The organism is Arthrobacter sp. MDT1-49-2, from assembly GCF_059090185.1.
In genome coordinates, this window is record NZ_JBNHFK010000004.1 from 1 (window position 1) to 56075 (window position 56075).

Sequence of the window (56075 nt, forward strand, 5' to 3'; positions counted from 1 at the left end):
CTTGCATGTGTTAAGCACGCCGCCAGCGTTCATCCTGAGCCAGGATCAAACTCTCCGTAAATGTTTTACAGACACAATGCCGGGGCCAAGGAAAATTGGCCGCCAGGCACTGCACTAAATTCGAAACCGGCTAAAAAAACCGTTCCATACCCACGGGGTGGGCGGACACGGTCGATTCAACCAATCAAAATAAATTGGTATCAATAAACTTGGCACACTATTGAGTTCTCAAACAACAGACGCAATCCGAAAATACTCGGGAAAACTTTGTTTTCCTTTTCTTCTTCGCTGCAATGTTTTATTATCTTATTCCATTCCGGCGTTTTCCGCAATTCCCGGTTTTCCTGGACGGAACCCCGTGAAAAGCGTTTTACCGCCGTTCCGGTCCCAGCATCAACCGGAGTCTTTTCCGCCGGCCCGGTGAAGGGCACGGGAGTTGGACTCTGATTTTTGAAGGGATTTGGCCGCCATGCTCGGGCGCTTTTCCAGCGTCCCGGCCGCGGCGACTTCAATTACTTTACACACCCCGCCCGGTCCTTGCAAACCGGTTCGAAGTGACCTGCCCCACCTGTTGCGGGAACCGCGCGGGGCGGTCCCGCAACGGGCAGGACAAAGAACCAAGCTTCCCGAAGGAAGCATTAAGACTATACGGCGGAGACTTCCACCATCGCAAGGTTCCGCTTGCCGCGGCGCAACAGCAGGTACTTACCGTGCAGAAGCTCGCCCTGCTGAACGACCGCATCCGCGTCGGCCACCTTCGCGTTGTTCACGTAGGCGCCGCCCTCGGACACCGTCCGCCGCGCTTCGGACTTGGTTTTCGAGAGGCCGCTGGCAACCAGCAGGTCAATGATTCCCAAGCCGTCGGCCGGGACGGCGGCAACCGGCAGCTCTGCAGTGGCGGCCTTGAGTGTTGCTTCGTCCAGCTCCTTCACTTCGCCCTGGCCAAACAGTGCGGCGGAGGCGGCAATGACCTTTTCGGTGGCTTCCACACCGTGGATCAGCGAGGTGACGTCAAAAGCGAGGGCACGCTGGGCCTCGCGCTTGTGCGGGGCCTCTGCCACGGCGCGCTCGAGTTCCTCGATCCGCTGCCGGCTCATGAAGGTGAAGACCTTAAGCCGGTCCACGACATCGGCATCGGTGGTGTTGAGCCAGAACTGGTACATGGCGTACGGACTGGTCATCTCGCCGTCGAGCCAGACAGCATTGCCCTCGCTCTTGCCGAACTTGGTGCCGTCGCTGTTGGTCACCAGCGGGGTTCCCAGCGCATGGACGGTTTTGCCCTCGACCTTGCGGACGAGTTCGGTGCCGCTGGTGAGGTTACCCCACTGGTCCGAGCCGCCCGTTTCCAGTACGCAGTTGTACTTGCGGAACAGTTCCAAGTAGTCCATGCCCTGCAGCACCTGGTAGCTGAACTCGGCGTAGCTGATGCCTTCGTCGGAGTTCAGGCGCGAGGAAACAATTTCCTTCTTGATCATGGTGCCCACGCGGAAGTGCTTGCCGACGTCGCGCAGGAAATCGATGGCGCTCATGGGCGCCGTCCAGTCCAGGTTGTTCACCATGCGGGCAGCGTTCTCACCCTCAAAGCTGAGGAAGCGCTGGACCTGGCCCTGCAGGTAACCGACCCATTCGCTGACGGTTTCCTTCGTGTTCATGGTCCGCTCGGCGGTGGGACGCGGGTCTCCTACCAGTCCGGTGGAACCGCCCACCAGCGCGAGGGGACGGTGCCCGGCCAGCTGCAGCCGGCGCATGGTCAGCAACTGCACCAGGTTGCCCAGGTGCAGGCTCGGCGCCGTGGGGTCAAAGCCGCAGTAATAGGTGACCGGCCCCCCGGCCAGGAGCTTTTCCAGCTCCGCCTCGTCGGTGGAGACCTGGACCAGGCCCCGCCATTTGAGTTCCTGCCAGATGTTGGCAAAGGACGGATCGTTCTGCTGGGCTACAAGGCCCCGGGGGTTCACGTTGTCTGACACGCTTTCTAAATTATCAGGATTCTTCTTCGGGAATTCCTGCAGGGATGCCTTCGGCAGCGATCAGGCGCAGCCTCTGGGTGGGCCTGGTCATGGCTACGTACAGGTCTCCGACCTTGCCCGCGGCCGCAGTCAGCAGCTCGGACGGCTCAAGGATGACGACGCCGTCGAACTCCAAACCCTTGGCTTCGCGCGGAGATGTTACGACGATGTCCTGCTCCAGTCCCCCGGCCCCGGACCCCACACGGTGGCCGTACACCTCGGTCAGGGCGCGGCGGACCTCCGGCAGCCGGTGGTCCTCGGCGATGACGGCCAGCAGGCCGCCGTCGAGCGCTTCCAGGTCTTCGGGCAAGGTCTGGAGCAGGCGCGGGACGAGCCCGCCGTCGGATACCTCGTCAATGAACGGGGCCCAGCGCCCTTCGCGGACCGCCTTCGGGGCGGAGACCACCAGCCCTGCCGCGTTGGCCATCCGCACGGCGGCTTCGGCGATCTGTGCCGGAGTGCGGTAGTTCACGGTCAGCTCTTCCAAGGTCCACCGCTCCCCCACAAACGGAGCGAGTGCGGCCTGCCAGGAGTTGGCGCCGGCGGAGGCACTGGTCTGGGCAATGTCCCCCACCACGGTGAAGGACTTCAGCGGACAGCGCCGCATCAGCAGGCGCCACTGCATCGCGGACAGCTCCTGCGCCTCGTCCACCACAATGTGCCCGAAGGCCCAGGTGCGGTCCACCGCGGCGCGGTCCGCAGCAGTCAGCCTCTGCTCCCCCACCGCGTTATGGTCGGCGAGGTCCTCGGCGGACAGGATGCCGTGGGCACCGGAGTCCTCCAGGAATCCTTCGGTATTGGCAATGGCGCTCTCTGCGTTGGCCAGGTCCCGCTTGCGCTGTTCCTCGCGCAGGGCGTTCTCCCGGCCGGCGGAGGCATCCAGCTCACCGAGCAGTTCCGCTGCCTCGTCCAGCAGGGGCACGTCAGCTTCGGTCCACGGGGCGTCCGCGCTGCGGCGCAGCAGATCCAGTTCGCGATCGGTCAGCTCGGGAGCAGCCGCCTCCAGCTGACCGGGCTTGCTGAACAGGTCGGAGATGAGTTTTTCCGGCGTCATCGGCATCCAGCACAGGTTCAGCGCCACCCGCACGTCCCGGGCGCTGCGGACGTCCTCGGCCAGATAGGCACGGTCGGTGCTGTTGCCGGCTCCGGCGGATTCCTCGAGCTGTTCGGTCATCTGCTCGGTGAGCTCACGCAGCAGGATTTTCACGAACGTCACGCGGGCCTCGTTGTGCGGCTTGCCGGTGGCGCGCGCCTTGTCACGTGCGCGCTGGACCTGCCTGGGGGTCAGCGTGAGGATGGTGCCTTCGACGTTCAGCTTCCGGGGACCCTGCGGCAGGCGCTGCCGGTTCGCGACGGCGCGGGCCACGACCTCGGCCATGTACAGCCGGCCCTTGACCTCGGCGGTGGCGGGATCTTCCTCGTGGGTCGCGCTAATACCGGGCATCAGCTGTCCGAGGCTGGACATCACCACGCCGGTCTCGCCGAGGGATGGCAGGACGCGTTCGATGTAGCGGATGAAGGCGTTGGACGGGCCAACAAGCAGCACACCGGCGGACTTCAGCCGCTCGCGGTGGGTGTAAAGCAGGTACGCCGCCCGGTGCAGGGCGACGGCGGTCTTGCCGGTACCGGGGCCGCCCTGGACTACCAGGGTGCCGGACAGAGGCGCCCGGATAATGCGGTCCTGTTCAGCCTGGATGGTACCGACAATGTCGGACATCTGACCGGTGCGCTTGGAGTTCAGGGCGGCCAGCAGGGCTCCTTCGCCCTGCAGTTCCGGCTCGTCCTCCAGCATGGAGTAGTCCAGGACGTCGTCCTCGATAGCCTGGACGTCGCGGCCCTTCAGGATCAGGTGCCGCCGCCTGCGCACGCCCTGGCGCTCGAACGCCGTTGCCTGGTAGAAGGTTCCGGCCTCGGGGGCGCGCCAGTCCACCATGAGCCGTTGCAGGTCCTCGGTGGACAGTCCGATCCGGCCGATATAGCGCTGTTCACCGTCGTCGAGGTCCAGCCGTCCGAAAACCAGGCGCTCGTCCACGGCGGTTAACTGCGCCAGACGGTCCTCGTACATGGTGGCGAAGGCATCCCGCTCGGACCGGTTCTGGTGGGAACCCGCGGAGTGGCTGCGCCGGATCGCGGCGAGCTGCTCCATCTTTTCCGCGCGCAGTTCGTCCAGCCGGTGGTACAGACCAGCTACGTACTGACGCTCGTGTTCCAGCTCGTTGGGAGCTGAAGGTGTTTCAGACATTTTGGCGTTCCCTCTCGCAAAGGCAGAGCGTCAATCTTACAGTGCATTTGGACTTTTGCAGGTCACTAATGTATGCGGTTTCTCTCTCAGCTTCTGCCTGTGCGCCAGCGTGTCGCCGCGGGCGCTCCGGGCGGGATTCACGCCCGGCCGAGCGGCTCCTAGTAGCCGACGAGCGCGGTCACGGGAACGTCGCCGAGGCGTTCCCTGCCGCCCAACCCGTCCAGTTCCAGTACGACGCCGAACCCGGCCACTTCCGCGCCTGCCTTGCGGAGCAGACGGGCTGCCGCAGCGAGGGTGCCGCCGGTGGCGAGAACGTCGTCCAGGATCAGCACGCGGGAACCTGCGGGCATGTCGTCGCGGTGCAGCTCAAGGATGCCTTCCCCATACTCAAGGGTGTAGCTTTCCGCGAAGACCTCGCGGGGAAGTTTGCCCGGCTTGCGGACGGTAATAACACCCTTTTCGGAGGCGTAGGCGGCAGCTGCCGCGAGCAGGAAACCGCGTGCTTCCACTCCGACCACAAAATCGAACTGTCCCTCAAAGGGCGCGGTCAGTGCATCCACGACCCCGCGCAGTGCGGGACCGTCGGCGAAGACCGGAGTCAGGTCCCGGAACACGACGCCGGGCTGAGGGTAATCGGGAATTACTGCGCCCAGGCGATCGATGGTTTGTGCAATGGACTCGTTATTTACCGGTTCTGCCGGGGCATCTTTCACGCATCCACCTTACCCGCTCCCCCTCCGCGACAACCGGGGAAGGAGGGGTCCTGTGGCACTTCTCTCGCCGGGCAGCAGCAGATCGGCCTGCGGTGAACGAACGGACGGCGGAGGACGCGGCCACAGCCCGGGCAGGGGAATAAGGGCCCGTGGGCTGCCGTTGCGACGTTCGGAAGGGTCCGCTGGACGGACCCCGGATTTACCGGACAACAGTGAAGGATTTCACCTCATGGCTAACCTGCACGACGTGCTCGCAAACAAGATCGGATTCGGCACAGCCCCGCTGGGAAACATGTACCGGGAGATTCCCGAGGACGAGGCGCTTGCCACGGTGGAAGCCGCTTGGAACGCCGGCATCCGCTACTTCGATACCGCACCCTTCTACGGTGCCGGACTGGCCGAGTCCCGTCTGGGCGAGGTCCTCTCGCAGTACAACCGGGACGAGTATGCGCTCAGCACCAAGGTGGGCCGGCTGATCCTCGACGAGGAAGAAGAAAAAGGCGAAGGCCTCTTCACGCACGGACGTTCCAACCGGATTGCGACGGACTACACAGCCGATGCGACCCTGCGTTCCATCGAGGAAAGCCTGTCGCGGCTGAAGACCGACCGGCTGGACTTCGTCTTCATCCACGACACATCCCGGGACTTCCTGGGTGATGAGTGGATCACCAAGTTCGATGAGGCCAGGACCGGAGCCTTCCGCGTCCTTGCCCGGCTGCAGGATGAGGGCGTGATCAGCGGCTGGGGACTGGGCGTGAACACCACCGAGCCCATCGAGCTGGCCATGGACATGGACGAGGCTGCCCCCACCATGAGCTTGTCTGCCACCCAGTACACCCTGCTGCAGCATGAACGTGCCCTCCAGCGGATGATGCCCCTGGCCCGGGAAAAGGGCGTCGGCATTGTGGTGGGCGGGCCCTTCAATTCCGGCGCACTGCTCGGCGGTGACCACTTTGACTACGGCGAGATTCCGCCGGCAGTCAAGGCGCGGATTGAACAGATGACCGCGATAGCCCGGCGGCACGATGTCAGCCTGAAGGCAGCGGCCCTCCAGTTCTCCACGGCCCACCCTGCCGTGGCGGCAGTCATCCCCGGCTCGAGCCGGCCCGAACGCCTGGCCGAGGACATCGCTGCCATGGAGGCTCGGATTCCCGGTGCGTTCTGGGACGAGCTACTGGAGAACCGGCTCATCTCCGCCCAGGCTCCGCTGCCCCGCTCCTAACCCGCGGCGGCAGGAAACTCCCGCTGTGCGGTGCCCGGGACGGTTCATCCCCGGGTACCGCACCGGTGTTCCTGGCTGGCCGTTTTCCAGTCCGCCGGTCTTCCGGGCCTACGGGCGCTAGGTCCGCAGCGCGGTTGCTCCGGCCGGACGTTTCCGCGGCTGGGCGGGACGGTATTTCGAGACGGTCGGGTCGCCGGTCAGCCAGTACCGCCACGGGTAGTCATCCGTTCCCCCTGGCCCGCTCACCCCCACGCGCGGTCCGGTGGAGATCTGCTCGGCGGGGACGGGTTCCGGCGGAAGGACCAGCTGCAGCGGGGAGGCAAACACATCGGCTCCGTCCAATCCGCGGGCAATGCCCAGTGCCTGCGCCAGACGAGCCGGCCCGCGGGCCAGATCGAGTTTGTTACGCGGGTTTCCGCGGCGGACAGCGGCGATATCGGCGCCTTCCACCACCTCTCCGCCACGCAGCAGGAGCCCGGTAGCGAACCCGTCGGTGCCGCAGACCACGTTGGCGCAGTAATGCATGCCGTAGGTGAAGTACACATACAGGTGTCCGGCCGGCCCGAACATGGTGGCGTTCCGGGCCGTCCGGCCGCGGAAGGCATGCGACCCCGGGTCAACATCACCCATGTAGGCCTCCACCTCGGTGATCCGCACGCTTACGCGCTCCCCCTCGGCTTCATGCGTCAGTACCGCACCCAGCAGGTGCGGCGCTGCCTCGGTGGCGGGGACGGCAAGACGTTCTCTGTCACGTGAAAAACCCATACTCCGACGGTAGCAAGCCGCACGGCATCCCCTGGGCGCACGCCGCCCGGGACGACGGCGGGCCATGGCCAAGGATTCGGGCACAGGACTCAGGGGGCCCGGGGCAGGGTCTCCGGAGGCAGGGTGCCCGGGGTTTCAGCTGCTCAGCCGCCGGCCGGGCCGCGATAGAAGTCCTTCAGCGCCGCGAGCCGCCGCGAACTGGGATTTGCGGGCTGCCCGGCGAGGCCGTCCCCGGCGGCATCCAGGGCCATATGCCAGGCTGCCAGCCGTTCGGCGGCGGCCTCGGACCCGCCGGTCACCGGGTCGCGGATGACGACCCTGACATGCCCGGCCTCCTCCGTGATGTCGATGCGTGCGCCCTGCCCGATGCCGAATCCCGCCGCCGCCCGCTCCATGGCGGGGCCGACGTCGCCGGCCGGGGCGCTGTACCACCGTTCAAAGACGACCTCAGGCGGGCTGGTAAGGGAGTCCAGCCGTCCCATGGTGGGTGAGACGTCAAAGTCTTCCGCATAGGCGTCCCGCAGCCCCAGCCATTGTTCGGGGTCATCGGTCCGGACCGGTTCGATACCGGCCACCACGGCATCGAAGGCCTCCAAAATCCCCTGCCAGCCGGCGGCACCCTCCGTCAGGAAATCGGCGCTGTTCTCGTGGGTGCGGAACTGCAGGACAGCGCCGTCCGGGCTTTGATGCACCTGCCAGTCCAGCACCGACTCATCCCCCAGCGGGTCCTCCCAGGTGAGCTGCAGGCTCGAGCCCGGACTCATCTGCAGGACGGTTCCCGTCACTGCCGATTCGCCCATGTCCAGCCGGTACTCCTTGCCGATCTGCCAGGCCGGAGTGATGATGCCCAGCCACTGGGCTACCTTGTCCCGGTTGGTGAGCACGTCCCAGACATGGTCCACCGGGAAGTCCAGCCGGCGTTCAAACGTCAGCGTGTATCCGTCCGGGTGCTGCTCGATCCGCCCGGCGGGAACCGGGATTCCTGCACTGCTGGAGCTGGCCATGGTGAACCCTCTTCGGTAACCGGATGGGACTGGGGGCGCGGTTCAAGGCTAGCGCCGGAGCGAGTCCCGCCGGGAGGGTCGGCAGGTAGTTTATGCCGAATACCGGGTATTCCGGCCGCGCCGGACGTTTCAGCTTCCCGCCGGGAACGTCATCCGGTGCCGGATGTGATGGCGGTCCGTGCTGGCCTGCCAGAACTCGATTTCCCGCGGTGCCAGTGAATAGAGCTGCCAGGCGGGATTCGCGGTGCCGTCCGACCCCGGCCGGGCATCCCAGTCGGCTGCAGATGCTTCAGCGGGAAGCACTTCCACAGGGCCGGCCACGCGGATCTGCCGTCCTAGTTCAGGCCAGTAAAAATTCATGGCGGCATAGGGGTGTGCTGCCAGTTCCCCGCCTTTGCGGGAGGTCCGCGCCGTCGCGAACTGCCACCCGCCGTCGTCAATGTCCTTCAGGATCAGCATCCGGGAGGAGAGCTGCCCATTCTCCCCTGCGGTGGCCAGGGAGAACGCATGCGGCTGGCGGGTCCCGGCAGCCAGTGCCTCGGCCAGCCACAACCGGAACAGCTCTGCCGGATCCGCCGGCGCGGTGGCGGGATCAAAGGCCGGCAGGGTGTCGGGGAAATCAGGCAGGGCGCGCAGCTGCGCCCGGAAGGAGGTACTCATAGGGCCACGGTAACCGTCCGCGGCCGGCCGCAGAAGCCACAACGGGCCCCGGGGAGCCGTGCTCCCCGGGGCCCGCGACCGGCGTCCGGAACGGTCAGCCGGCGTAGCCGCGGACCGCGTCGAGCTGCCGGTGCAGTTCCGCCAGCTGCTGTTCCACCGCGGACCGGGCGGTACCGCCCTGCGAACTGCGGCTGTCCAGGGATCCTTCAGTGCTGAGCACCGAACGGACGGAGGGAGTCAGGTGCTCGGAGATGCCCGCGTAGTCCTCGTCGGTCAGGTCCCAGAGTTCGACGCCGCGGCCCTCGGCAAGCTGGACTGCGGCTCCGGAGAGTTCGTGCGCTTCCCGGAACGGGACACCCTGGCGGACCAGCCACTCGGCGATGTCCGTGGCCAGGGCAAAGCCCTGCGGGGCCAGTGACTGCATCCGCTCAGTGTTGAACGTCAGCGTGGCGATCATGCCGGACACGGCAGGAAGCAGCAGTTCCAGTGTGTCCGCCGCGTCGAAGACCGGTTCCTTGTCCTCCTGCAGGTCCCGGTTGTATGCCAGGGGCAGGCCCTTCAGGGTGGCCAGCAGGCCGGTGAGGTCACCGATCAGGCGCCCGGCCTTGCCGCGGGCCAGTTCGGCAACGTCCGGGTTCTTTTTCTGCGGCATGATCGAGGACCCGGTGGAGTAGGCATCATCCAGGGTCACGAAGGAGAACTCCTTCGTGGCCCAGAGGATGACTTCCTCACTGATCCGGGAGAGGTCCACACCGATCATCGCGGCCACCCAGGAGAACTCGGCGTACACGTCCCGGGAGGCGGTGCCGTCAATGGAGTTCCACACGGCGGAATCGAAGCCGAGGTCCGCGGCAACGGCATTCGGGTCCAGGCCCAGGGAGGAGCCGGCCAGGGCGCCGGAGCCGTAGGGAGAGACTGCCGCCCGTTTATCCCAGTCGGCCAGGCGCTGCACGTCCCGCAGCAACGCCCAGGCGTGGGCCAGCAGGTGGTGGCTGAGCAGTACCGGCTGGGCGTGCTGCAGGTGCGTGCGCCCGGGCATGGCCACCCCCAGGTGTGCCTGTGCCTGGCCCACCAGGGCGTCGATCACTGACAGCACGCCGCCGGCGATGATCTGTGCATGGTCGCGCAGGTACATCCGTCCCAGCGTGGCGATCTGGTCATTGCGGGACCGGCCGGCCCGCAGTTTGCCGCCCAGCTGCGCGCCGGCACGCTCGATCAGTCCGCGTTCCAGGGAACCGTGGACGTCCTCGTCGGACTCGGCGGGAGCGTAGGCGCCGGACTTCACATCGGCGTCGAGCCGGTCCAATGCCTCGAGCATTCCGTCCAGCTCGGCGTCGTCCAGCAGCCCGGCCTTGTGCAGCACACGGGCGTGGGCGCGGGAGCCGGCAATGTCATAGCCGGCAAGCCGCCAGTCGAAGTGGGTGGACTTGCTCAGCGCGGCGAGGGCATCTGCGGGACCGCCGGCGAACCGGCCGCCCCACAGTGCGCCCTGGACGGTTGATCCGGTGGACCCGGAACCCGTTGCTTCTTCCGACGGCTTGCCGTGGCTCATCTGCTTACTTACCTTCTGCTAGGCGCTGGTCGCGGCCGGAGGCCACCTTGGAGGACATCCCGAACAGCTCGATGAAGCCGCGGGCCATGGACTGGTCGAAGCTGTCGCCGGTGTCGTAGGTGGCCAGGTTGAAGTCGTACAGCGAGGAATCGGAGCGGCGTCCGGTCACGACGGCGCGGCCGCCGTGCATGTTCATCCGGATGTCGCCGGACACGTACTTCTGGGTGTCTTCGATGAAGGCATCCAGGGACTGCTTCAGCGGGGAGAACCACTGGCCGTCGTAGACCAGCTCGGTCCAGCGCTGGCCCACCGTCTTCTTGAAACGGGCCTGCTCGCGTTCAACCGTCACGTTCTCGAGTTCGCGGTGGGCTGCCATCAGCGCCATGGCGCCCGGGGCTTCGTAGATTTCGCGGCTCTTGATACCCACGAGGCGGTCTTCGACAATGTCGATCCGGCCGATGCCCTGGGCACCCGCGCGGCGGTTCATTTCCTCGATGGCCTGCAGCGGGGTGACGGGCTTGCCGTCGATGGCCACCGGAATGCCTTCCTTGAAGGTGATGACCACTTCGTCGGCGGCGGGGGCAGCCGCGGGGTCCGAGGTGTACTCGTAGACGTCCGGGGTGGGTCCGTTCCAGATGTCTTCCAGGAAGCCGGTTTCCACGGCGCGGCCCCAGACGTTGGCGTCGATGGAGAACGGGTTCTTCTTGGTGGTGGCGATGGGCAGGTTCTTGTCTTCGGCGAAGGAAATGGCCTTGTCGCGGGTCAGGGCCAGGTCGCGGACCGGTGCAATGCACTTCAGGTCCGGACCGAGGGTCTGGATGCCGACTTCGAAGCGGACCTGGTCATTGCCCTTGCCGGTGCAGCCGTGGGAGACCGTGGTGGCACCGAACTGGCGGGCGGCGGCGACCAGGTGCTTGACGATCACCGGGCGGGACAGGGCGGAGACCAGCGGGTAGGAATCCATGTAGAGGCCGTTGGCCTTCAGCGCGGGCATGCAGTACTCGGCAGCGAATTCCTCGCGGGCATCCGCCACGTAGGCTTCCACGGCACCGCAGTCCAGGGCGCGCTGGCGGATGGTCTCCAGGGACTCACCGCCCTGTCCTACGTCTACCGCCACGGCGATGACTTCAGCACCGGTTGCCTCGGCGATCCAGCCGATGGCTACTGACGTATCCAGGCCACCGGAGTAGGCCAGAACAATACGTTCACTCACGAAATTTGCTCCTCTTGCATTGGACGCAGCCCGTGGGGCTGCTGGTTGGTTCAGGATGAAGTTGGTTAGGTAGGGTCCGGGAACGGCGTCGACGCCGCTACAGGATCCGGCTTTCGGGGGCCGTGCCGTTGTTGGTGGCGTCGTCGGCAATGCGCAGGAACCGTGCTGCGAGGTCTGCGCCGCCGTCGGGTTCACGGGTCACCATCATCACGGTGTCGTCGCCGGCGATGGTGCCCAGGACGGAGGGCAGGACGGAGTGGTCGATGGCCAGCGCCAGGAAGTTCGCGGCCCCGGGAGGCGTGCGCAGCACCACGATGTTCGCGGAGGCTTCGGCGGTGACCAGCAGTTCCCCGCAGAGCCGGGCCAGACGGGCATCGAGTACTTCCTGCGTGACGCCGGATTTCGGTGAACGTTCCCCGCCCTCGGAGGGGACGGCATATACGAGGGCGCCGTCCTTGCCGCGCATCCGGACCGCGCCCAGTTCCACCAGGTCCCTGGAGAGGGTTGCCTGGGTGACCTGGACGCCGTCGTCGGCCAGCAGCGACGCCAGCTCCGCCTGCGAACGCACGGACAGGCCGGTCAGCAGGGTGCGGATCCGCGCCTGGCGTGCGGTCTTGGTCGCGGGCATGCTCATGACTGTGCCTCCGGTGTTCCGGTCAGGCCCGAGCGCGCCATCAGCCAGACCATCAGGGCCTTCTGCGCGTGCAGGCGGTTCTCTGCCTCGTCCCAGACCACGGACTGGGGTCCGTCGAGGACGTCGGCGGAAATTTCGTAGCCGCGGTAGGCGGGCAGGCAGTGCAGCACGACGGCGTCATCCGCTGCCTGTTCCATGGCCCCGGCATCCACAGCATAGCTGCGGAACAGCTCCTGCCGGGCGGCTTTCTCGGCTTCCTGGCCCATGGAGACCCACGTATCGGTGGCCACGACGTCGGCCCCGGCCAGCGCTTCGGCGGCGTCCGTGGTAATCATGACCGATCCCCCCGTTTCCTCGGCACGGGCGGCGGCGGCCTCGACAATCTTCGGGTCCGGCAGGTACCCCACCGGCCCGGCCACCCGGACGTGCATGCCGGCGGTGACGCCGGCGAGCAGGTAGGAGTTGGCCATGTTGTTGGCGCAGTCCCCCAGATAGGTCAGTGTGAGGCCGGCAAGCGTGCCCTTGTGTTCGCGGATGGTCAGCAGGTCCGCCAGGAGCTGACACGGGTGGTAGTCATCGGAGAGGGCGTTGATGACCGGCACCGATGAGTTCGCTGCCATCTCCTCCAGCCCGGACTGCGCGTAGGTCCGCCACACGATGGTGGACACCATGCGTTCGAGAACCTTGGTGGTGTCCGCGACGCTTTCCTTGTGGCCCAGCTGGGACTCCCCTGCCCCGATGATCAGCGGCACGCCGCCCAGATCGGAGATGCCGGCGGCGAAGGAGACCCGGGTCCGGGTGGAGGTCTTGTCGAAGATCACGGCCACCGTCCGGCGGCCGGTGGACTCACCGGCGTAGGGCTGGTACCTGTAGCGGTCCTTCTTCAGCGCGGCGGCCAGGTCCAGGACTTCTGCCTGCTCCGCCTGTGTCAGGTCGGTGTCTATCAGGAAGTGGCGGGTCATGGTTTTCCTTCGGTTGTGCCGGTGATCGGGGTGGTGGCTGCTGCCGCGGCCGAACGCAGGATGCCGGGCAGGGCGCCCAGGAACGTGCCGGCCTGCTCGGCCGTGAGGATCAGCGGCGGCGCCAGGCGGAGCGTGGACGGGCCGGTGCTGTTGATGATGAAGCCTGCGTCCAGGGCTGCGGACACGGCCGCGGGCGCGAACGGTCCGTCCAGGTCAATGCCGATGAGGAAGCCCTGTCCGCGGACGCCGGCTACGCCTTCAATGCCGGAGAGTTCGCGGCGCAGGTACTCCCCCGTGGCCCGGACGTTGGCCAGCAGGTCGCGGGATTCCAGCACGGACAGTGTGGCCAGTGCTGCGGCAGCCGCGACCGGGTTTCCGCCAAAGGTGGTCCCGTGCATTCCTGCAGCAAGCAGGTTCGCCGGGCCTTCGCCGAAGGTCATCAGGGCTCCCACCGGAATGCCGCCGCCCAGGCCCTTGGCCAACGTCATGGCATCGGGCAGCACGCCTTCGGACGCGAACCAGGTGCCGGTGCGTCCGATGCCGGTCTGCACCTCGTCAAAGATCAGCAGGGCGCCGGCGGCGCTGGTGGCTTCGCGGGCCGCCTGCAGGTAACCCTCCGGCAGCATCCGCACACCGGCCTCGCCCTGGATGGGTTCCAGGAACACCGCTGCCACGCTCTCGTCCACGGCGGCCTTCAGGGCGGCAATGTCCCCGAACGGAATGTGCTCCACCCCTCCGGGCAGCGGCTGGAACGGTTCGCGGTAGGCGGGCTTGGCGGTCAGCGCCAACGCGCCCATGGTCCGGCCGTGGAAGGCGCCTTCCAGGGCCAGGATCCGGGTCCGTCCGGAGGCGGGGTCCGCGTTGCGGCGGGCCAGCTTGAACGCGGCCTCGTTGGCTTCGGTGCCGGAGTTCGCGAAGAACACCTTGGACCCCTCCGGAGCGCCGGCCAGTGCCAGCAGGCGTTCGGCCAGGAGCACCTGTGCGGGGCTGGTAAAGAAATTCGAGACATGGCCCAGGGTGGAGAGCTGTTCCTGCACCGCCGCCACCAGTTCGGGATGGGCATGGCCGAGCGCATTGACGGCAATTCCGCCGAGCAGGTCCAGGTGCTGCTTCCCGTCGGCATCTTCGACATAGCAGCCGCTGCCGCGGACCAGCACCCGCTGCGGGGTGCCGAAGACACCCATCAGGGAGGAATCGTAGCGCTGCAGCCATTCCTCGGACCCCTGGGCTGCGGCATGGCGTGCGTCGGTATTATGCATGGTCCTCCTCCGGAACAACCTGGGTGCCGATGCCTGCGGCAGTGAAGATTTCCAGCAGCATGGAGTGGGCCATCCGTCCATCGACGACGGCGGCGCGCTCCACCCCGCCGTCCACGGCGGCCAGGCAGGCCTGCATCTTGGGGATCATGCCGGCCTCAAGACTGGGCAGCATGCTCCGCAGCTCGCCCGCGGTGAGCGAGGAAATCAGTGACGACTTGTCCGGCCAATCCGCGTACAGGCCCTCGACATCGGTCAGTACCACCAGCCGGGAGGCGCCCAGCGCCACGGCCAGTGCAGCGGCAGCCGTATCCGCGTTGACGTTAAGCACCTGGCCGGTAGGGCCGCCGTCGGCGTCCACTTCCGGGGCCACGGTGCTGATTACCGGGATCCGTCCAGCCGCGACCAGGTCCAGGATGGCGGCGGGATTCACGCCCACCACTTCCCCAACCAGGCCCAGGTCCACTTCCTGCCCGTCCACCACGGTGCCGGTGCGCACGGCCTGGAGCAGTCCGCCGTCCTCACCGGAGAGTCCCACGGCGTACGGTCCGTGTGAATTGACCAGGCCCACCAGTTCACGGCCCACCTGTCCGGTCAGGACCATGCGTACCGCGTCCATGGCCTCGGGGGTGGTGACCCGCAGGCCCCCGCGGAATTCGGACTCGATGCCGAGCCGGTCCAGGAAGGTACTGATCTGCGGGCCGCCGCCGTGCACCACCACGGGATGTACGCCGGCATGGTGGAGGAACACGATGTCCTCGGCGAAGGCGCGGCGCAGTTCGTCATTGACCATGGCGTTGCCGCCGTACTTAATGACCATGGTGGTGCCTGCGAAGCGCTGGATCCAGGGCAGCGCCTCGATCAGCGTTTCCGCCTTGTCCTGTGCCCGCAGCCGTTCCCCGGCCGCTGCTGGTGTGCTCATGCTCATCCCCCGGCTAGCTGCTGTAGGCCGAATTTTCGTGGACGTAGTCCGTGGTCAGGTCATTGGTCCAGATGGTGGCGCGCTCCGTGCCGGAGTGCAGGTCGATCACCACGTCCACGGCGCGCGCGGACAGGTCCACGTTTTCCCGCGGATCCCCGATCCCGCCGTTGCGGCAGACCTGGACACCGTTGATGCTGACGTCGATCCGGTCCGGTTCGAAGGCGGCGTCAGTGGTGCCGACGGCGGAGAGCACGCGGCCCCAGTTCGGATCGTTGCCGAAAATCGCGGTCTTGAAGAGGTTGGAGCGGGCGACGGCGCGGGAGGCCGTTTCGGCGTCGGCCACGGTAGCGGCGTTGACGGTGGTGATGGCGATGTCGTGGCTGGCACCTTCGGCATCCGTGATGAGCTGCTGGGCCAGCGAGTGGCAGACCTCGGTGAGGCCGCACGTGAATTCTTCCTGGTCGGGCACCGTGCCGGACGCGCCGGAGGCCAGCAGGATCACGGTGTCATTGGTGGACATGCAGCCGTCTGAATCCGTGCGGTCAAAGGTCACGGCGGTGGCAGCGCGCAGTGCCTTACCAAGTGCCGGGGCGGCGATGTCGGCGTCGGTGGTCAGGACCACCAGCATGGTGGCCAGGCCCGGGGCGAGCATCCCCGCACCCTTGGCCATGCCGCCAATGCTGAAGCTGCCGTCCGTGCCGGTGAACACCGCCTGCTTGGCCACGGTGTCGGTGGTCATGATGGCCTGTGCCGCGTCCAGGCCGCCGTCCGCGGAAAGACCGGCGGCGGCGGCTTCGACGCCGGGAAGCAGTTTGTCCATCGGCAGCTGCATGCCGATCAGGCCGGTGGAGCAGACCAGGACATCGGACGCGCTGATGCCGAGAAGTTCCGCGGTCTTTTCCGCGGTGGCGTGGGTGTTCTGGAAGCCCTGGGTGCCGGTGCAGGCGTTGGCGCCGCCGGAGTTGAGGATGACGGCGTCGGCGCGCCCGTCGGAGACGGCCTGCCGGGACCACAGCACGGGCGCTGCCGCCACCCGGTTGCGGGTGAAGACGGCAGCTGCCGCCTTGGCGGGTCCGTCGTTGACCACCAGGGCAACGTCGGAGCCGCCCGAATCCTTGAGCCCGGCGGTAACGCCGGCGGCACGGAATCCGGCCGGAACGGTGATGCCGGTGCTGGTTTTGGTTTCTGCGGCACTCATTACGGAGCCACCCCCTGCTGCGTCAGTCCCGCGGTCTCTTCCAGGCCGAGGGCAATGTTCATGGACTGCACGGCGCCGCCGGCAGTTCCCTTGTTCAAGTTATCGATGACGCAGCTGACGATCACCCGGTTGGCGTGGGCGTCGTAGGCCAGCTGCATCACGGCGTAGTTGGAGCCGACCACCATCTTGGTGGCGGGCCACTGTCCTTCCGGGAGCACGCGGACAAACTGCTCGCCGGCGTAGGCGGCGTCCCAGGCGGCACGCAGGGCCGCCGGGTCAACGCCGGGGCGGACCTTCGCGGTGGCGGTGGTGAGGATGCCGCGGGCCATCGGCGCCAGGGTGGGCGTGAAGGACACGGCCACGGATTCTCCTGCCGCGGCGGACAGTCCCTGTTCAATTTCGGGGGTGTGCCGGTGGCTTCCGCCTACACCGTAGGGGCTCATGCCGCCGAGGACTTCCGAGCCGAGCAGGTGCGGCTTGGCGGCCTTGCCCGCACCCGAGGTGCCGGAGGCGGAAACGATGACGACGTCGTCGGGCTCCAGCAGCCCGGCGGCGAAGCCGGGGGTCAGCGCCAGCAGCGAACTGGTGGGATAGCAGCCGGGCACCGCAATCCGGCGGGCGCCTTTGAGCCGGTCGCGGTGGCCGGGCAGCTCGGGCAGACCGTAGGGCCAGGTGCCGGCATGGGCGGAGCCGTAGAACTTCTCCCACGCCTGCGGATCCTCCAGGCGGTGGTCCGCGCCGGCGTCGATCACCAGCGTGTCCGCGTCGAGCTGCGCGGCAATCGCGGCACTGGCGCCGTGCGGCAGCGCCAGGAACACGACGTCGTGGCCGGCCAGGTTCTCCACCGTGGTCTCCGCCAGGACCCGGTCCGCCAGGGCATGCAGGTGCGGCTGGAGCTCCCCGAGGCGGGCGCCTGCATTGCTGTGGGCGGTGATGGCACCGATGCTCACGTCCGGATGGCCGGCGAGCAGGCGCAGCACTTCACCGCCTGCATAGCCACTGGCACCGGATACTGCTACGGAAATCGTCATGCCATTCACCCTACAGCACATTTATGCAAGGGCTCCAATATTTATGCAAACCGTATGATGGGGAGCACATTGTTAAGCGGCACGTTCCAGCCAGCAGAAAAGGCCATGCCATGCATAAAGCCATTGTCGTCCCACAGGCGGGCGGACCCGAAATCCTGCGTTACGAAGACGTTGACCTGCCCGAGCCCGGCCCGCACCAGGTGCTGGTGAAAGTGGCTGCGGCAGGGGTGAACTTCATCGACACCTATAAGCGCGCCGGGGTCTACCCCATGTCATATCCCTTCATACCCGGTGCCGAGGCCGCCGGCACGGTGGTCTCGGCCGGGCTGGAGTCCGGGTTCCGGGAAGGAGACCGGGTGGCCACCGCGGAGGGTGGAGGAACCTACGCCGAGTACACGGTAATGGACGCCGACGTCGCCCTGCCGATACCCGCCGGGATCAGCGATGAAACGGCTGCCGCCCTGCTGCTCCAGGGCATGACCGCGCACTACCTGTGCAACTCGACTTTCCCGGTGCAGGACGGGCAGACGGCCCTGGTCCATGCCGGCGCCGGCGGGGTGGGACTGCTGCTGATCCAGCTGCTGAAGGCCAAGGGCGCCACCGTCATCACCACCGTCTCCAGCGAGGAAAAGGAAGTCCTGGCCCGCGGAGCCGGCGCAGACCATGTGCTGCGCTACGACGGGTTCACGGGCCAGGTCCGGGCGTTGACCGGGGGCACAGGCGTGGATGTGGTGTACGACGGCGTGGGGGCATCCACCTTTGATGGCTCCCTGGCGAGCCTGCACACGCGCGGCATGATGGTGCTCTTCGGCGGAGCCTCCGGGCAGGTGCCGCCGTTCGATATCCAGCGGCTGAACTCCTCGGGTTCGCTCTTCCTCACCCGCCCCACCCTGGCGCACTATCTGCTCACCCCGGAGGAACGGCGGTGGCGGGCACGCGAACTCTTCGATGCCGTGCTGGCCGGAACGCTGGACGTACGGATCGGAGCGACGTACCCGCTCTCGGAGGCCTCCCGGGCGCAGGCGGACCTGGAGGGCCGGCGGACCACCGGCAAGGTAGTGCTGGTCCCCTAGCGGGACCCGGCGCGCGGGGCCTAATATCCAGCGCAGGGGACCATGAGCAACGCAAGGCAAGGAGGCCCGGCATGGTGACGAATCGCCCGGTGGCCCGCGACTATCTGGCGGGGCGGCTGCGGCAGGTCCTGGCTCCGCAGCCCAACGTCCGTGAGGTGCGTATGTTCGGCGGACTGTCCTTTATGGTGGACGAGCGCCTGGCCGTCGCGGCCGGCGCCGGCGGCGACCTGCTGGTGCACATTGATCCCGCCCGCTATGAGGATCTGCTGGAACGCGGGGCTGAGGAGGCCGTGATGGGCAGCAACCGTCCCATGGGACGGAACTGGCTGTCGGTTCCGGAGTCCCGGCTGGCCAGCGACGAGGACCTCGCGTGGTGGGTCACGGTCGGCCTGGACTCCGGGGAAGTGCCCGGCTGACGGTTCCCCGGCGTGCAGCGGAAAAGGGTCCCGCCGGACAATCCGGCGGGACCCTTTTCATTGCCTGTTGGCTGCCTGGCTAGCGCTGGACGGCACCGAAGCGTTCGGCGGCCAGGGCGACGGCGGCGGCCCGCGCCTCCGAGGCCTCGTCGGCCGTCAGCGTCCGGTCCGGTGCACGGAAGCGAAGCGCGAAGGCCAGCGACTTGGAGCCGGGCTCGATTCCCGCTCCTGCGTAGACGTCGAACAGTGCCACGTCTTCGAGCAGCTCGCCGGCACCTTCACGCAGGGCCTCGCGGACCTGCTCAGCCGGCACATCCTCGGCCACCACCAGGGCCACATCCTGCGTGGAGATGGGGAAGCTGGAGATGGGGCGGGCGACGATGACATCGGGCGCGGCATCAAAGAGCGCATCCACGTCCAGTTCCGCGGCCACGGTCCGGGCCGGCATGTCCCGGACGGCGAGCAGCTTCGGGTGCAGCTCGCCGGCGTAGCCCACGGTCTCGCCGCTGCGCAGCGCAATGCGCGCGGTCCGGCCGGGATGGAAGGCCTGGTGGGTTCCCTGTTCCACCACCAGTTCCACGCCCAGAACGTCGCCCATCAGCCGGGCGAAGTCCACGGCGTCGGCCCAGTCCCAGGGGCGCGGCGTGGTGCCGGCGCCGGGAGCGGACTCGTGGCCGGCCAGCAGCACACCCACGTGCAGCGGCTGGTCGGGGATGCCTGCATACAGCTCATCCAGCACCTCGTCCGACGGTTTGGCGCCCAGCGGAGGGATGCTTTCGGTGCCAACGTGCTCGCCGGGCAGGAAGACCGTCCCGGATTCGAACAGGGCCAGGTCGCGGAACCCGCGGGACATGTTCCGCTTGGCCACCTCGAACAGGCCCGGCAGCACCGAGGTCCGCAGGTAGCCGTACTCGGCGCTGAGCGGATTGGCCAGCTTCAGTGCCGGCACGCCGCCTTCCTCCGGTGCGCCGAAGGTGTTGTTGTCCGTTTCGGTGACGAACGGGTAGGACAGCACCTCGGTGAGGCCGGCCGCAGCGAGCGATGACATCAGCCGGCGGCGCTGCTGCTGGATCCGGGTCAGGCCGCGTCCGGGAGGGGCCACGGGCAGGGTGGAGGGAATCTTGTCATACCCCACCAGGCGGATGATCTCCTCGGTGACGTCCTGCGGGGTCTCCAGGTCCGGCCGCCAGCTCGGCGGGGTGACCAGGTAGCCCTCGGAGGTCTTCTCCACGGAGGCACCCAGGTCCTGCAGCGTGCCGGTGATCTGGGACTCGGTGAAGTCCAGGCCGATGAGCCGGGACGGGAACTGCGCCGGCAGTTCGATGCGCCGGGGTTCGGGCGCGGTGCCGACGTCGGTCACGGACGCATCGGCAGTGCCGCCGGCGAGTTCCACCAGCAGGTCCACTGCGCGCTGGGCAGCCACATCGGCCACGTTCCAGTCCACGCCGCGCTCGAAGCGCTTGGAGGCTTCGGAGGGCAGCTTGTGCCGGCGGCGCGAGCGGGCGATGCTCACTTCCTCGAAGTGTGCGGCCTCGATCAGGACGTTCTGCGTACCATCGGACACCTCGGTGGAGGCTCCGCCCATCACGCCGGCGATGCCGATGGCACCGGAGCCGTCGGTGATCAGGAGGTCCTCCGGGGAGAGCCTGCGTTCCTTCTCATCCAGCGTCTTCAGGGTTTCGCCCTCGGCGGCGCGGCGGACCACGATCTCGCCGGTGAGCTTATCCAGATCGTAGAAGTGCAGCGGCTGGCCCAGTTCGAGCATCACATAGTTGGAAATATCCACTACCAGCGAGATGGAGCGTATGCCGGCCAGGCGCAGCCGGGCGGACATCCACGGCGGGGTGGGCCGGGAGGGATCCACGCCGCGCACGGTGCGGGCCACGAACCGGTCGCAGCCGGGCTTGCCGTAGATGGGCGCGGCGTCGTCGAGCCGTACCGGGTATCCGTTGCCGTCAGCCTCGGGGACAACGACGGCGGCAGCCGGGTCGGTGAACTTGGTCCCGGTGGCGTGGGCGTACTCGCGGGCGGCGCCGCGGATGGAGAAGACGTAACCGCGGTCCGGGGTGACGTTGATTTCAGCCGCCTGGTCGTACAGGCCCAGCAGCTCCATGGCGTCGGTGCCGACCTCGGGGTCCAGGCCCAGGGTGGAGAGGACCAGAATCCCGTCATGGTCCTCGCCGATGCCCAGTTCACGCACCGAGGCAATCATGCCGGCGGAGACGTGGCCGTAGGTCTTGCGCGGGCTGATCCGGAAGTCTCCGGGCAGCACGGCGCCGGGCAGGGTGACAACCACCTTGTCCCCCACCGTGAAGTTGTGTGCACCGCAGACAATGCCCTGCACGCCGGAGGGCTCAATGCCCTTGCCGGTGAGGGTCTGCTCGGCTCCCTCGGGGACCACGCGGACCGTGCACCAGTTGATGGTCTTGCCGTTGCTCTGCGGCTCGGGGTCCATGCTGAGCACCTGGCCCACCACAATCGGACCCTGCAGCTCGTCGGAGGGACGGTGAACGTCCTCTTCCTCCAGGCCGACCTTTACCAGGTCCTCCATGACATCTTCGGCGGTTGCGTCCGCCGGAACCTGGGCATACTCGCGCAGCCAGGAAAGTGGGATTCTCACTTAGATCTCCATCCCGAAGTGTTCGCTGAAACGTACGTCGCCTTCAATCATTTCGTGCATGTCCGAAACCTCGTTGCGGAACATGAGGGCACGGTCAATGCCCATGCCGAAGGCAAAACCTGAATAGACCTCGGGGTCGATCCCGGCGGCGCGGAGCACGTTGGGGTTGACCATGCCGCAGCCGCCCCACTCGATCCAGCGCGGGCCGCCCTTGGCACCGGGGTGCCAGATGTCCAGCTCGGCGCTGGGCTCGGTGAACGGGAAGTAGTTCGGCCGCAGCCGGACCTTCGCCTCGTCGCCGAAGAGCACCCGGGTGAAGTGCTCGAGGGTGCCGACAAGATCCGCCATGGTCAGGCCCTTGTCGATGGCCAGGCCCTCGAACTGGTGGAACACCGGAGTGTGCGTGGCATCGAGTTCGTCGGTGCGGAACACCTTGCCCGGGCACAGCACGTAGATCGGCAGCTCGCGCTCGAGCATGGAGCGGACCTGCACCGGGGAGGTGTGCGTGCGCATCACCAGGTGAGCCTCGGGCGGTTCCACGAAGAAGGTGTCCTGCATTTCGCGGGCCGGGTGGTCCGGCTTGAAGTTCAGCGCATCGAAGTTGAACCACTCGGATTCCACCTCGGGACCTTCGGCGATTTCCCAGCCCATGCCCACGAATACGTCTGCGACGCGGTCCTGCAGCGTGGAAATGGGGTGCCGTCCGCCGATGCGGCGGCGCCGCGGGGCGGCAGTGACGTCCACGGCCTCTTCGACGAGGATCCGGGCGTCGCGCTCGGCTTCCAACTCGACCGTGCGGGCTGCGAGCGCGGCATTGATGCGGCCGCGGGCCGGGCCCACCAGTTTGCCGGCGGCGGCCTTCTGGTCCTTGGGCAGCTTGCCAATGGTCCGGTTGGCCAGGGACAGCGGCGACTTCTCGCCCGTGACGGCGATCCGGACGTCCTTGAGGGCATCCAGGTCCGCTGCGGAGCCTATGGCTGCGAGCGCTGAATCAACGGCAGCCGCAATGGCTGTCTCGTCAAGCGGATTGGGTGCCGCGTTGTCTGGGGAGTCCGTCCCCGGTATGGAATTCGACATGTACCGTTCTTACCTGTTTCCGGCCGTGTTGAGGTGAATGGAGGTGGTGCTGACGTGCGAGTGCTGAGCAACAAAGATGCTGCAGGCAAAGGCACGAAGCCTGCGGCTACCAGTCTAACCAACTCACGCTCCCCGGCCGGGCAGTGTGAAGGCATGCCCCTGGCCTAGCATGGGCGCATGACTGCTCCCCTGTCCCGCATGCAGGCTCTGCGCCGGATCCTGAACCTGGTCAACGGCACGACGGCGGCAGGACTTCTCGCTGCCCGCGCGGGCAAGGTGCCGGTCCGGCCGGGCCCCGGCGGACTGCTGCTGGCAGGAGGGTGGAGGCTTCCCCTTCCCCGCGCGGCGGCATTCACCCTGGGCAACGTTGTCCTCTACCGCTCCCGCGTGTCCCGGGCATTCGAGGCCGGCCCCGCCTCCGCCCTCCTGCAGCATGAAGCCCGGCACAGCTCCCAGTACGCGGTGCTGGGACCGGCTTTTCTTCCGCTCTACTTTGCCGCGGCGGGGTATTCCCGGCTGCGCGCCGGAGATCCTGCGTCGTCGAACCTCTTCGAGATCCTGGCCGGACTGTCCGACGGCGGCTACCGCACCCGCCGGGGCTAGATACTTATATTCGAACGTATGTTCTAATGGGTGCATGAGGTGGCAGGAACAGGAACCCAAGGCAGCTCCGTCGGCCGATGCGCTGCTCCCCCTTCAGGGACTCGTCCGCTCCGTGCAGACACCGGAGTTCGCAGGCGTGACTTTCCACGAGGTCCTCGCCAAGTCGGTCCTGAACAAGGTTCCCCGGACGTCCTCCATGCCCTTTGGCTGGACAGTGAATCCCTACCGGGGCTGCAGCCACGCCTGCGTGTACTGTTTCGCCCGCAAGACCCACAGCTACCTGGACCTGGACACCGGCGCGGACTTCGACAGCCAACTGGTTGTCAAGACGAACGCGGCCGAGGTGCTGCGCCGGGAACTGGCGCGGCCGTCCTGGGATTACGAGCATGTCGCCATGGGGACCAATACTGATCCATACCAGCGCGCCGAAGGCCGCTACAAGCTCATGCCGGGGATCATCCGGGCTCTGGCGGACAGCGGAACCCCGTTCTCGATCCTGACCAAGGGGACCCTGCTGGCCCGCGATCTCCCGCTGTTGGCCGAAGCCGCCCAACAGACGAGCATCAGCATGGGGATTTCCCTGGCCCTGCTGGATCCGGAGCTGGCCCACCGGGTTGAGCCGGGCACACCTTCCCCCAAGGCCCGGCTGGACCTGATCCGGCGGATCCGCGACGCCGGGATGGACTGCAACGTCATGGCGATGCCCATCCTGCCGTGGCTGACCGACGGCGACGAGTCGCTGGACGCACTTTTCTCCGCACTGGCCGAGGCCGGCGCCACCTCCGTCGCCGCCGGCGCCCTTCACCTGCGGCCGGGGGCACGCGAGTGGTACCGGGAATGGCTGGCCCGGGATTACCCCCAGCTCTCGGCCCGCTACGACAAGCTCTACAACGGCGGCACCTATGCCTCCAAGGACTACCGCCAGTGGCTCGCGGGACGGATCGCCGTCTTCAAAAAGCGCTACGGCTTCGCCGGGCGGAACCAGTTTCTCGCCACCCGCGGTGCGCCCCGGACCGCCCCGCAGACGGCCGCGGGACTGCAGGTGGCGGCCGGAACGCTTTTTTAGTCACCGCAAAGGTCTTGACCGGTGGACGGGTACGGCCTAAGTTACAACCAAATGGTTGTAGATACGTTGTCAGATGAAGCCGTGAACCGCCTGTTCCACGCCCTGGCGGACAGCACGCGCAGGGATATCCTGCGCCGTGCAGCAGCCGGGGAGCTGTCGGTATCGCGGCTGGCCGAGGCCTACCCCATGAGTTTCGCAGCGGTCCAGAAACACGTTGCGGTCCTTGAAGCGGCAGGTCTGGTCTCCAAGGAACGCCGCGGGAGGGAACAGCTCGTGTGCACCACCCCGGATGCCGTAGCCCAGGCACACAGCGCACTGGATGCGCTGGCAGAGGCCTGGGAAGGGCGGCTAAACCGGATGTCCGACCTGCTGCGGCAGGAACCGGCCGGGAACCACCCCGGAGCAAGGAAAACCAGCCATGAGCGTGAAAAGCATTGACAAGGATTACGACGCCCTGACCATCACCGCCCTCGCGGAGTTTGACGCAGCGCCGGAGAAAGTCTGGGGACTCTGGGCCGACCCGCGGATGCTTGAGGGCTGGTGGGGCCCGCCGACGCACCCGGCCACCGTTGAGCAGCACGACCTCTCCCCCGGAGGCAGCGTCAGCTACTACATGAGAGGCCCGGACGGGGAGACCTACCACGGCTGGTGGGACGTGCTCGTTGTACGCCCGCCGACACGGCTGAGCTTCCGGGACGGGTTTGCCGATAAGGACGGCACCCGGCGCCAGGACATGCCCGTCACGGAGGTGACAGTCACGCTCACCGGCCGGGACGGAGGAACGGATGTGGAGGTGGTGACGGCGTTTGCCGACCGGCCCGCCATGAAGGAACTGATCTCCATGGGCGCTGTTGAAGGCGCCGCCGAGGCGATGTCGCAGATGGACACCGTTCTGGCCTCGGCCTGATGAACCGGACAGCCCCGGCCGCAGGTTCCGGCTAGGCGGATCCGGCGGCGGGCTGCCCCGCAGCCTGCAGGACAGCGGCGACTATCGGGAAGTCGGCGGGGATCCAGGCCAGCTCGGCCAAGGCCCCGGGCTGAAGCGGGACCCAGCGAAGCTCGTCATGGTCCTGAAGCGGACGGGGCTCCCCCGCCTTCACTTCAACCAGCCAGACACGCATGGCGGCCTTGGCGTTCAACGGCCAGCCCTGATCCAGGGGGCCGGCAACCTCGGCACCCAGGACCACTTCAATACCCAGTTCTTCGGCCAGCTCCCGGTGCAGGGCGGCTTCACAGGATTCCCCCGGCTCCACCTTTCCGCCCGGGAACTCCCACATGCCGGCAAAGGCTTCGGGAGCGGTCCGGCGGGCAGCCAGCAGTCTCCGCGGCCGGCCCAGGTCATCAACAATCGCGGCTCCGACTACCTGCTTCAGTTCTGAAATCGACACAGATCGAGTCTACGGTGCCGCCTGTCCTAGACTGGGAAGGAACGGCACCGTGGCCGTTTGGCCCCGGCCAACGGCTGCATCCGTTCTTCCGCTCTGACCACGGGTCGACCCGCCGCGCCCGTGCCTTCCACGGCTCCGCGCACCCGCTGATCCGAAAGCACCCCTGCATTAATGCCTTCCCTGCGCGTATTGACGCCCAAAACCCATCATGTCTCCCTGGCCATCACGGCCCTGGCCGCCGGCGGCTTCGCCATCGGCACCACCGAGTTCGCCATCATGGGCCTGCTCCAGGAAATGGTCGCCGAACTGGGTGTCTCGGTCCCTGAAGGCGGCCACGTCATCTCCGCCTACGCCCTCGGCGTCGTTGTCGGCGCGCCGCTGCTTGCGGCTGCGGGTGCCAAGATGCCGCGCAAATGGCTGGCCCTGGGGCTCATGGCGTTCTTTGCCATCGCGAATCTTTCGTCCTTCATTGCACCGGACTACGGTTGGCTGCTGGTCACCCGCTTCCTCTCGGGCCTGCCCCACGGTGCCTTCTTTGGGGTGGCTGCCGTGATCGCAGCATCCCTGGTGGCGCCCACCCGGCGCGGCTGGGCCATTTCCATGGTCATGCTTGGCCTGAGCATTGCCAATGTGGTCGGAGTGCCGTTCGCTACCTGGCTGGGCCAGCTGGCCGGCTGGCGCTGGATGTTCGTCCTGGTCGGCGCCATAGCGCTGCTGACCGTCGCCCTGGTGGCCTGGTTCGTTCCGTTCCAGGCCGCGCACCCCGATGCCAGCATCCGGCGCGAACTGAGCGCCCTGCGCCGCATGCAGATGTGGCTCGCCCTGCTGGTCGGCACCGTGGGCTTCGGCGGCTTCTTCGCGGTCTACACCTACATCTCCCCCACCATGACCGAGGTGGCCGGGTTCTCCATGGGAGTGCTGCCGCTGATCGTTGGCCTCTACGGCGTGGGACAGGTCGTGGGGAACATCGTCGGCGGACGGATCGCGGACCGCTCGGTGATGGGCAGCATCTACGCCGTCCTCACCGGCACCGTACTGATCCTGGCCGTCTATGCCTGGGGAGTCCAGTACAAGGCCGGAGCGATCATCCTGGTGTTCCTGGTCGGTGCGATCGGTTCAGCCCTCACGCCGGCGCTCCAGACCCGGCTGCTCGATGTCTCCCCCGGCGCGGCCTCGCTGGCATCGTCGCTCAACCACGCTGCCTTGAACATGGCCAACGCCCTGGGCGCCATGGCAGGCGGACTGGTGATTGCGTGGGGCTGGGGCTTCCGCTCACCGGCCATCGTGGGTGCAGTGCTGGCCGTGCTGGGGCTGGGAATCGCCCTGCTCAGCGGAGCCCTGGACCGGCGTCGCACGGCGGACAACCCCGCCGCAGGTGCCGCTGAGGAGGCACTGCGGCGCTAGGGCAGGTGGGCGCCTCAGTTGTGCCGGGGCAGGTGAGCCGCCTCAGTTGTGCTGGGGCAGGTGAGCCGCCTCAGTTGTGCTGGGCGCGTGCCGAGGCATAGAGGCACACGGTGGCGGCGGTACCGACGTTCAGGCTCTCCGCACTGCCGTAGAGCGGCACCGCCACCCGGTGGTCGGCCGCGGCCAGTTCCGCGTCGGAGAGGCCCTGCGCTTCGTTGCCGAACAGCCAGGCGGTCGGGGCCTCAAGCTGCGGCAGCGCGTCGTCGTCCGCGGCAGGCGGTGTTCCACCGCCCAGGCGACGCACGGCACTGAGGTCCTGGAGCCGGTCCAGGTTGACGTTCCCGTAGCCGTCGGCGGCCAGGACCGTTGCGCCCGCGTCCTTGAGGGCGGCGACGGTCTCGGGGAAGTCTGCACCGGTCACTACCGGCAGGTGGAACAGGGAGCCCGCAGTGGAGCGCACTGCTTTGGGGTTATAGATGTCAACACTGGAAGCGGTGAGCACCACGGCGTCAGCGCCGGCGGAATCGGCGGCACGCAGCACGGTGCCGGCGTTGCCGGGGTCCCGGACCTCGCACAGCACGGCTACCAGCTTCGCGCCGGATGCCAGCACCTCGGCGAGGGTGGGGGCGGAGATGGCGCAGACAGCGACAATGCCCTGCGGCGTCACGGTGTCCGCCATGGCGGCCAGGACTTCATCGGTGGCCAAGCGGAGCACGGTCCCGCGGGCGAGATCTGCGAGTTCCGGCAGGCGGTCCAGGCACGCCTGGGTTGCATACACTTCGTGCACGACGGCGGGTCCGCCGGCCGCCGCAGCCGCCCGGTGCGCGGACAGCGCCTCGCGGACGGCCTGCGGCCCTTCGGCCAGGAAGCGGCCGGTTTTTAAGCGCGAAGAGCGCCCGGCAAGCTTCGCCACATCTCGGACCCGATCAGCTCGGGGATTGGACATCAGCGGTGCCTGCGGGCGCCCTTCGTGGTTCATCGTCTTTTAGAGACCGATTCCCTTAGCCCTGGAACTTCTGGCGGGATTCGCCGCCTGCCGGCTCCAGGCCTGCAGCCTTGGCTGCTTCCACGGAGTCGAACCAGTATTCAGCAACGGTCTGCTCGTACCAGGTGGAACCCGGGACGTGGTACTTGCCCGAACCCAGGTTGCCCTTGATAACGAAGCCTTCGGGGGCGTCGCCCTCGGAAGCCTTGAAGCCGCCCTTGGCGGAGGCAACGGCAGCGGCCGGCTTGGCGGCGGGAGCAGCCTTGGCAGCCGGAGCAGCCTGGACGGCCGGAGCCGAGGTGTCGGACGGCAGGGCGTCCTTGGCAATCTGGACCAGCGCAGCGAACGCAGCGGCGTCGTTGACGGCCAGTTCGGCCAGCATGCGGCGGTCAACCTGGATCTCGGCCAGCTTCAGGCCCTGGATCAGGCGGTTGTAGGTCAGGCCGTTGGCGCGGGAAGCAGCGTTGATGCGCTGGATCCACAGGCGGCGGAAGTCGCCCTTGCGCTTGCGGCGGTCACCGTAGCTGTACACAAACGAGTGCAGCAGCTGCTCTTTGGCCTTACGGACCAGGCGCGAACGCTGTCCGCGGTAACCCTTGGCGCGCTCGAGAATAACCCGACGCTTCTTGTGGGCGTTAAGCGCCCGCTTCACACGTGCCACGTGCGTACTCCTTTTGGTAAATCTCCCCGACTTGGTAAGTCACTGCGCCTGGAAGGCCCAGGAGCGGGGAAAGCTTTGATGGGATGAAGCCGGCCCGGAGGGGACGGCTGTCGGGGATTAGTTAGATGCCCAGCATCTTCTTGATGACCTTGGCGTCAGCCGGTGCAACGAGCTTGTCGTTGGCCAGGCGGCGGGTCAGCGTGGAGGGCTTGTGCTCCAGGTAGTGGCGGCGGTTAGCCTGCTGGCGCTTGAGCTTGCCGGTACCGGTCAGCTTGAAGCGCTTCTTGGCGCCACTGTGGGTCTTCATCTTCGGCATGTCTACCGATCTCCTTTAGGTTTCCGCGGGCAGGCCCGCGGGGCTTTCGACACCTGGGCAGGTGTCAGGGCTTCATTACTGGTGCCAGGACAGCGTGCAGGAAAACTACTCTGCAGTTCCGGGCTTGTTCGAGCCGGACGTTCCCCGCGGGGACGACTTGCCGGCAGGCTTGGGGGCCGCAGCAGGCTTGGGCCGGGCAGCCGGCTTGGGCGGTGCTGCAGGCTTTGCCGCACTGGGCTTCGGGACCGCTGCGGGCTTCGGAGCAGCAGCAGGCTTGGCGGCCTCGGCAGGCTTGGCGGGAGCGGCTTCAGCGGCCGGCGCGGGGGCCGGCTTGCTGGCAGCGGCAACGCGGCGGGCCTCGGTGGCGGCCTTTTCGGCAGCTGCAGCCTTGGCGCGCTTGGCGGCCTGCTCCTTCTCTGCCTGCTCCTGCTCTGCGCGGGCCTTATCGGCTTCGGCAGCGGAGGAGCCCAGACGGAGACCGTCGGGCAGGAGGTCGGCAAGGCTCTGAGTCATCGGAGCCTTGTCGGCGGAGGTATCCACCCGTGCAGGTGCTTCACCGTTCCTGGCAGCCTCGTTGGCAGCCTTGGCGTCTGCACGCTGCGTGGCGCGGCGTGCTTCGGCCTTGGCTTCGGCCTTGTTCTTCAGCGGGCCGATGACCATGACCATGTTGCGGCCGTCGATGCGCGGCGTGGACTCAACCACACCGACTTCTGCGACGTCCTCGGCGAACTTGTTCAGCAGCTTCATGCCCATTTCGGGGCGCTGCTGCTCACGGCCGCGGAACTGGATCATGGCCTTGACCTTGTCACCTGCGCCCAGGAACCGCATGGCGTGGCCACGCTTGGTTTCGTAGTCGTGGGTGTCAATCTTCAGGCGGAACCGGATTTCCTTCAGAACGGTGTTCGTCTGGTTCTTCCGGGCTTCGCGTGCCTTGACGGCGGCTTCGTACTTGTACTTGCCGAAGTCCATTAGTTTGCACACCGGGGGCTTTGCCTGCGGTGCTACCTCAACAAGATCCAGGTCGGACTCGGCTGCAAGGCGGAGTGCGTCCTCAATGCGGACCACGCCTACCTGCTCACCTGCCGGACCTACCAGCCGCACCTCGGGGACGCGGATCCGATCATTGATTCTTGGCTCGCTAATGTTGCAGCTCCTGTGTTGTTCAAAACGGCTACCGCCTGCAACTGAAGAAGGCCCCCAATTGCAAGCGCAATCGGAGGCCCGTAGGAGGTTCGGCGGTAACTGTCTCGAAGCCGGTTCGAGGCAGTTAGCTCCCGGAACGGTTCAGCCGCTTCGGGAAGTCCGTGGACTTTCCTGCTGCTGGCCCGTCGGGGCCGACCTGAACCCGGCAACTCTGCGGCCTTTACGGGCAGTCAGGCTGACGCGGGTGGGAGGGGACTCCGCTTGCATACCGGTTACGCCGCCTTCAGGAGAAAGTGTGATTTTCATCCTGCCCGTAGTGGGCATTGAAAGTAACGACAACCAGTCGGTCTGTGACAAGCTTACCAGTATGAGTACCCCACAGAGCAATCCGGCAGGGGAAGCAACCCGCCATTCCTTCCCCGGAACAACCGAAGAGTCCGAAACCGCTGCTGCTGCACAGCAGGAAGTCGCCGACCAGATGCGCGACATCGCCGAGGTTCCGGCCGTCGAGGTCATTACGACGGCGGCGGTCCACCTGATGAGCGCTGCAGCGGTCAAGTGCGGCCTGGCCGAAGGCGACGATGCCGAGGCCCTCAAGGACCTGGACGAGGCACGGAAACTGATCACCGCCCTGGCCGGCTTTGTCACGGCTGCGGCGCCGGAAATCGGCAGCCAGCACGCAGGACCGTTGCGTGACGGCCTGCGGTCCCTGCAGCTTGCCTTCCGCGAAGCGTCGGTTATCCAGGATGCCCCGGGCAAGGGTCCGGGCGAGAAGTTCACCGGCCCCGTCAGCTAACCCCCCTCCGCACCGCATACCGCCCGAGGAGCCTGCCGCAGCAGGCCCCTCGGGCTTTTTTGATGCCCGGGGCCGGGCGGGGACGGCCTAGCGGACCGGGGCGGAACGCAGGAACAGCCGGCGGGCGGACAGGGTTGCCAGGACCAGCACGGCGGCTGCACCGCCGGCCAGCAGGAAACCGGACCAGGGGCCGATGACGTCGATGGCCAGGCCCGCCACGGGTGCCCCCAGTGCGGTGCCGGCCGTCATGGAGGAGCCGTACCAGCCCATGGCTTCACCGCGCCGGTTCTCGGCCACCAGGTCCGCCACCCGTTCCGAGGCGGCCGAGAGCACAGGGGCGCAGAGCAGGCCTGCGGGAATGGATAGCAGGGCCAGGCTCAGGGTGTCCGTGGCGAAGGCCATCGGCATGGTCAGCACCGCCATGGTCAGCAGCAGGGACATCGGCGAGAAGCGGCGCTTCATGGCGCCGTAGACAATCCCGCCAATGGCTGAGGCGGCACACCAGGCCACGAAAACGATGCCGACCTCGGACGGATTGCCGCCGGCTTCCACCGAGGCCACAATCCCGACGTCGGTACTGGAGAGCAAAAGCCCTGCACCTATGGCAACGGCGAACACCACGGCCACTGCCGGGCTGAACCAGGTGAAGTTCCCGGCCACTCCGTGACGCAGCCGCTCGAACATGTTCTGCGGTCCGTCCGGCAGGCCCGCACCGGTAAGCTCCATCGGCGCTTCCTGGATATTTGCCGGCGCCACCGCCACAGCGGTGGCCGCCGCAGCCTCCTGCTCGTCAACTGCGGTCACAGCCTTCTCCGGTTCCGGGGAACGCGTGGGCGGGTTGAACCAGATCAGCAGGAGCCCGGCCACGGCCGCGGAAAGTCCCACCGCGGTCAGGCCGATCACGGAGGATATCTGCGTGGCAATCACGGCCCCCAGCGCGGGGCCCATCATAAAGATGAGCTCGGTGACGATGGAGTCGAGCGCAAAGGCGGTACGCCGCTGTTCGCCTGTGGCCAGCACACCGAGGGACTGGCGGACCACACTGAAGACCGGGAGGGTGAACACTCCGCCCACCAGTGCAAGGACCAGCAGCCACTCAAAGCTCACGTGCGGGGCCGTACTCCAGATCACTGCCTCGGCGATGACCGACGGGATCAGGGCCTTCCGGAGCCCAATGGTGTCCACCCGCCGTCCCCGCCAGGGAGCGCCCACGGCGATGCCGATGGTGACCACGGCTGCCACGGCACCTGCGGCCGCATAGCCCCGGTCCATGGTGTTCACTACATGCAGGGTGAGCAGGACGCCCGCCGCGGAATGCGGAAACCGGGCGATCATTCCGACTATCAGCAGGCGGCGGATCGGTGCGATCCGCAGCATTTCGCGGTAAAGACCAAAATTCACGGCAGTTCTCTTCCGGCGGGTTACGCCTGACGGGTCAGCGGGTGATTTTGATGTCCAGGGAATCCACGCGCTCAACAAACTCGGGGTTGGCAGTCAAACGCTGTTGCAGGGCGGCCACAATGGCCTGGATGTCCTGCGGACCAAGTCCGGGCGCAAGCTGGAGAATCATTCTAAGCTCCGGGCCGGCCCCTCCCCCGCCCACCGGTGTTCCGTCGGCGGTCCTGGAGGCGGTGCCCTGCCCCTGCTGCAGCGTTACCGCCAGGATCTGCGGGTCCGGCCCGGCGGCCGCTTCGGCCATCTCCACCAGGGCGGGGTCGGTGTAACACGGCACCCAGTCGCGCTGCTGGCCGAGCGCCCACATGGCCGGGCGGCGGACCACAAAAGTGAAATCCGCTCCCGGGTCGACCACCAGCAGCTGGGCATCCTCCGAAACAGCGGAGAGCGCTGCCCGCGGCGTATACACGGCCACCGGCCGGGCTTCGGAGTGCCAGCGTTCCAGTGCCTCAACCGACGTGAAGACCGGCAGTGCCTTGCGTCCGTCCGGCGCGGTCAGGGTGACCAGCGCCATGTCCGCCTGTTTATCGGCCGTGAGTCCGTGCTCGGATTCGGTTTCCTCGCCGAGCACGGCCACAATCGGGACAAACACGCGGGCGGTGGCGAGGGAGGCCACCACCTCGGCTTCAGTGCCGGTGCCGGCGATCAGCTTGGCGACGGCGTCCACGTAACGGGGATTGGCCCGTCCGTCATCGCTGTCGAAATTGTGGAGCGGGTTTCCCTCACCGGCCAGGTCCCGGCCTGCCCACGGCTGCCCCGCCGAATCAGTGGGGCCGCCGGCGCCGGCCAGTGCCGCAGCGATATGTCCGGGCAGTTCGCGGGCAGCCATTCTCAGCGGTCCGGGTGCCCGGCGACGTCGAAGGCCTGCGGCAGGGTGAAGGCACCGGCGTACAGGGCCTTGCCCACAATGGTTCCTTCCAGGCCCAGGGGAACCAGCTCGCGCAGGGCTGCCAGGTCATCCAGGCTCGAGATGCCGCCGGAAGCCACCACGGGGCGGTCGGTACGCTTCAGCACCTCGCGCAGCAGCTCGATGTTCGGTCCGCGCAGCGTGCCGTCCTTCGTCACGTCCGTGACCACGTAGCGCGGGCAGCCGGCTTCCTCGAGGCGGGCCAGCACCTCCCAGAGGTCGCCGCCTTCCTTGGTCCAGCCGCGTGCCGCCAGCGTGGTGCCGCGGACATCGAGGCCGACGGCGATGGCCTGGCCGTAGCGGGCAATGGCGCTGGCGGTCCACTCGGGGTTCTCCAGTGCAGCGGTGCCGAGGTTCACACGTGCCGCACCGAGTTCCAGGGCCTTGTCCAGTGACTCGTCGTCGCGGATGCCGCCGGACAGTTCCACCTTGATGTCCAGGGATTTCACCACGCGGCTGAGCAGGTCCAGGTTGGAGCCGCGGCCGAAGGCGGCGTCCAGATCCACCAGATGGACCCAGTCCGCGCCGTCATTCTGCCAGGCAAGGGCGGCATCCAGCGGATCGCCGTAGCTGGTCTCGCTGCCGGCTTCGCCCTGCACAAGGCGCACGGCCTGGCCGTCGGCCACGTCCACGGCGGGCAGGAGTTCAAGGACGGGTGTTTCGCTGAAGGGCATCTCTTGTGCTTTCGGTGGTGGGGTCAGGAGAGGTTGAGGGTCAGCAGGTAGGCGCCCAGCAGGGCCATTCCGGCCAAAACCCAGAAACTGATAACAATAATTTTGGACATGCCCTGGCTGCGGAAGGACACCGCACCGCCGATCAGCAGCCCGGCCAGGCCCATAAGAACAATGCTCCACATAGCCGCTAGCCCAGCGTCTTCAGCCAGTTGTTCAGCAGCGCTGCGCCGGCTTCACCGGACTTTTCCGGGTGGAACTGGGTGGCTGACAGCGCGCCGTTCTCGACGGCGGCGATGAACGGTCCGCCGTGGTCCGCCCAGGTGACCTGGGGCGGGCGCATGGCCGGCTGCGTGACGTCGAAGTCCCACTTCTGCACGCCGTAGCTGTGCACGAAGTAGAACCGTTCCTCCTCGATTCCGTCGAACAATGCCGAGCCTTCCGGCGGGGTCACGGTGTTCCAGCCCATGTGGGGCACGACGTCGGCAGCGAGCCGCTCGACCACCCCGGGCCATTCACCCATGCCCTTGGTCCGGACGCCGTGTTCCACGCCCTCGTCGAAGAGGACCTGAAGCCCAACGCAGATGCCCAGGACCGGGCGCCCGCCGGCAACCCGGCGGCCGATCATGCGGATGGCGTCCACGTCTTTGAGGCCCTGCATCACGGCCGCGAACGCGCCGACGCCGGGAACTACGAGTCCCTCTGCGTTCAGGACGTCGTCGGGCTTGGCACTGAGGGTGACGTTGGCACCGGCGTGCTCAAGGGCGCGCACGGCTGAGCGGATGTTTCCGGAACCGTAGTCCAGGACAGTGACGTTGCGGGCGCTCACAGGGCGCCCTTCGTGGACGGAATGCCCTCTACCCGCGGATCGGATTCCACGGCGGCGCGGAGGGCGCGGGCGAAGGCCTTGAACTGCGCTTCGACAATGTGGTGCGGGTCGCGTCCGCCCAGCACCCGCATGTGCAGGCAGATCTGGGCGTGCAGGGTGATGGCCTCAAACACGTGCCGGGTAAGCGAGCCGGTGAAGTGCCCGCCGATCAGGTGGTATTCCTGTCCGGCAGGTTCACCGGAGTGCATCAGATAGGGCCGGCCGGAAATGTCGACGACGGCGTGTGCCAGCGCCTCGTCCAGCGGAACCGTGGCCTCGCCGAAACGGCGGATGCCTGCCTTGGTGCCCAGGGCGGTCTTGAGCGCCTCGCCGATGCTGATGGCAATGTCCTCGACGGTGTGGTGGACGTCGATGTGCGTGTCGCCGGTGGCCCGTACGGTGAGGTCCATCAGCGAGTGCTTGGCCAACGCGTTCAGCATGTGGTCATAAAACGGCACGGAGGTGCTGATGTCGGCACGGCCGGTGCCGTCCAGGTCCAGTTCAACGAGGACGGACGATTCGCTCGTGGTCCGCTCAAGGCGGGCGGTGCGTCCGGTAGCGGTCTCCACAGTCATGGGGTTCCTTCAGGAAGGTCGGGGCCGGGGCAATGGGCAAAGCGCCGGCAGGTTCTCAGTTTAGTCCCGGTGCGGCCGGGTCCCTGAATCAGGGGTGCCGCGGGCTGTTCAGGCGGGGAGCAGGGTCCGCAGCGCCGTGAGGAAGGTATCCGTTTCAGCTTCCGTGCCGGCGGTGACGCGCAGATGGCCCTCGATGCCGATATCCCTGACCAGGACGCCGGCTTCCAGCAGGCCTTCCCAGACGGCACGGGGATTCTCCATCCCGCCGAACAGCACGAAGTTTGCGTCCGACGGTGCGGGGTCCAGTCCGAGTTCGGTCAGCTCCCGCACAATCCGGTCACGCTGGCCCTTGATGTCCTCCACATTGGAGAGGAGGGCGTCGGAGTGGGTCAGGGCGGCGTTCGCCGTGGCCTGGGTGATGGCGGACAGGTGGTACGGCAGCCGGACCAGGCGCAGGGCATCGGCAATCTGGGGTGCCGCCGCCAGGTAGCCGATGCGTGCGCCGGCCAGGGCGAAGGCCTTGGACATGGTGCGGGAGACAATCAGGCGTTCCCGTCCGGGAAGCAACTGCAGGGCGCTGGGAGTATCCGCGTGGGAGAACTCGGCGTAGGCCTCGTCAACCACCACAATGGCGTTGGATGCTTCGCCCGCCTCATACGCGGCTTCGATGACGTCCAGGCCCAGGGCCGTTCCCGTGGGATTGTTCGGCGTGCACAAAATGATGATGTTCGGGGTCTGGGCCCGGATCTGCGCGGCCGCCGATTCGGGAGTGAGGGAGAAATCCGCTTCCCGGGTGCCGGTGATGTAGGCGGTACCGGTACCGCTGGCGAGCAACGGATACATGGAGTAGGTGGGCGGGAAGCTCATGGCTGTCCGGCCGGGTCCGCCGAAAGCCTGCAGGATCTGCTGGAGGACTTCATTGGAGCCGTTGCCTGCCCAGATGTTCTCCGCCGCCAGGCCGTGGCCGAGGTACTTTGCCAGATTTTCCCGCAGCTGCGTGAATTCCCGGTCCGGGTAGCGGTTCAGGCCGCCGACAGCGGACTCCACTTCGGCAACGATGGCCCGGCGTACGTGCTCGGGCAGTCCATGGGTATTTTCGTTCACGTTCAGCAGGATCGGCACATCCAGCTGCGGGGCCCCGTAGGGCGTCAGGCCCCTGAGGTCATCGCGCAGGGGAAGTCGGTTCAGGTTTTCCAGCTGTTCACTCACCACTACAGCTTAAGGCGCGGCGTGGACAGTTCCGGAATCCGAGGCCATCTCCACAGCGACTAAGTCCCTCCATGAAGACCGGTACCCCCGCGGAGGCTGGTCCCTGCATGTGGAAAGCTGCGTCCGGCGCCGGCAACGGACGGCGTTCTTAGGCAGCGGGCGGCTCTTTTTCGTCAGCGCGCGTGCGGCTGGCCAGCGCGGGTGGATTGGTCAGCGCGGGTGGATTGGTCAGCGCACATGGGCTCGTCACCGTGCGTGGGCACCGGGGTGTCCGGTAGGTTAGCGCGCCACCGGGATGTAGAGCTGGCGCCCGGCCGGCACGGTGGCATCGTCCAGATTGTTCAGCTCCACGATGTCGGCAACCACCGTCCGGGGATCCCGCTCAGGAGCGAACTCCGTGGCCAGCGACCACAGGGAATCCCCGTTCGAAACAGCCACCTGGATGGTACGGGTCTGCTCCGGGGAGTTGCCCGATGCCATGGCCGGAGCGGTAAAGAATCCGACAAAGACCAGCAGGGCGGCCGTGGTCAGCATCAGGGGTGCCCCGACCAGGAGAAGCCGGCCCCGGCGGGTAAGCCGCAGGGGTGCATCGGATGAAACGGGTGCGGCTGCCGAAGGAACCGAGGGAAGTACATGTACTGACATGTCAATACCTTTCCGGTCCGAAGCACCGAACGGCCGCGCCGCGCCCCCGCAAGCACGGGAGGAAGCGCTGTGGCTCGAAAGTGCATTCGAACATCTGGTGGGACCACCGAGGTGTCGGCGGGCCGTACTCGAACGTATGTTCTAAGTTGTACTCGAACATTTCTAGCACTTATCTACGAACAATGTCGAGACTCGCTCGAATATATGTTTGATAAAGGTGCTGCACTCCCCTAGCGTTGAACCCATCGGGAAGCGGCTGGAACCAACTAACCATCCGCCTCTGACAAAACGGTCAGCCGGACAGCAGCACCAACCGGAAGACACCAGACACAACAGATAGACCGCCAGAACCAACCGGTCCGCACCTGCGGGCCGTCCGTGAAGGGAAGCCGACGTGGCACGCAGGACTGTTTCCAATGGCAGCACGCCTCCCCCTGCCGCGCCGGCAGGCCGTTCCAAGGGCCTGACTGCGCGCCAGACGAAGATCCTGGAAACCATCCAGCGGTCGGTGAGCGCCAACGGCTACCCGCCCTCGATGCGCGAAATCGGAGACACTGTCGGTCTGGCCAGCCTCTCCAGCGTCACGCACCAGCTGAGCCAGCTGGAGAAACTCGGCTACATCCGCCGCGATCCCAAGCGTCCCCGGGCCATGGAGATCCTGGTTCCGCTGCTCCTGCGGGACGCCGCCTCCTCACGGAACGGCAACACGTCGGACGCGAAGGCGACCGGCAGCACCGGTTCCAGCCCGGTAACCGCCCAGGACGGAACGGTCAACGGTCCTGCCGGGTCCGCGTCCGCAGGTGCTGCGGCAGACCTCACCACGGCGATCGATACGGCCATGGTGCCGCTGGTGGGACGGATCGCAGCAGGCGGCCCCATCCTTGCTGATCAGCAGGTTGAGGAAGTGGTTCCGCTCCCCCGCCAGCTGGTGGGCCACGGGGACCTGTTTATGCTCAGGGTCGCCGGTGACTCGATGGTCGATGCGGCCATTTGCGATGGCGACTGGGTAGTGGTCCGGCGCCAGCCCACCGCCGAAAACGGTGACATCGTGGCCGCCCTCCTGGAGGACGAAGCCACCGTCAAGACGTTCCGGCAGCGCAACGGCCACACCTGGCTGCTGCCGCAGAACACCCGCTACGAACCGATCCTGGGTGACGAAGCGACCATCATGGGCAAAGTTGTCTCGGTGATGCGTTCCCTCTAAGCGTCATTCCGGGACCAACACCGGAACAAACAGCAGTGCCCCGGCTTCCGGCCGGGGCACTGCTGTTTTATGAGTGCTGTCGTTTTATGAGCGGCTGCTTTACGGGTGGCTGCCTATGGCTCAGTCCGGCGTCCCCGGTGGCAGCGCCCGCAGGCTGGCCTAGCTGCGTCCCGTCCCGGCATCTGCCGGCTGACCCGCGAGCCGCTGAAGGGCCTGAAGCACCACGGTGCGGTCGGTGGTTGCCCAGAACGGAGGCAGCGCCGCCCGCAGGAAGCTGCCGTACCGTGCAGTGGCCAGGCGTGAGTCGAGCACCGCCACCACACCCTTGTCTCCGGAAGCCCGGATCAGCCGTCCGGCACCCTGCGCCAGCCGCACGGCGGCGTGCGTGGCGGACACGCTCATAAAGCCGTTGCCGCCCGCCTTGGCGACGGCGCGGGTACGCGCCGTCATCAGCGGATCGTCGGGCCGCGGGAACGGAATCCGGTCCATCATCACCAGCCGGCACGAGGCACCGGGAACGTCAACGCCCTGCCAGAGGGACATGGTGCCGAACAGGCAGGTTTCGTCGTCGTCCGCGAACTGCTTCACCAGGGCGGACATGGTGGATTCCCCCTGGCACAGAATGGGGAAATCCACGCGGGAACGCAGCGCCTCGGCCGCCTCCTCAGCTGCTCTGCGCGAGGAGAACAGGCCCAGCGCACCTCCGCCGGAGGCTTTGATCAGTGCCTCGATCTCGTCGAGCTGCTCAGGGGAGGTTCCACGCCCCGGTTTGGGCAGGTCCTTCGCGACGTACAGGACACCCTGCCGCGGATAGTCGAAGGGACTGCCGACGTCGGTACCGGTCCATTTGGGCGCACCTGGGCCTACCAGTCCCAGGGCACCGGCCACGGGGCCGAACTCGGCACCAATGGCGAGGGTGGCCGAGGTCAGGACCACGGTATGCCCGTCAAAGAGTCCCTCACGCAGCCGTCCGGCCACGGACAGCGGGGCCACGTTGATGACAGGCGGCGAATCCTCTTCGGGCGCGGTGTAACCGGCCCCCGGGGAGAAGGTGCTGGTCCGTGATGCCCAGACAACCTCGCCGGAATTGCCGGCATCGAGGATGCGTTCGCACATTTCCTGCACGGCCAGCAGGCGCGAGCGGGCCATCTGCCGGCCGCCGTCCACCGCGTCCGGTCCTTCGGGTTTGGAATCCGAGAGGGCCGTCCGGGTGGATTCGCGGACATGGCCGAGCACCATCTCCTGGTCCTCTGACAAACCTCCGGCCAGCAGGCCCGAGGGCACCGGCGCGAAGACCTGGTCGAACGCACGGCCGGCGGCAGCAAGCGGTTCCAGGGTCGCGGAGGTGTGTTTGCGGGCGGCGGCCACGGCTGCGGCGATGAGGGTGCCGGAGAGCTGTCCGGTGACGGCTCCGGTGACGCGGTCCTGGAGTTCGTGTGCTTCGTCGATGACCACTACGTCGTAGTCGGGCAGTACGGCCAGGCCTTCAAAGGCTGCAATGGCCAGCATGGCGTGATTGGTGATCACCAGGTCGGCCACTGCCGCCTTGGCCCGCGCCCGTTCGCTGAAGCATTCTTCGGCCACCGGGCATTTCTGCGCTCCCAGGCACTCCATGGAGGTCACGGAGACCTGCCGCCAGGCGCGGTCACTGACACCGGGAAGGAGTTCGTCCCGGTCACCGGTTTCGGTTTCCTGGGCCCATTCCCGCAGCCGGACAACGTCGCGTCCCAGGGCGGACGTCGGCCCGCCGGCGGGTGCAGGGTGCGTCACCGCCTGGTCCTCACCGAGCATAAAGAGCGTGCCGGCGTCGTCGTCCTCATCCGGGAAACCGCCGCCGGTCTTGTGGACGCAGACATAGTTGCTGCGGCCTTTGAGCAGCGCCACGTCCACCTCGCGCGGCAGCTTAGGCTCAAGGGTCTTCAGCAGCCGGGGCAGGTCCCGCCCCACAATCTGGGACTGCAGGGCAAGCGTCGCGGTGGAAACCAGCGCCGGCTTGTCGCTTTCGAGCGCGTGGGCAATCAGGGGAATGAGGTAAGCGAGGGATTTACCGGTGCCGGTGCCGGCCTGGACCAGCAGGTGATCGCCCGTCTCGATCGCCTCAGCAACCTGACGGGCCATCTCATGCTGGCCCGGGCGGTTTTGGCCGCCCATGGCCGAAACCGCCGTGTCCAGCAGCTCCAGGACCTCCTCCGGCCCCTGGGAATCCCCCTTTTTACGCATGGGCGACAAAGGGCTCCAGTTCTGCGGCCAGGCCCTCGCGAACCATGACGTGCAGCCGGGTTCCCGTTTCGCCGTGCTCCATGGAAAGGATTTCCGCGTCCTGCTGGTGCAGGCGGGAGACGACGTCGCCGCGCTCGTACGGGACCATCAGCTCCAGGTCCACTCCGGGACGGGGTATTCCTTCAGAGATAGCCTGCAGCAGCTCCGGGATTCCTTCCCCGGTGCGGGCGGAAACCACCACGTGCCGGCTCTCGCGCTGGCGCAGCCGTTCCAGCACGTACGGATCGGCGGCGTCGGCCTTGTTCAGGACGATGATCTCGGGCACCTTGCGGGCGTCCACCTCAGCCAGCACCGTGCGGACCGCGGCAATCTGCCCTTCGGGGTCCGGATGCGATGCGTCGACCACGTGCAGGATCAGATCGGCGTCGGCGACTTCCTCCAGGGTGGAGCGGAAGGCCTCCACCAGCTGGGTCGGAAGGGAGCGGACGAAACCGACGGTGTCCGCCAGCGTGTAGCCGATGCCGTCTTCGGTCTGCGCCTTGCGGATAGTCGGATCCAGGGTGGCGAACAGGGCGTTCTCCACCAGGACCCCGGCGTCGGTCAGCCGGTTGAGCAGGGAAGACTTGCCCGCATTGGTGTAGCCGGCAATGGCCACCGAAGGGACGGCGTTGCGCTGCCGGTTGGCCCGCTTGGTTTCCCGGGCCGGTTTCATCGCTGCGATTTCGCGGCGCAGCTTGGCCATGCGGGTGCGGATCTTCCGCCGGTCCAGTTCAATCTTGGTTTCACCCGGTCCGCGGGAACCCATGCCGGCGCTTGCGCTGCCGACCTGCCCGCCGGCCTGGCGGGACATGGACTCGCCCCAGCCGCGCAGGCGGGGAAGCAGGTATTCCAGCTGTGCCAGTTCCACCTGCGCCTTGCCTTCACGGGACTTGGCATGCTGGGCGAAGATGTCCAGGATCAGGGCGGTCCGGTCAATGACCTTGACCTTGACGATGTCTTCCAGGCCGCGGCGCTGTGACGGGGCAAGCTCGCTGTCCACGATCACGGTGTCGGCACCGGTGGCCATCACGATGTCCTTGAGTTCCTGGGCCTTGCCGGATCCCAGGAAGGTGCCGGGGTCCGGCTTCAGCCGCCGCTGGATGATTCCGTCCAGGACCTCGGAGCCGGCGGTCTCAGCCAGCGCAGCGAGTTCCTTCAGGGAGTTTTCCGCGTCGGCTGCGGTGCCTTCGCTCCACAGCCCGGCCAGCACAACCCGTTCCAGCCGAAGCTGCCGGTATTCGACCTCGGTGACGTCTTCGAGTTCAGTGGACAGGCCGGCGACGCGGCGCAGGGCACGGCGTTCCTCGAGGTCCTGCTGCTCACCGTCGTGGATCGAGTGTTCTTCGCCGGATTCCGAGAGCGCCAGTGCGCGTCCACGGCGCTCATTGCTGCCGGACGCGGCCTTGGTTTCCACCGCGCTTTCCTTCGAGAGGATCCTGTCGATGACGCCCTGGATGTCCGCTTGGCTCAGTTCCGGCGTGGAACCTGCTGCGGAGCCGTTCCCGGAATTCAGGGCACGGGAGTTGTTGATGGTCATAATCTCCTTAGAAGGATGTACTTAACATGGTAGGCCAGGCACCGGACATTTCCCGGGCCACCATTCTGGGCAGATACCCGCCGGCACCGCAATGGATTTCCGAGCCGCTGCACTGTTCCTTACAACCGCTGCACCGCCGGGGAAATTCCGCAGCGGGTACGTACAGCGACTAATCTGGACTGTTATGGGTTCAGACCACTATTTCTCTTCCACTCCGTCCGGACCCGAGGTCCGCAAGCCCCTCCGGGTCACCCTTGCCGGGGCCGAGCGGGTGCTGCAGACCGCCGGCGGAATTTTCAGCCCCGACGGCATCGACAAGGGCACCGCGGTTCTGCTGGAGGAAGTCCCCGCACCCCCGGCCACCGGCAACCTGCTGGATATTGGCTGCGGCTGGGGGCCCATTGCGCTGACCCTTGCACTGAAGTCCCCTCAGGCGCGGATCTATGCCGTGGATGTCAACGAACGCAGCCTTGGCCTGACGCGGGACAACGCGGCGGCGCTGGGCTGCGACAACGTCCTTACTGCCCTGCCCCAGGAGGTGGACCCGGACGTCCGCTTCGACACCATCTGGTCCAACCCGCCCATCCGGATCGGCAAGGAGGAGCTGCATGCCCTGCTCCTGCTCTGGCTGCCGCGCCTGTCCCCCGGCGGCACCGCCTGGCTGGTAGTGCAGAAGAACCTTGGGTCGGACTCGCTGCAGCGCTGGCTGGCCGAAGCGCTGCCGGCCGGGTTTACGGTCACCCGGCACAGCACCGCAAAAACCTTCCGGATCCTCAAGGTGCAGCGCACCGACGCTGCCTAGAGCAGCATTCCCCGGGCCACCAGCACGGCCGGGCCGCTGAGTTCCACGTGCTCGCGGCCTTCCGGGCCGGACAGGAATCGGACGCCGACGACGCCGCCGGGCACCGTCACTGCCCAGCTGTCCGGCGCCTGGGCGCCGGCCCAGAACCGGACGGCCACCGCTGCCGCGCAGGCGCCGGTGCCGCAGGACAGGGTTTCCCCCACCCCGCGTTCGTGCACCCGCATGGTCACCAGGCCCACGCCGTCTTCGACCAGCGGTTCAGCGGGGACGACAAACTCGACATTGGTGCCGTGTTCGGGTTCCGGCTGCACCGACGGCGGCGCGGTCAGGTTGGTTCCGGCGAGTTCGCTGAGCTCGGCCAGGGCGACCACGGTGTGCGGGTTGCCCATGCTCACCGACAGCGCCGGGCGGGGCACTTCAAGTCCTTCGGCGTTGACCACGGCGTCCATGGCCTTTGCTGCGGCATGGTCCGGGTAGATGAATTCCCACGGCCCCATGTCCACCGCGTAGCCGCCGGCGATGCGGCTCACCGTTTTCAGCCCGGCGCGGGTGCCGATGGACAGGCTTTCCCCCTCGCCGAGTTCCAGCAGGTGTTCTTCGAGCAGGAAGTGGACGAACACGCGCACCCCGTTGCCGCACATTTCCGAGACGCTGCCGTCGGAATTGCGGTAGTCCATAAACCATTCCGCGTCCGGTGCTCCCTCCAGCAGCGCCCGGCCCTCGGCGACGAATTCGGAGCGGACCGCGCGGATGAATCCGTCGGCGCCGATCCCGCGGTGCCGGTCACAGACCGCAGCGACCTCGTCTGCCGTCAGGTTTCGGGACCCGTCGACGTCGGCGATGAGGACAAAGTCGTTTCCGGTGCCGTGTCCCTTCGCGAAGGGAAGTCCGGCGAGGGACGCCGGGAGGCCGGAGGCGGACAGGGAAGCGGCGGGGCTCGAAGCAGCAGAAGTATTGGTCACTTACCAAGGATACTGGGCCGGCCGAACCCGCGGACGGCTTCCGCTGCCCGGTTCAGCAACTGCGGATCGTCGTGGTCCAGCCAGGTGATGCGCGGATCGGCCCGGAACCAGGTGAGCTGGCGGCGGGCAAACTGCCGGGTGGCCACCACCGTGGCGGCAGCCGCGTCCGGCGCGGACGCCTTCCCGTCCAGAACGGCCAGGAACTGGGCATACCCCAGTGCCCTGGAGGCAGTCCGCCCGGAGCGCAGGCCCTGCGGTTCCAGCTGCCGGACCTCCTCCAGCAGTCCCTGATCCACCATGGCGTCCACCCGTCGGGCCAGGCGCTCATGCAGGACCGGCCGCTCCACCTGCAGTCCAATCTGCACCGTCGGCCGCACATACTCGCGCACCGGCATAAAGGAGCTGAACGGGCGGCCGGTGAGTTCGATGACTTCCAGCGCCCGCACCACCCGCCGCGCGTCGCCGATCCGTTCTGCCGAAACCGGATCCGCCTTCTGCAGCCGGGCCTGGAGCGCGGGCAGTCCCTGTGTTTCCAAATCCGCTTCAATCCGGGCACGGACGGACGGGTCGGTGCCCGGGAATTCGAGTACGTCCAGGGCAGCACGGACGTACAGCCCTGAACCGCCCACCAGGATGGGGTACCTCCCCCGGGCGCTGATGTCTTGGATGAGCTTGCGTGCCTGGGCCTGGAAGGCCGACACGCTGGCTTCCTCGGTGACGTCCATGATGTCCAGCAAGTGGTGCGGAACGCCGCGGCGCTCGGCTTCGGAGATCTTGGCGGTGCCAATGTCCATGCCTCGGTAGAACTGCATGGAATCGGCGTTGATCACCTCGCCGCCCAGTTCCAAAGCAAGAGACACCCCCAGATCGGACTTTCCCGATCCGGTGGGGCCGACGACGGCGATCACCGGCCGCTCGGCCGGCAGCGCAGAGTTCACGGGTGCCTCAGGAACGCGGCGGCAGGACAGGCATGCCCAGCGACACACCCTTGCGGGCGCCGGGCGGACCGGCGGGAACACCGCAGGAATCCGCCTGCGCACGGTCCCACGCGTCGCCGGCCCGGGAGCGCCGCAGCGAGTAATCCGCCGCCGTGGCCGGATCCGCAATGAGGTGGAAGGCGGCGGCTGCGGTGACCGGAACCGTCACGAGGTCACCCGGTCGGGGAACCGGGGCGCCGTCGGGCACGGAGAAGTGCACCAGGCGCTGGTCCCGTGATCTGCCGGAGAGCCGGCCGGTCTCTTCGGACTTGCGCCCGGACCCGGCTGTCACCATGACTTCCACCGTGGTGCCAACCTGCTTGGCGTTTTCCTCCGCGGCAATGCGGTCCTGCAGCGCGGTGAGGCGCTCAAAACGTTCCTGCACCACCGCTTTGGGCAGCTGGTCCGGCAGGTCCGCTGCCGGTGTGCCCGGACGCTTGGAGTACTGGAACGTAAAGGCCGTGGCGAAACGTGACTGCTCCACCACGTCCAGGGTGGCCTGGAAGTCCTCTTCGGTTTCACCGGGGAAGCCCACAATGATGTCGGTGGAGATGGCGGCGTGCGGCATGCGTTCACGAACCCGGTCGAGGATCCCGAGGAACTTCTTGGACCGGTAGGACCGGCGCATGTCCTTGAGGACCTTGTCCGAGCCGGACTGCAGGGGCATGTGCAGCTGGGGCATAACGTTCGGCGTCTCGGCCATAGCCTCGATGACGTCGTCGGTGAAGGCCGCCGGGTGCGGGCTGGTGAACCGGACCCGCTCCAGGCCCTCGATCTCACCGCAGGCGCGCAGCAGCTTGGCGAAGGCGCCGCGGTCACCGAATTCCACGCCGTAGGAGTTCACGTTCTGGCCCAGCAGGGTTACCTCGATGGCGCCGTCGTCGACCAGTGCTTGGATTTCGGCGAGGATCTCCCCCGGCCGGCGGTCGCGTTCCTTACCCCGCAGGGAGGGGACAATGCAGAACGTGCAGGTGTTGTTGCAGCCCACGGAGATGGACACCCAGCCCGAATAGACCGAGTCCCTCTTGGTGGGCAGTGTGGAAGGAAAGACGTCCAGGGATTCGAGGATTTCCAGTTCCGCTTTGGCGTTGTGCCGTGCGCGTTCCAGCAGGGCCGGCAGCGAACCGATGTTGTGGGTGCCGAAGACGGCGTCGACCCAGGGCGCCTTGCGCAGGATGGTCTCCCGGTCCTTCTGGGCCAGGCACCCGCCCACGGCAATCTGCATCCCCGGGTTGCGTTCCTTGACCGGTGCCAGCAGCCCCAGGTTCCCGTAGAGCTTGTTGTCTGCGTTCTCACGGACGGCGCAGGTGTTAAAGACGACAATGTCCGCCTGGTCGCCGTCGGCGGCAACGTATCCGGCGTCTTCGAGCAGACCGGAGATACGTTCGGAATCGTGCACGTTCATCTGGCAGCCGAAGGTGCGGACCTGGTAGGTGCGCGGGCTCGGCTGCAGTGCATCGGGGGCAGGGGAAGAAACAGTCAGACTCACCCTCCTAGGGTACGTCCACCCATGCTCCGGCCCCGAATACCGCCGCGGATTATTCTCAGTACCAGTTGTTGGCGTAGTGGAAATTCAGGGCACCGCAGGGTGAGCCGTAGCGCGAGGAGATGTAGTCCAGGCCCCAGTTGATCTGCGTCCGGTAACTGGTCTGCCAGTCGCCGCCGTGGGACGCCATCTTCTCCGCCGGCAGGGACTGGGCAATACCGTACGCGCCGCTGCTGGCGTTGGTGGCACTGGTCAGCCATTCCGATTCCTTCGTCCAGAGCGTGTCCAGGCACGTCAGCTGGGACGCCTGCCAGCCGCGCGGCGCCAGGGCCGAGGCGGCGTAGGCCTTGGCGGCGGCGGGATCATCCACGGGAACGGCGGCCCGGGCAGCGGCTTCCGCGGCTGCGGATGCCTCTGCCTCGGCAACCGCGGCGGCTGCGGCTTCCTCCGCCGCTTCAGCCACGGCAGAGTCCGTTGCGGCCGGCGCCGCTTCGTTCTCGGAAGCGGCGGCGGCGCCGTCGTTCCCCGGGGCATCCGCGTCGTTCCCGGCGGCGCCCGCGTGGCTCTGCCCGGAAGCCGATGCCGGACCGGCGCCGGCGGGCATACCGCTTTCCTCGTCACCCAGCAGCGGCACAGCCAGGTTCACCAGCTGCATGCCCGCGGAAGAGCGGAGACTGGCGCCGGCCCCCGTCCCGAGGGCCGCACCGGACACCCCTAGTACGGCTACCGTTCCGAGGGTCGCGGCGGCACCCGCCTGAAGACGGCGGCGCCGGCGCAGGGCGCGGCGGATACGGGTCTGTTCGCGTCGTGAGGAGTCAAGTGAAGTCACAAGCGCAGGACGCTACCGGAGTTTTCTGGGAAAAGTCTCAAAAAGGTAACGGCCAGTCTTGACAATATCCACCCAGGAGTGGGTGGGGCGGACATGGCGCCGACAGGCCGGAGCCGACGCGCTTAATACCAGTTGACGTCTTCGGAATGCGCCCAGGCTGCGCACGGCGATCCGTACCTGTACATGATGTAGTCCAGGCCCCAGTTGATCTGCGTCCGGTAGTTGGTCTGCCAGTCGGCTCCGTGGGTTGCCATCTTGCTGCCGGGCAGGGACTGCGGAATGCCGTAGGCGCCGCTGTACGGGTTGGCGGCGTTGGTGCGCCAGTTCGATTCACGGTTCCAGAGATTCACCAGGCAACGGAACTCATTGCCGTCCCATCCGAAGCTCCCCATCCTCCCGGCGGCATAATTCTGTGCTCCCGCCGGGTCATTCACCGGGGCCACGGGTGCAGGAGGCGTGGGGGCCGGCGCCACGGGAACTGGCGCGACCGGCGCAGGTGCCACGGGGGCAGGGGCTATGGGGGCAGGGGCTACCGGCGCGGGGGCCGGCGGGGCCGGTACTACGGGGGTGGGCCGCGTGGGGGATGTCACAGGCGGCGGCACGTTTCCGTCGGATGGCTCCCCGCCCGCCGGACGCCCGGTCCCGGGCACAGGTGCTGCCTGTGCGGAACGTTCCGCTGCCGCTTCCTGATCCTTAAAAGCTTTCTCCGCTGCTATCCCCCGTATCCGGGCTTCCTCTGCCTCTACGGTGCTGTCCCGCAGCTCGGCGAGCTGGGCCAGCAGGACGGCTTTCCGGGCTTCCTCTTCGCGGATGGCATCCGCGGCGGCAGCGGCGGACGAATCGGCTTCCTGAACGTAGCGTTCGGCCTCGGCAACCAGTTCTGCCCGGGCGTCGCGTGCCTGCTGCTCCTGTTCGCTGAGCCCGGCGGCGACCTTCTCGGACGCCAGCGCGTCGGCATACAGGTTGCCGGCCCGTGAGGACACCCGGTCCATCAGATCGGCTCCGTGCAGGGCGTCGACTGATCCGTCGGCGTCCAGGAGCATCAGCGCCGCACTGTCAGCCGCTGCCCCGCCGGTTTTGTAGGTTTGGGCGGCCAGGGCGGCCACTTGGCGCATCAGGTCCGAGGCATGCCCGGCGGCTGCTTCCCGCTGCGAGGCGAGGGAGACCAGCAGCTGCTCGTTGGCGGCAAGCTCTTCCACGGCAGCGTTGTATCGGTTGGTCGCTGCGACTGCGGCGTCACCGAGGCTGCCGGCCTCCTCCCGCAGCTCGGTGAGGAATCCCTCCACCCTGTCCCTTTCAGCGGCCTTGGCCGATTCCGAGGACTGGGCCGCCCGGATGTCGTCCCAGGAGGGATACGACTCGGCGGCCGGTGCCGGAGCTGCGCTGAGCACGGCTGAAGCCAGTACGGCGGTCAGCATCACGGCGGAGAGCGACGTCGCCCGGCGGGGACGCACCTGCCCCGAACGCACCATGGGCCCCGCAAACCTCATCTTTAACATAGTTCGCACAGCATACGGTACGGCGCGCCGAATGGACACCGGCTTGATTGCCGCCGCTTCAGCCGATACCGGCGGACCGTGGGGCGAGCCCTAAACGGAGTCCCCGCGTTCCTCCCGAACCGCGGCGATCACTTCATTGGCCACGCGGAAACCCAGGGACGGCGAATAGCCCTTGCGTGCGAGCATCCCGACCAGCCGGCGTGTTTGCTTGTCACGGACCGTGCGGTCCGCCAGATCTGCGGAACGTTGGAGCTTCCACCGTGCCAGCTCCCTGGCAGCTTCCAGTTCATCCTCGTCGCTGAGCTGCTCCAGCGCTTCGGCTGCAAGGTCCGGGGCTATCCCCTTCTCTGCCAGTTCCCGCCGGAGAGCTCCGCGGGCAAGCGACTTGCTTTGCGACCGGCTGCGGACCCAGAGCTGGGCGAACTCGGCGTCATCGACCAGCTGTACTTCCTCGAAGCGGTCCAGCACAGCGGCCGCCGATTCCGCGGGAATGTCCCGTTCAGCCAGTTTCGTTTCCAGCTGCTTCCGGCTCTTGGGCGAAGCCGTGAGCTGGCGCAGGACAATCGCTTTGGCTTCGCTGTACGCCTCTTCGGGGGTAAGCGGTTCTGCATCCGCCTCCGCCGATCCCCCGGCCCCGCCCTGCCGGCGTCGCTTACGCGCCCCGGAGCTTTTCCCGGCGGTATCCGCCTCGGCCCAGGGCTCGTCAGCTGTCGCCTCTTCCCCGAACCCGTCCTCTTTGAAGACGGCACTTTCACCCGTGGGGTCTTTACTTCCGGCGGCCTTCCGCCGTCGAGCCTTCGCGGGCTTGGCCCGGCCAGCGGGTGCGCCGGATGACACGTCTGCGGGTGCCTGCGCGGTTCCGGCCTGGATGTCAGCGAGGCGCTGGCGTAGCTGCGCCAGCGTCTCATCCTGCCCGGCCCCGGAGCGGGACGGGTGCTGATGCGGACTTTTCTGCTGCGGGTTCTGCTGAGCAGTGTTCTGCTGCGGGGTATCCATAACCGTGTGTCTACCGGGGAAGCCGGGGGCACCAAAGCCGGAAGTCCTCCGGGGGCCGTGTCCTTACAGCGGACCGGCCCCGGAGGACGTCAGGACTTTAGGAGTCCTTCCCCACTGCCTTCAGCTTGGGGCTGGCGGGTGCCGGCGCTTCTGCTGCCGGAACACCGATGCCGAGCTTCTCGCGGATCCGCCGCTCGAGCTCGTCCGCGAGGTCGGGGTTGTCCTTCAGGAAGTTGCGCGAGTTTTCCTTGCCCTGACCCAGCTGGTCACCGTCATAGGTGAACCAGGCGCCGGACTTCTTGACCAGGCCGTGCTCCACACCCATGTCAATGAGGCCGCCTTCGCGGGAAATGCCGACGCCGTACATGATGTCGAACTCTGCCTGCTTGAAGGGCGGAGCCATCTTGTTCTTGACGATCTTTGCCCGGGTCCGGTTACCAACGGGGTTGGTACCTTCCTTGAGCGTCTCGATACGCCGGACGTCAATGCGGACCGAAGCGTAGAACTTCAGTGCCTTGCCGCCGGTAGTGGTTTCCGGGCTGCCGAAGAAGACACCGATCTTTTCACGCAGCTGGTTAATGAAGATGGCCGTTGTGTTGGTATGGCTCAGGCGGCCTGCGATCTTACGCAGTGCCTGGCTCATCAGGCGGGCCTGAAGCCCGACATGGCTGTCGCCCATGTCGCCTTCGATTTCGGCGCGCGGCACCAGGGCGGCAACGGAGTCAATAACAACAACGTCGACCGAACCGGAGCCGATCAGCATGTCCATGATTTCGAGGGCCTGTTCGCCGGTGTCCGGCTGGGAGACCAGCAGCGAATCCGTGTCCACCCCGAGCTTGGCGGCGTAGATGGGATCCAGGGCGTGCTCGGCGTCGATGAACGCCGCGATGCCGCCGCTCTTCTGCGCATTGGCCACCACATGGAGCGCCAGGGTGGTCTTACCGGAGGATTCCGGTCCGTAGATCTCCACGACGCGGCCGCGCGGCAGGCCGCCAATACCCAGGGCCACGTCCAACGCGACCGAGCTGGTGGAGATGGTCTCGGCGGGGGCGCGCACTTCGTCACCGAGCCGCATGATCGACCCCTTGCCGTACTGCTTGTCAATCTGGGCCAGCGCTGCTTCTAGAGCTTTTGCGCGGTCGGCTGGAGCAGCCATTCTTCACCTCGTGTTGTGGTAGTAAGCGGCCCGTAGGCCGGTCGTCCTTTTCTAATAACGACCCTATCCGGCGGCACTGACAAAACGTCTGACCGGACCTTATTGCTCATCGTCTTGTGGATATCTCCGGGCCGCATCGGCTCGGACCGACCCCTGTGTAGGAGCATATCTTTATCCGAACAAAGATTCGAATAGCGTGCCCGGCGTGTCCGCTCCGGTGCGCGGGGCGCCGCCCTCAGGTGGCCTTTGGTTTGATATCCCGGCCCAAGCGGCGCTCCTGCGGAACATCCTGGATATCGCATACCGCCAGCCACACCGCCTTGGGTTCAATTCCTTTATCCAGTGCCTGCGCAGCGGTGACGCCGCCCAGCGGGGCAAGGACCAGATCCGCGGCAAGGACCCGTGAATAGGCTGAACCGAACTCGTCATCCATAAGCCGCCAGAAGTCACTGATACGCATCGATTAATCGTCTCACGCACGGAGCCCGGGGGCGTACATCCGCCAGCTGCGGCCGTCTCCGGTCCCGGCCTGCCCTCCCCCGCAGCGCCGTGCAAAAAACAGCGCACCACGGGTCCGGTGAACGGATGGAAAACTACAATGGGATGATGACCGAGACTTCCGGCACAGCCGGCTCTCCGGAGCCCCTGCCTCTCAGTCCGAGCGGGACCCTGCCTGTGCCCGGCCCGGGCGCCGGCCCCCAGGGAGATGCCGCCATCGAGGACCTGGAGCAGGAACTCAGTGTCCTCTGGCGCAGGGCACGGGCGAGTTCCCACCGGATGGCCCGGGAAATCCACCCGGACATGGAACCGTCCGCCTATGGCCTGATGGTGCTGCTTCATCAGCAGGGCCCGATGCGCCTCACGGAGCTGTCCTCCGCCGTCGGGGTGGGAAAGCCGTCACTGAGCCGCCAGATATCGATGCTGCAGACACTCGGGCTGGTTGAAAAACATACCGATCCGGTTGACGGCAGGGCCCAGCCCATCAGCCTCACGGAATCAGGCTCTGCCCGCCTCGAAGGTACGGCGGCGGCCCGCAAGGCACATTTCCGGAGCACATGGACGGGCTGGGACGCCCAGGATTTGCTCACCCTGGCAAGGCTGCTGCACAAACTGAACACCTCTGTGCTTGCACCGGACGGAAGATCCGCCATGCCCCTGCCGGCGGACGGAACGCCGGGCCCGGCAAACAGCACTGATGACAGAACAAACCCCCGCAGGCACCGCACCTGCGGGGGTTTCTCACGTTATTCCGGTCCCGATTCCGCTTGAGGGAATCCGACCGGGCAGTTCATGGGTGGGTCCTAGGGTGTGCGGGCCAGGTCCCGGGCCAGGTCTTCGGGGAACTCACGAGCGAATTCCCGGGAAAACTCAGATGGCACGGTATCTGGAATGGCCACGCCTTCAGCGTTGGCCACCCGGTCACTGACCTCACGGAGCATCAGGGACAGGGGCACATCAAGGGCACTGCAGATGGAAGACAGCAGTTCTGACGATGCTTCCTTCTGTCCGCGTTCAACCTCGCTGAGGTAGCCGAGGGAGACGCGGGCGCTATGTGACACCTCACGCAGGGTACGGCCCTGGCGCTGGCGCACGTCGCGGAGAACATCACCAATCTCGTGACGAAGAACTACCATCTTGCGCTCCTTTGGCTCCCGGTGTGCGTCTTCCGCCAACCCTACATCCCGCCAGCGGATCACGCCGTTCACGGACACGGGTTGCTTAACCATGTGTATCGTCCTGCTCCCTATGAGTGCGTCTGCAGGGATACCGCAGACTGTCCAAAGATCGTAATAAAAGAACCTTGGCGGTTCCTGATACTAACAACTGACACCCTGCCGGTTTTGTTCCCGCTCTTATCCGAAGGCTTCCCGCTCCGTCCGCTACGCTAGTCCGCTTCCAGCTCAGTGGCCAGCATCAGAAGTGCCTCCCGGCAGGTTGCAGCCCGGATGGCTGCCCGGTCTCCGGAGAAATGGAACTCCCGGACGCTGGTGCCTCCGGCCGTGGCAATGCCCACGAACACGGTACCCACCGGTTTTCCATCGTGGGCCTCGGGCCCTGCGGCGCCGGTGGTGGAGACCCCAATGTCGGCGCCCAGGACGCGCCGCGCCCCGGAGGCCATATGGCCGGCCACCCGTCCGTCCACGGAACCGGCTTCGGCCAGGAGCCCGGCCGGAACCCCGAGAACGGATTGCTTGATGCTATTTTGGTACGCCACCACCCCGCCCTGCAAAACCGTCGAAGCACCCGGTACCGCTCCGAGTTCGGCACACAGCATGCCGGCGGTCAGGGACTCGGCGGTGGCCACTGTTCGGCCGGCGGCACGTGCCGCTTCAAGGACAGCCGCTGCCGATCCCGGTGTCATGCCGGTCAGGCCCGCTTGGCGTCGCGGCGCAGCCGGACAGCCTGGAGCACGTAGTCGATACCGGTGACAACGGTGATCACGAGCGCAGCAGCCATCACCACGGCACCGATCCACCACGCCCAGGCTCCCAGCCAGGTGGAAAGCGGCAGCAGGAACAGGAAGATCGCGAAGGTCTGCACCACGGTCTTCAGCTTGCCACCGCGGGAAGCAGCCATCACGCCGTAGCGGATGACGACGAAACGCATCAGGGTGATGCCGAGCTCCCGGACCAGGATGACAATGGTGACCCACCACCAGAGTTCGCCCAGCAGGGAGAGCATCACCAGCGCGGAGCCGATCAGCAGCTTGTCGGCGATCGGGTCGGCAATCTTTCCGAAGTCGGTGATCAGCCCGCGGCTGCGGGCAATGTCGCCGTCGAGCTTATCCGTGTAGATGGCGACGGCGAACGTTGCCACGGCCAGCCAGCGGAACAGTCCCCCCTGGCCGTCGTCGACTGCCAGGAACCAGACAAAGAGCGGAACCATCAGGATCCGCACCACCGTCAGTGCGTTGGCGATATTGAGGGTGGGGACTCTGTCCGTAGGAGAATTGCTCACGCCTCCAGCGTAGCGAACATTCACCGGCCGGTGAGGCTCCACGCGTCTTCGGAACCATCGGCGTCGTCGTCGCCGTCATGGTATTCCGTAGCCTGCGGACGGCTCTCCAGATCGGCGGCCACCAGATCCACCGGTCCCTCGGGCTCGAACCCGTGATTGACGTTGGCGTTGTCGGCAAGCGCCGCAGGGCCCGCTCCCCCGGCCGGGGCCGGGGCTTCCCCTCCGCTGATCGCTGCCAGGGTGGCTGCCAGATCGTCGGGCTTGACCAGCACGTCGCGGGCCTTGGAACCTTCGGAGGGGCCGACGACGCCGCGGGACTCCAGCAGGTCCATCAGGCGTCCGGCCTTGGCGAAGCCCACACGGAGCTTGCGCTGCAGCATGGAGGTGGAGCCGAACTGGGTGGTAACCACCAGCTCGGTGGCCTGCAGCAGGACGTCGAGATCGTCTCCGATGTCGTCGTCGATCTGCTTCTTGGGCGCGGTGACGGTGACGTCTTCGCGGTACACCGCCTGGAGCTGGTTCTTGACGTGCTCCACCACGCGGTGGATTTCGGACTCGGTGACCCAGGCGCCCTGCACACGGATCGGCTTGTTCGAGCCCATGGGGAGGAACAGTGCGTCACCCTGGCCCAGCAGTTTTTCGGCGCCGGGCTGATCCAGGACCACGCGGGAGTCGGTGACCGACGACGTCGCGAAGGCCATCCGGGAGGGCACGTTGGCCTTGATCAGGCCGGTTACCACGTCCACGGAGGGACGCTGGGTGGCCAGCACCAGATGGATGCCTGCGGCACGGGCGAGCTGGGTGATGCGGACAATGGAATCTTCCACGTCACGGGGAGCCACCATCATCAGGTCGGCGAGCTCATCCACGATCACCAGCAGGTACGGGTAGGCGCGGATGACCCGCTTGGAGCCGGCCGGCGGTACCACCTTGCCGTTGCGGACAGCCTTGTTGAAGTCATCGATGTGCTTGAACCCGAAGTTCGCCAGGTCGTCATAGCGGGTATCCATTTCCCGGACCACCCACTGCAGGGCTTCGGCGGCCTTCTTCGGGTTGGTGATGATGGGCGTGATCAGGTGCGGCACGCCCTCGTAGGCGGTCAGTTCCACGCGCTTGGGGTCCACCATCACCATGCGCACCTCGTCCGGGGTGGAACGCATCAGGATGGAGGTGATCATGGAGTTCACAAACGAGGACTTACCGGCGCCCGTGGCACCGGCCACCAGCAGGTGGGGCATCTTGGCCAGGTTCGCGACCACGAACCCGCCCTCCACGTCCTTGCCCACGCCCATGACCATGGGGTGCTCGGTCTTGCGGGCCGAGTTGGAGCGCAGCACATCGCCGAGGGCCACGACTTCCTTGTCCGCGTTCGGGATTTCAATGCCGATGGCGGATTTGCCGGGAATGGGCGAAAGGATGCGTACGTCGGAGCTGGCCACGGCGTAGGCAATGTTCTTGGACAGGGCGGTAACCCGTTCCACCTTGGTGCCTTCGCCGAGTTCAATCTCGTACCGGGTGACCGTGGGGCCGCGGGAGAAGCCGGTGACCTTGGCGTCCACGTTGAACTGCTCCAGCGTGTGCGTCAGGGCGGCGACGACGGCGTCGTTGGCTTCGGAGCGTTCCTTGGCGGGCGGGCCCGGCGGCAGGAAGTCCGACGGCGGCAGCGTGTAGGTGATGTCGCCGGACAGCTGCAGCTGTTCGGTGCGCTGCGGGATGGGTGCGGCCGGGGGCGTGTGCGCCACCGGCTTGGACGGGACCGGCGGAACCGGTGCACCGGCGGAGGCCAGGTTCAGCACTTCGGTGGCGCCCGGGACCATGCTGATCGCCTCGGTGGGCGGCTCGGCGGAGTCCGGGCCGCCGTCCACGGGCAGTCCCTGGTTGCGGCGGATCTTTTGGGTGGCGAGTTCGGCCTGCGTGGGCCGCCGCACTCCCGGCGGGATGGCGGGGGCCGCAGCAGCGGCTGCGGCCGCTTCGTCTTCCTCGTCCTGCAGCAGGGCACGTTCGAAGGCCTCGTCGCCGGCGAAACCTTCCTGCGCAGCAGCGGCGGCGGCAGCCTCTGCCTGCTTTTCCCGCCGGCTCTTGCGCGGCTTTTTGACCTTTTCCGGGCCGGAATTCCCGTACAGGTAGCTTTGGTCGTGCGCCTCGGGATCGT

At 66.9% G+C, this 56075-nt stretch carries 55 protein-coding genes and 1 rRNA gene (1 of these 56 running past the window's edge); 12 read left to right on the top strand and 44 right to left on the bottom strand.

Annotated features, from left to right (window positions below):
- The 4 genes from AC5RTS_RS06765 to AC5RTS_RS06780 all read right to left on the bottom strand — a co-directional run.
- Positions 1-61: ribosomal RNA gene (locus AC5RTS_RS06765) — 16S ribosomal RNA — on the bottom strand; the annotation flags it as partial.
- 583 nt (positions 62-644) lie between these two features.
- Positions 645-1967, bottom strand: a complete 1323-nt coding sequence (gene tyrS, locus AC5RTS_RS06770; protein WP_493991311.1) for a tyrosine--tRNA ligase — start codon at positions 1965-1967, stop codon at positions 645-647.
- A 13-nt stretch (positions 1968-1980) separates the two neighbouring features.
- Positions 1981-4248, bottom strand: coding sequence for a HelD family protein (locus tag AC5RTS_RS06775; RefSeq protein WP_493991312.1), 2268 nt, complete (start codon positions 4246-4248; stop codon positions 1981-1983).
- A 158-nt stretch (positions 4249-4406) separates the two neighbouring features.
- Entirely contained in the window at positions 4407-4961 is a 555-nt protein-coding gene (locus AC5RTS_RS06780) for an adenine phosphoribosyltransferase (protein ID WP_493991313.1), read from the bottom strand.
- A 229-nt stretch (positions 4962-5190) separates the two neighbouring features.
- On the opposite strand from AC5RTS_RS06780, the gene AC5RTS_RS06785 reads away from it, so the two are divergent.
- A complete protein-coding gene (locus tag AC5RTS_RS06785; protein ID WP_493991314.1) occupies positions 5191-6183 on the top strand; it encodes an aldo/keto reductase in 993 nt (330 codons plus the stop codon).
- Between the two features lie 117 nt (positions 6184-6300).
- On the opposite strand, the gene AC5RTS_RS06790 is transcribed toward AC5RTS_RS06785, so the two are convergent.
- From AC5RTS_RS06790 to argC, 11 genes are all read right to left on the bottom strand, one after another.
- Positions 6301-6948, bottom strand: a complete 648-nt coding sequence (locus tag AC5RTS_RS06790) for a DNA-3-methyladenine glycosylase (protein WP_493991315.1) — start codon at positions 6946-6948, stop codon at positions 6301-6303.
- A gap of 143 nt (positions 6949-7091) precedes the next feature.
- On the bottom strand, positions 7092-7952 hold the full coding sequence (locus AC5RTS_RS06795; RefSeq protein ID WP_493991316.1) for an SRPBCC domain-containing protein: 861 nt from the start codon (positions 7950-7952) through the stop codon (positions 7092-7094).
- Positions 7953-8081: 129 nt separating this feature from the next.
- Positions 8082-8612, bottom strand: a complete 531-nt coding sequence (locus tag AC5RTS_RS06800; protein WP_493991317.1) for a pyridoxine/pyridoxamine 5'-phosphate oxidase — start codon at positions 8610-8612, stop codon at positions 8082-8084.
- A gap of 94 nt (positions 8613-8706) precedes the next feature.
- Positions 8707-10164: an argininosuccinate lyase gene (argH, locus tag AC5RTS_RS06805; protein WP_493991318.1), complete on the bottom strand. Its 1458-nt coding sequence runs from the start codon at positions 10162-10164 to the stop codon at positions 8707-8709.
- A 4-nt stretch (positions 10165-10168) separates the two neighbouring features.
- Positions 10169-11377, bottom strand: coding sequence for an argininosuccinate synthase (locus AC5RTS_RS06810; protein WP_493991319.1), 1209 nt, complete (start codon positions 11375-11377; stop codon positions 10169-10171).
- A gap of 97 nt (positions 11378-11474) precedes the next feature.
- On the bottom strand, positions 11475-12011 hold the full coding sequence (locus AC5RTS_RS06815; RefSeq protein ID WP_493991320.1) for an arginine repressor: 537 nt from the start codon (positions 12009-12011) through the stop codon (positions 11475-11477).
- The gene (gene argF, locus AC5RTS_RS06820) at positions 12008-12973 is read right to left on the bottom strand and encodes an ornithine carbamoyltransferase (protein ID WP_493991321.1); all 966 of its coding nucleotides are present in this window, start codon (positions 12971-12973) and stop codon (positions 12008-12010) included. The genes AC5RTS_RS06815 and argF overlap by 4 nt, the downstream gene beginning before the upstream one ends.
- A complete protein-coding gene (locus AC5RTS_RS06825; protein WP_493991322.1) occupies positions 12970-14232 on the bottom strand; it encodes an acetylornithine transaminase in 1263 nt (420 codons plus the stop codon). Before AC5RTS_RS06825 ends, argF begins: the two co-directional genes overlap by 4 nt.
- Positions 14225-15151: an acetylglutamate kinase gene (gene argB / locus AC5RTS_RS06830; RefSeq protein ID WP_493991323.1), complete on the bottom strand. Its 927-nt coding sequence runs from the start codon at positions 15149-15151 to the stop codon at positions 14225-14227. The genes AC5RTS_RS06825 and argB overlap by 8 nt, the downstream gene beginning before the upstream one ends.
- Positions 15152-15164: 13 nt before the next feature.
- Positions 15165-16349, bottom strand: coding sequence for a bifunctional glutamate N-acetyltransferase/amino-acid acetyltransferase ArgJ (argJ, locus tag AC5RTS_RS06835; protein WP_493991324.1), 1185 nt, complete (start codon positions 16347-16349; stop codon positions 15165-15167).
- A complete protein-coding gene (gene argC / locus AC5RTS_RS06840) occupies positions 16349-17380 on the bottom strand; it encodes an N-acetyl-gamma-glutamyl-phosphate reductase (RefSeq protein WP_493991325.1) in 1032 nt (343 codons plus the stop codon). The genes argJ and argC overlap by 1 nt, the downstream gene beginning before the upstream one ends.
- A gap of 110 nt (positions 17381-17490) precedes the next feature.
- Between argC and AC5RTS_RS06845 the strand changes: the two genes are divergently transcribed.
- Both AC5RTS_RS06845 and AC5RTS_RS06850 read left to right on the top strand, forming a co-directional pair.
- On the top strand, positions 17491-18453 hold the full coding sequence (locus AC5RTS_RS06845; RefSeq protein ID WP_493991326.1) for a quinone oxidoreductase family protein: 963 nt from the start codon (positions 17491-17493) through the stop codon (positions 18451-18453).
- Positions 18454-18524: 71 nt separating this feature from the next.
- Positions 18525-18869 (top strand): TfoX/Sxy family protein, encoded by a 345-nt coding sequence (locus AC5RTS_RS06850; protein ID WP_493991327.1) that lies wholly within the window; start codon positions 18525-18527, stop codon positions 18867-18869.
- A 79-nt stretch (positions 18870-18948) separates the two neighbouring features.
- Here the strand turns inward: AC5RTS_RS06850 and pheT are convergent, their stop codons facing one another.
- Positions 18949-21489 (bottom strand): phenylalanine--tRNA ligase subunit beta, encoded by a 2541-nt coding sequence (pheT, locus tag AC5RTS_RS06855; RefSeq protein WP_493991328.1) that lies wholly within the window; start codon positions 21487-21489, stop codon positions 18949-18951.
- Complete coding sequence (pheS, locus tag AC5RTS_RS06860; RefSeq protein WP_493991329.1) at positions 21490-22566, bottom strand: phenylalanine--tRNA ligase subunit alpha; 1077 nt, start codon at positions 22564-22566, stop codon at positions 21490-21492.
- A 177-nt stretch (positions 22567-22743) separates the two neighbouring features.
- Between pheS and AC5RTS_RS06865 the strand changes: the two genes are divergently transcribed.
- From AC5RTS_RS06865 to AC5RTS_RS06880, 4 genes are read left to right on the top strand one after another with little or no spacing between them, the layout of a single operon-like run.
- Positions 22744-23169 (top strand): hypothetical protein, encoded by a 426-nt coding sequence (locus AC5RTS_RS06865; protein WP_493991330.1) that lies wholly within the window; start codon positions 22744-22746, stop codon positions 23167-23169.
- A gap of 34 nt (positions 23170-23203) precedes the next feature.
- Positions 23204-24235 carry an Rv2578c family radical SAM protein gene (locus AC5RTS_RS06870; RefSeq protein WP_493991331.1) on the top strand — a complete coding sequence of 344 codons (1032 nt, stop codon included), beginning with the start codon at positions 23204-23206 and terminating at the stop codon, positions 24233-24235.
- A 51-nt stretch (positions 24236-24286) separates the two neighbouring features.
- The gene (locus AC5RTS_RS06875; RefSeq protein ID WP_493991332.1) at positions 24287-24673 is read left to right on the top strand and encodes an ArsR/SmtB family transcription factor; all 387 of its coding nucleotides are present in this window, start codon (positions 24287-24289) and stop codon (positions 24671-24673) included.
- Positions 24654-25142 (top strand): SRPBCC family protein, encoded by a 489-nt coding sequence (locus AC5RTS_RS06880; protein WP_493991333.1) that lies wholly within the window; start codon positions 24654-24656, stop codon positions 25140-25142. Before AC5RTS_RS06875 ends, AC5RTS_RS06880 begins: the two co-directional genes overlap by 20 nt.
- Before the next feature lie 31 nt (positions 25143-25173).
- On the opposite strand, the gene AC5RTS_RS06885 is transcribed toward AC5RTS_RS06880, so the two are convergent.
- Positions 25174-25617 (bottom strand): NUDIX domain-containing protein, encoded by a 444-nt coding sequence (locus tag AC5RTS_RS06885; protein WP_493991548.1) that lies wholly within the window; start codon positions 25615-25617, stop codon positions 25174-25176.
- A 177-nt stretch (positions 25618-25794) separates the two neighbouring features.
- On the opposite strand from AC5RTS_RS06885, the gene AC5RTS_RS06890 reads away from it, so the two are divergent.
- Positions 25795-27027 carry an MFS transporter gene (locus AC5RTS_RS06890; RefSeq protein ID WP_493991334.1) on the top strand — a complete coding sequence of 411 codons (1233 nt, stop codon included), beginning with the start codon at positions 25795-25797 and terminating at the stop codon, positions 27025-27027.
- A gap of 70 nt (positions 27028-27097) precedes the next feature.
- On the opposite strand, the gene AC5RTS_RS06895 is transcribed toward AC5RTS_RS06890, so the two are convergent.
- The 4 genes from AC5RTS_RS06895 to infC form a co-directional block, all read right to left on the bottom strand.
- On the bottom strand, positions 27098-28006 hold the full coding sequence (locus AC5RTS_RS06895; RefSeq protein WP_493991335.1) for a TrmH family RNA methyltransferase: 909 nt from the start codon (positions 28004-28006) through the stop codon (positions 27098-27100).
- A gap of 22 nt (positions 28007-28028) precedes the next feature.
- The gene (gene rplT, locus AC5RTS_RS06900; RefSeq protein WP_493991336.1) at positions 28029-28673 is read right to left on the bottom strand and encodes a 50S ribosomal protein L20, sunset domain variant; all 645 of its coding nucleotides are present in this window, start codon (positions 28671-28673) and stop codon (positions 28029-28031) included.
- Between the two features lie 121 nt (positions 28674-28794).
- Positions 28795-28989 carry a 50S ribosomal protein L35 gene (rpmI, locus tag AC5RTS_RS06905; protein WP_146363238.1) on the bottom strand — a complete coding sequence of 65 codons (195 nt, stop codon included), beginning with the start codon at positions 28987-28989 and terminating at the stop codon, positions 28795-28797.
- Between the two features lie 105 nt (positions 28990-29094).
- On the bottom strand, positions 29095-30090 hold the full coding sequence (gene infC, locus AC5RTS_RS06910) for a translation initiation factor IF-3 (RefSeq protein WP_423723771.1): 996 nt from the start codon (positions 30088-30090) through the stop codon (positions 29095-29097).
- Positions 30091-30499: 409 nt separating this feature from the next.
- On the opposite strand from infC, the gene AC5RTS_RS06915 reads away from it, so the two are divergent.
- Complete coding sequence (locus AC5RTS_RS06915) at positions 30500-30928, top strand: DUF1844 domain-containing protein (RefSeq protein ID WP_423723770.1); 429 nt, start codon at positions 30500-30502, stop codon at positions 30926-30928.
- A gap of 87 nt (positions 30929-31015) precedes the next feature.
- Here AC5RTS_RS06915 and AC5RTS_RS06920 read toward each other — a convergent pair whose 3' ends face one another.
- The 8 genes from AC5RTS_RS06920 to AC5RTS_RS06955 form a co-directional block, all read right to left on the bottom strand.
- Positions 31016-32329, bottom strand: a complete 1314-nt coding sequence (locus tag AC5RTS_RS06920) for an MFS transporter (RefSeq protein ID WP_493991337.1) — start codon at positions 32327-32329, stop codon at positions 31016-31018.
- 34 nt (positions 32330-32363) lie between these two features.
- Positions 32364-33212 carry an SseB family protein gene (locus tag AC5RTS_RS06925; RefSeq protein ID WP_493991338.1) on the bottom strand — a complete coding sequence of 283 codons (849 nt, stop codon included), beginning with the start codon at positions 33210-33212 and terminating at the stop codon, positions 32364-32366.
- A gap of 2 nt (positions 33213-33214) precedes the next feature.
- Positions 33215-33964: a bifunctional 1-(5-phosphoribosyl)-5-((5-phosphoribosylamino)methylideneamino)imidazole-4-carboxamide isomerase/phosphoribosylanthranilate isomerase PriA gene (priA, locus tag AC5RTS_RS06930; RefSeq protein WP_227904486.1), complete on the bottom strand. Its 750-nt coding sequence runs from the start codon at positions 33962-33964 to the stop codon at positions 33215-33217.
- 23 nt (positions 33965-33987) lie between these two features.
- The gene (locus AC5RTS_RS06935; RefSeq protein ID WP_227904483.1) at positions 33988-34146 is read right to left on the bottom strand and encodes a hypothetical protein; all 159 of its coding nucleotides are present in this window, start codon (positions 34144-34146) and stop codon (positions 33988-33990) included.
- A gap of 5 nt (positions 34147-34151) precedes the next feature.
- Positions 34152-34790 (bottom strand): imidazole glycerol phosphate synthase subunit HisH, encoded by a 639-nt coding sequence (gene hisH / locus AC5RTS_RS06940; protein ID WP_493991339.1) that lies wholly within the window; start codon positions 34788-34790, stop codon positions 34152-34154.
- The gene (hisB, locus tag AC5RTS_RS06945) at positions 34787-35404 is read right to left on the bottom strand and encodes an imidazoleglycerol-phosphate dehydratase HisB (protein WP_493991340.1); all 618 of its coding nucleotides are present in this window, start codon (positions 35402-35404) and stop codon (positions 34787-34789) included. The genes hisH and hisB overlap by 4 nt, the downstream gene beginning before the upstream one ends.
- Positions 35405-35512: 108 nt before the next feature.
- Positions 35513-36613 (bottom strand): histidinol-phosphate transaminase, encoded by a 1101-nt coding sequence (locus AC5RTS_RS06950; RefSeq protein ID WP_493991341.1) that lies wholly within the window; start codon positions 36611-36613, stop codon positions 35513-35515.
- 279 nt (positions 36614-36892) lie between these two features.
- On the bottom strand, positions 36893-37258 hold the full coding sequence (locus AC5RTS_RS06955) for a LysM peptidoglycan-binding domain-containing protein (protein ID WP_493991342.1): 366 nt from the start codon (positions 37256-37258) through the stop codon (positions 36893-36895).
- Between the two features lie 394 nt (positions 37259-37652).
- Here AC5RTS_RS06955 and lexA point away from each other — a divergent pair, with 394 nt between their 5' ends.
- On the top strand, positions 37653-38462 hold the full coding sequence (gene lexA / locus AC5RTS_RS06960) for a transcriptional repressor LexA (RefSeq protein ID WP_493991343.1): 810 nt from the start codon (positions 37653-37655) through the stop codon (positions 38460-38462).
- A 159-nt stretch (positions 38463-38621) separates the two neighbouring features.
- Here the strand turns inward: lexA and AC5RTS_RS06965 are convergent, their stop codons facing one another.
- A complete protein-coding gene (locus AC5RTS_RS06965; RefSeq protein ID WP_493991344.1) occupies positions 38622-40682 on the bottom strand; it encodes an ATP-dependent DNA helicase in 2061 nt (686 codons plus the stop codon).
- Complete coding sequence (gene hflX, locus AC5RTS_RS06970) at positions 40675-42258, bottom strand: GTPase HflX (protein WP_493991345.1); 1584 nt, start codon at positions 42256-42258, stop codon at positions 40675-40677. The genes AC5RTS_RS06965 and hflX overlap by 8 nt, the downstream gene beginning before the upstream one ends.
- A 184-nt stretch (positions 42259-42442) precedes the next feature.
- Between hflX and AC5RTS_RS06975 the strand changes: the two genes are divergently transcribed.
- A complete protein-coding gene (locus AC5RTS_RS06975) occupies positions 42443-43060 on the top strand; it encodes a class I SAM-dependent methyltransferase (RefSeq protein WP_493991346.1) in 618 nt (205 codons plus the stop codon).
- On the opposite strand, the gene dapF is transcribed toward AC5RTS_RS06975, so the two are convergent.
- The 8 genes from dapF to AC5RTS_RS07015 all read right to left on the bottom strand — a co-directional run bounded on the left by dapF (position 43057) and on the right by AC5RTS_RS07015 (position 51425).
- Positions 43057-43983 carry a diaminopimelate epimerase gene (gene dapF / locus AC5RTS_RS06980; protein WP_493991549.1) on the bottom strand — a complete coding sequence of 309 codons (927 nt, stop codon included), beginning with the start codon at positions 43981-43983 and terminating at the stop codon, positions 43057-43059. The genes AC5RTS_RS06975 and dapF overlap by 4 nt on opposite strands.
- 35 nt (positions 43984-44018) lie before the next feature.
- Entirely contained in the window at positions 44019-44960 is a 942-nt protein-coding gene (gene miaA, locus AC5RTS_RS06985; protein WP_493991347.1) for a tRNA (adenosine(37)-N6)-dimethylallyltransferase MiaA, read from the bottom strand.
- A gap of 7 nt (positions 44961-44967) precedes the next feature.
- Positions 44968-46488 carry a tRNA (N6-isopentenyl adenosine(37)-C2)-methylthiotransferase MiaB gene (gene miaB / locus AC5RTS_RS06990; protein WP_493991348.1) on the bottom strand — a complete coding sequence of 507 codons (1521 nt, stop codon included), beginning with the start codon at positions 46486-46488 and terminating at the stop codon, positions 44968-44970.
- A 55-nt stretch (positions 46489-46543) separates the two neighbouring features.
- Entirely contained in the window at positions 46544-47314 is a 771-nt protein-coding gene (locus tag AC5RTS_RS06995) for an aggregation-promoting factor C-terminal-like domain-containing protein (RefSeq protein ID WP_493991349.1), read from the bottom strand.
- Positions 47315-47436: 122 nt separating this feature from the next.
- Positions 47437-48804: a coiled-coil domain-containing protein gene (locus tag AC5RTS_RS07000; RefSeq protein WP_493991350.1), complete on the bottom strand. Its 1368-nt coding sequence runs from the start codon at positions 48802-48804 to the stop codon at positions 47437-47439.
- A 99-nt stretch (positions 48805-48903) separates the two neighbouring features.
- Positions 48904-49809: a regulatory protein RecX gene (locus AC5RTS_RS07005; protein WP_493991351.1), complete on the bottom strand. Its 906-nt coding sequence runs from the start codon at positions 49807-49809 to the stop codon at positions 48904-48906.
- Positions 49810-49906: 97 nt separating this feature from the next.
- Positions 49907-50965 (bottom strand): recombinase RecA, encoded by a 1059-nt coding sequence (recA, locus tag AC5RTS_RS07010; RefSeq protein ID WP_493991352.1) that lies wholly within the window; start codon positions 50963-50965, stop codon positions 49907-49909.
- 235 nt (positions 50966-51200) lie between these two features.
- On the bottom strand, positions 51201-51425 hold the full coding sequence (locus tag AC5RTS_RS07015) for a DUF3046 domain-containing protein (protein WP_227904456.1): 225 nt from the start codon (positions 51423-51425) through the stop codon (positions 51201-51203).
- A gap of 146 nt (positions 51426-51571) precedes the next feature.
- Between AC5RTS_RS07015 and AC5RTS_RS07020 the strand changes: the two genes are divergently transcribed.
- Complete coding sequence (locus AC5RTS_RS07020) at positions 51572-52234, top strand: MarR family winged helix-turn-helix transcriptional regulator (protein WP_493991353.1); 663 nt, start codon at positions 51572-51574, stop codon at positions 52232-52234.
- Between the two features lie 32 nt (positions 52235-52266).
- Here the strand turns inward: AC5RTS_RS07020 and AC5RTS_RS07025 are convergent, their stop codons facing one another.
- The 4 genes from AC5RTS_RS07025 to AC5RTS_RS07040 all read right to left on the bottom strand — a co-directional run.
- A complete protein-coding gene (locus AC5RTS_RS07025; protein ID WP_493991354.1) occupies positions 52267-52692 on the bottom strand; it encodes a helix-turn-helix domain-containing protein in 426 nt (141 codons plus the stop codon).
- A 158-nt stretch (positions 52693-52850) separates the two neighbouring features.
- Positions 52851-53327, bottom strand: coding sequence for a CinA family protein (locus AC5RTS_RS07030; RefSeq protein WP_493991355.1), 477 nt, complete (start codon positions 53325-53327; stop codon positions 52851-52853).
- 5 nt (positions 53328-53332) lie between these two features.
- Positions 53333-53923: a CDP-diacylglycerol--glycerol-3-phosphate 3-phosphatidyltransferase gene (gene pgsA / locus AC5RTS_RS07035; RefSeq protein ID WP_493991356.1), complete on the bottom strand. Its 591-nt coding sequence runs from the start codon at positions 53921-53923 to the stop codon at positions 53333-53335.
- A gap of 20 nt (positions 53924-53943) precedes the next feature.
- A protein-coding gene (locus AC5RTS_RS07040; RefSeq protein WP_493991357.1) for an FtsK/SpoIIIE family DNA translocase crosses the window boundary here: on the bottom strand, positions 53944-56075 show its 3' portion. 769 nt of this gene lie beyond the right edge of the window; only the last 2132 of its 2901 coding nucleotides appear in the window; the start codon falls outside the window, past its right edge; it ends in the stop codon at positions 53944-53946.

Coding starts and splice junctions, on each gene's coding strand:
- AC5RTS_RS06775 (WP_493991312.1), bottom strand. CDS start 4,248: ATGTCTGAAACACCTTCAGCTCCCAACGAGCTGGAACACGAGCGTCAG.
- AC5RTS_RS06785 (WP_493991314.1), top strand. CDS start 5,191: ATGGCTAACCTGCACGACGTGCTCGCAAACAAGATCGGATTCGGCACA.
- AC5RTS_RS06790 (WP_493991315.1), bottom strand. CDS start 6,948: ATGGGTTTTTCACGTGACAGAGAACGTCTTGCCGTCCCCGCCACCGAG.
- AC5RTS_RS06795 (WP_493991316.1), bottom strand. CDS start 7,952: ATGGCCAGCTCCAGCAGTGCAGGAATCCCGGTTCCCGCCGGGCGGATC.
- AC5RTS_RS06800 (WP_493991317.1), bottom strand. CDS start 8,612: ATGAGTACCTCCTTCCGGGCGCAGCTGCGCGCCCTGCCTGATTTCCCC.
- argH (WP_493991318.1), bottom strand. CDS start 10,164: ATGAGCCACGGCAAGCCGTCGGAAGAAGCAACGGGTTCCGGGTCCACC.
- AC5RTS_RS06815 (WP_493991320.1), bottom strand. CDS start 12,011: ATGAGCATGCCCGCGACCAAGACCGCACGCCAGGCGCGGATCCGCACC.
- argF (WP_493991321.1), bottom strand. CDS start 12,973: ATGACCCGCCACTTCCTGATAGACACCGACCTGACACAGGCGGAGCAG.
- AC5RTS_RS06825 (WP_493991322.1), bottom strand. CDS start 14,232: ATGCATAATACCGACGCACGCCATGCCGCAGCCCAGGGGTCCGAGGAA.
- argB (WP_493991323.1), bottom strand. CDS start 15,151: ATGAGCACACCAGCAGCGGCCGGGGAACGGCTGCGGGCACAGGACAAG.
- argJ (WP_493991324.1), bottom strand. CDS start 16,349: ATGAGTGCCGCAGAAACCAAAACCAGCACCGGCATCACCGTTCCGGCC.
- argC (WP_493991325.1), bottom strand. CDS start 17,380: ATGACGATTTCCGTAGCAGTATCCGGTGCCAGTGGCTATGCAGGCGGT.
- AC5RTS_RS06845 (WP_493991326.1), top strand. CDS start 17,491: ATGCATAAAGCCATTGTCGTCCCACAGGCGGGCGGACCCGAAATCCTG.
- AC5RTS_RS06850 (WP_493991327.1), top strand. CDS start 18,525: ATGGTGACGAATCGCCCGGTGGCCCGCGACTATCTGGCGGGGCGGCTG.
- pheS (WP_493991329.1), bottom strand. CDS start 22,566: ATGTCGAATTCCATACCGGGGACGGACTCCCCAGACAACGCGGCACCC.
- AC5RTS_RS06865 (WP_493991330.1), top strand. CDS start 22,744: ATGACTGCTCCCCTGTCCCGCATGCAGGCTCTGCGCCGGATCCTGAAC.
- AC5RTS_RS06870 (WP_493991331.1), top strand. CDS start 23,204: ATGAGGTGGCAGGAACAGGAACCCAAGGCAGCTCCGTCGGCCGATGCG.
- AC5RTS_RS06875 (WP_493991332.1), top strand. CDS start 24,287: ATGGTTGTAGATACGTTGTCAGATGAAGCCGTGAACCGCCTGTTCCAC.
- AC5RTS_RS06880 (WP_493991333.1), top strand. CDS start 24,654: ATGAGCGTGAAAAGCATTGACAAGGATTACGACGCCCTGACCATCACC.
- AC5RTS_RS06890 (WP_493991334.1), top strand. CDS start 25,795: ATGCCTTCCCTGCGCGTATTGACGCCCAAAACCCATCATGTCTCCCTG.
- AC5RTS_RS06895 (WP_493991335.1), bottom strand. CDS start 28,006: ATGAACCACGAAGGGCGCCCGCAGGCACCGCTGATGTCCAATCCCCGA.
- rpmI (WP_146363238.1), bottom strand. CDS start 28,989: ATGCCGAAGATGAAGACCCACAGTGGCGCCAAGAAGCGCTTCAAGCTG.
- AC5RTS_RS06915 (WP_423723770.1), top strand. CDS start 30,500: ATGAGTACCCCACAGAGCAATCCGGCAGGGGAAGCAACCCGCCATTCC.
- AC5RTS_RS06925 (WP_493991338.1), bottom strand. CDS start 33,212: ATGGCTGCCCGCGAACTGCCCGGACATATCGCTGCGGCACTGGCCGGC.
- priA (WP_227904486.1), bottom strand. CDS start 33,964: ATGCCCTTCAGCGAAACACCCGTCCTTGAACTCCTGCCCGCCGTGGAC.
- AC5RTS_RS06935 (WP_227904483.1), bottom strand. CDS start 34,146: ATGTGGAGCATTGTTCTTATGGGCCTGGCCGGGCTGCTGATCGGCGGT.
- hisB (WP_493991340.1), bottom strand. CDS start 35,404: ATGACTGTGGAGACCGCTACCGGACGCACCGCCCGCCTTGAGCGGACC.
- AC5RTS_RS06955 (WP_493991342.1), bottom strand. CDS start 37,258: ATGTCAGTACATGTACTTCCCTCGGTTCCTTCGGCAGCCGCACCCGTT.
- AC5RTS_RS06965 (WP_493991344.1), bottom strand. CDS start 40,682: ATGCGTAAAAAGGGGGATTCCCAGGGGCCGGAGGAGGTCCTGGAGCTG.
- hflX (WP_493991345.1), bottom strand. CDS start 42,258: ATGACCATCAACAACTCCCGTGCCCTGAATTCCGGGAACGGCTCCGCA.
- AC5RTS_RS06975 (WP_493991346.1), top strand. CDS start 42,443: ATGGGTTCAGACCACTATTTCTCTTCCACTCCGTCCGGACCCGAGGTC.
- AC5RTS_RS07000 (WP_493991350.1), bottom strand. CDS start 48,804: ATGAGGTTTGCGGGGCCCATGGTGCGTTCGGGGCAGGTGCGTCCCCGC.
- AC5RTS_RS07005 (WP_493991351.1), bottom strand. CDS start 49,809: ATGGATACCCCGCAGCAGAACACTGCTCAGCAGAACCCGCAGCAGAAA.
- recA (WP_493991352.1), bottom strand. CDS start 50,965: ATGGCTGCTCCAGCCGACCGCGCAAAAGCTCTAGAAGCAGCGCTGGCC.
- AC5RTS_RS07015 (WP_227904456.1), bottom strand. CDS start 51,425: ATGCGTATCAGTGACTTCTGGCGGCTTATGGATGACGAGTTCGGTTCA.
- AC5RTS_RS07020 (WP_493991353.1), top strand. CDS start 51,572: ATGACCGAGACTTCCGGCACAGCCGGCTCTCCGGAGCCCCTGCCTCTC.
- AC5RTS_RS07025 (WP_493991354.1), bottom strand. CDS start 52,692: ATGGTTAAGCAACCCGTGTCCGTGAACGGCGTGATCCGCTGGCGGGAT.
- AC5RTS_RS07030 (WP_493991355.1), bottom strand. CDS start 53,327: ATGACACCGGGATCGGCAGCGGCTGTCCTTGAAGCGGCACGTGCCGCC.